At 56.5% G+C, this 57,671-nt stretch carries 50 protein-coding genes and 1 tRNA gene (1 of these 51 running past the window's edge); 26 read left to right on the forward strand and 25 right to left on the reverse strand.

Annotated elements, in window-relative coordinates:
• The 9 genes from BXY66_RS20730 to BXY66_RS18345 form a co-directional block, all read right to left on the reverse strand.
• The coding region (locus BXY66_RS20730) for a calcium-binding protein (RefSeq protein WP_425057083.1) at window positions 1-1,843 on the reverse strand (1,843 nt) is incomplete at its 3' end.
• A gap of 246 nt (window positions 1,844-2,089) precedes the next feature.
• Window positions 2,090-2,166, reverse strand: a tRNA-Arg gene (locus BXY66_RS18310).
• A 57-nt stretch (window positions 2,167-2,223) separates the two neighbouring features.
• Window positions 2,224-2,628: a universal stress protein gene (locus tag BXY66_RS18315; protein WP_132861863.1), complete on the reverse strand. Its 405-nt coding sequence runs from the start codon at window positions 2,626-2,628 to the stop codon at window positions 2,224-2,226.
• A 25-nt stretch (window positions 2,629-2,653) separates the two neighbouring features.
• The gene (locus BXY66_RS18320) at window positions 2,654-3,625 is read right to left on the reverse strand and encodes an alcohol dehydrogenase catalytic domain-containing protein (RefSeq protein ID WP_132861864.1); all 972 of its coding nucleotides are present in this window, start codon (window positions 3,623-3,625) and stop codon (window positions 2,654-2,656) included.
• A gap of 8 nt (window positions 3,626-3,633) precedes the next feature.
• Window positions 3,634-4,941 (reverse strand): histidinol dehydrogenase, encoded by a 1,308-nt coding sequence (gene hisD, locus BXY66_RS18325; protein ID WP_132861865.1) that lies wholly within the window; start codon window positions 4,939-4,941, stop codon window positions 3,634-3,636.
• A 9-nt stretch (window positions 4,942-4,950) separates the two neighbouring features.
• On the reverse strand, window positions 4,951-6,015 hold the full coding sequence (locus BXY66_RS18330; protein ID WP_132861866.1) for a DUF475 domain-containing protein: 1,065 nt from the start codon (window positions 6,013-6,015) through the stop codon (window positions 4,951-4,953).
• Window positions 6,016-6,018: 3 nt separating this feature from the next.
• Window positions 6,019-8,331: a TRAP transporter large permease subunit gene (locus BXY66_RS18335; RefSeq protein ID WP_132861867.1), complete on the reverse strand. Its 2,313-nt coding sequence runs from the start codon at window positions 8,329-8,331 to the stop codon at window positions 6,019-6,021.
• Window positions 8,332-8,421: 90 nt separating this feature from the next.
• Complete coding sequence (locus BXY66_RS18340) at window positions 8,422-9,516, reverse strand: TRAP transporter substrate-binding protein (protein ID WP_132861868.1); 1,095 nt, start codon at window positions 9,514-9,516, stop codon at window positions 8,422-8,424.
• Window positions 9,517-9,618: 102 nt separating this feature from the next.
• A complete protein-coding gene (locus tag BXY66_RS18345) occupies window positions 9,619-11,220 on the reverse strand; it encodes a GMC family oxidoreductase (RefSeq protein ID WP_132861869.1) in 1,602 nt (533 codons plus the stop codon).
• A gap of 108 nt (window positions 11,221-11,328) precedes the next feature.
• Here BXY66_RS18345 and BXY66_RS18350 point away from each other — a divergent pair, with 108 nt between their 5' ends.
• The gene (locus BXY66_RS18350; RefSeq protein WP_132861870.1) at window positions 11,329-12,096 is read left to right on the forward strand and encodes an IclR family transcriptional regulator; all 768 of its coding nucleotides are present in this window, start codon (window positions 11,329-11,331) and stop codon (window positions 12,094-12,096) included.
• Here BXY66_RS18350 and BXY66_RS18355 read toward each other — a convergent pair.
• Entirely contained in the window at window positions 12,093-12,728 is a 636-nt protein-coding gene (locus BXY66_RS18355) for an alpha/beta family hydrolase (protein WP_132861871.1), read from the reverse strand. The genes BXY66_RS18350 and BXY66_RS18355 overlap by 4 nt on opposite strands.
• Before the next feature lie 149 nt (window positions 12,729-12,877).
• Between BXY66_RS18355 and BXY66_RS18360 the strand changes: the two genes are divergently transcribed.
• The 6 genes from BXY66_RS18360 to urtE all read left to right on the forward strand — a co-directional run bounded on the left by BXY66_RS18360 (window position 12,878) and on the right by urtE (window position 19,530).
• The gene (locus BXY66_RS18360; RefSeq protein WP_132861872.1) at window positions 12,878-13,258 is read left to right on the forward strand and encodes a hypothetical protein; all 381 of its coding nucleotides are present in this window, start codon (window positions 12,878-12,880) and stop codon (window positions 13,256-13,258) included.
• Window positions 13,259-13,546: 288 nt separating this feature from the next.
• Window positions 13,547-14,821 carry an urea ABC transporter substrate-binding protein gene (urtA, locus tag BXY66_RS18365; protein WP_132862083.1) on the forward strand — a complete coding sequence of 425 codons (1,275 nt, stop codon included), beginning with the start codon at window positions 13,547-13,549 and terminating at the stop codon, window positions 14,819-14,821.
• 107 nt (window positions 14,822-14,928) lie between these two features.
• Entirely contained in the window at window positions 14,929-16,839 is a 1,911-nt protein-coding gene (gene urtB, locus BXY66_RS18370) for an urea ABC transporter permease subunit UrtB (RefSeq protein ID WP_243694433.1), read from the forward strand.
• Window positions 16,840-18,096, forward strand: a complete 1,257-nt coding sequence (gene urtC, locus BXY66_RS18375; protein WP_132861874.1) for an urea ABC transporter permease subunit UrtC — start codon at window positions 16,840-16,842, stop codon at window positions 18,094-18,096.
• Window positions 18,093-18,833, forward strand: coding sequence for an urea ABC transporter ATP-binding protein UrtD (gene urtD, locus BXY66_RS18380; RefSeq protein ID WP_132861875.1), 741 nt, complete (start codon window positions 18,093-18,095; stop codon window positions 18,831-18,833). Before urtC ends, urtD begins: the two co-directional genes overlap by 4 nt.
• Complete coding sequence (gene urtE, locus BXY66_RS18385) at window positions 18,823-19,530, forward strand: urea ABC transporter ATP-binding subunit UrtE (RefSeq protein ID WP_132861876.1); 708 nt, start codon at window positions 18,823-18,825, stop codon at window positions 19,528-19,530. Before urtD ends, urtE begins: the two co-directional genes overlap by 11 nt.
• Here the strand turns inward: urtE and BXY66_RS18390 are convergent.
• The 12 genes from BXY66_RS18390 to BXY66_RS18445 form a co-directional block, all read right to left on the reverse strand.
• Entirely contained in the window at window positions 19,527-20,942 is a 1,416-nt protein-coding gene (locus tag BXY66_RS18390; RefSeq protein ID WP_243694434.1) for an MATE family efflux transporter, read from the reverse strand. The two genes, urtE and BXY66_RS18390, sit on opposite strands and share 4 nt — an antisense overlap.
• A complete protein-coding gene (locus BXY66_RS18395; RefSeq protein WP_132861877.1) occupies window positions 20,939-22,951 on the reverse strand; it encodes a cation:proton antiporter domain-containing protein in 2,013 nt (670 codons plus the stop codon). Before BXY66_RS18395 ends, BXY66_RS18390 begins: the two co-directional genes overlap by 4 nt.
• Before the next feature lie 3 nt (window positions 22,952-22,954).
• Window positions 22,955-23,554 carry an NAD(P)H-dependent oxidoreductase gene (locus BXY66_RS18400; RefSeq protein WP_132861878.1) on the reverse strand — a complete coding sequence of 200 codons (600 nt, stop codon included), beginning with the start codon at window positions 23,552-23,554 and terminating at the stop codon, window positions 22,955-22,957.
• Window positions 23,555-23,705: 151 nt separating this feature from the next.
• The gene (locus tag BXY66_RS18405) at window positions 23,706-24,923 is read right to left on the reverse strand and encodes an aminopeptidase P family protein (RefSeq protein ID WP_132861879.1); all 1,218 of its coding nucleotides are present in this window, start codon (window positions 24,921-24,923) and stop codon (window positions 23,706-23,708) included.
• A 159-nt stretch (window positions 24,924-25,082) separates the two neighbouring features.
• Complete coding sequence (locus BXY66_RS18410) at window positions 25,083-26,294, reverse strand: ABC transporter permease (RefSeq protein WP_132861880.1); 1,212 nt, start codon at window positions 26,292-26,294, stop codon at window positions 25,083-25,085.
• A 5-nt stretch (window positions 26,295-26,299) separates the two neighbouring features.
• On the reverse strand, window positions 26,300-27,571 hold the full coding sequence (locus BXY66_RS18415) for an ABC transporter permease (RefSeq protein WP_132861881.1): 1,272 nt from the start codon (window positions 27,569-27,571) through the stop codon (window positions 26,300-26,302).
• A 90-nt stretch (window positions 27,572-27,661) separates the two neighbouring features.
• Window positions 27,662-28,750, reverse strand: coding sequence for an extracellular solute-binding protein (locus BXY66_RS18420; protein WP_132861882.1), 1,089 nt, complete (start codon window positions 28,748-28,750; stop codon window positions 27,662-27,664).
• Between the two features lie 77 nt (window positions 28,751-28,827).
• Window positions 28,828-29,928 carry an ABC transporter ATP-binding protein gene (locus tag BXY66_RS18425; RefSeq protein ID WP_132861883.1) on the reverse strand — a complete coding sequence of 367 codons (1,101 nt, stop codon included), beginning with the start codon at window positions 29,926-29,928 and terminating at the stop codon, window positions 28,828-28,830.
• A 134-nt stretch (window positions 29,929-30,062) separates the two neighbouring features.
• Window positions 30,063-30,770 carry a maleate cis-trans isomerase family protein gene (locus BXY66_RS18430; protein ID WP_132861884.1) on the reverse strand — a complete coding sequence of 236 codons (708 nt, stop codon included), beginning with the start codon at window positions 30,768-30,770 and terminating at the stop codon, window positions 30,063-30,065.
• Window positions 30,767-31,912: a M24 family metallopeptidase gene (locus BXY66_RS18435; protein ID WP_132861885.1), complete on the reverse strand. Its 1,146-nt coding sequence runs from the start codon at window positions 31,910-31,912 to the stop codon at window positions 30,767-30,769. The genes BXY66_RS18430 and BXY66_RS18435 overlap by 4 nt, the downstream gene beginning before the upstream one ends.
• Window positions 31,913-31,917: 5 nt before the next feature.
• Window positions 31,918-32,964 carry a pyridoxal-phosphate dependent enzyme gene (locus tag BXY66_RS18440; protein WP_132861886.1) on the reverse strand — a complete coding sequence of 349 codons (1,047 nt, stop codon included), beginning with the start codon at window positions 32,962-32,964 and terminating at the stop codon, window positions 31,918-31,920.
• A gap of 163 nt (window positions 32,965-33,127) precedes the next feature.
• Complete coding sequence (locus BXY66_RS18445) at window positions 33,128-35,053, reverse strand: acyl-CoA synthetase (protein WP_132861887.1); 1,926 nt, start codon at window positions 35,051-35,053, stop codon at window positions 33,128-33,130.
• Window positions 35,054-35,294: 241 nt separating this feature from the next.
• On the opposite strand from BXY66_RS18445, the gene BXY66_RS18450 reads away from it, so the two are divergent.
• Window positions 35,295-36,809, forward strand: a complete 1,515-nt coding sequence (locus BXY66_RS18450) for a phytoene desaturase family protein (protein WP_132861888.1) — start codon at window positions 35,295-35,297, stop codon at window positions 36,807-36,809.
• A 2-nt stretch (window positions 36,810-36,811) separates the two neighbouring features.
• Window positions 36,812-37,972: a 2Fe-2S iron-sulfur cluster-binding protein gene (locus tag BXY66_RS18455; RefSeq protein WP_132861889.1), complete on the forward strand. Its 1,161-nt coding sequence runs from the start codon at window positions 36,812-36,814 to the stop codon at window positions 37,970-37,972.
• A gap of 32 nt (window positions 37,973-38,004) precedes the next feature.
• On the opposite strand, the gene BXY66_RS18460 is transcribed toward BXY66_RS18455, so the two are convergent.
• A complete protein-coding gene (locus BXY66_RS18460) occupies window positions 38,005-38,601 on the reverse strand; it encodes a TetR/AcrR family transcriptional regulator (RefSeq protein WP_165929244.1) in 597 nt (198 codons plus the stop codon).
• A gap of 184 nt (window positions 38,602-38,785) precedes the next feature.
• On the opposite strand from BXY66_RS18460, the gene BXY66_RS18465 reads away from it, so the two are divergent.
• Together BXY66_RS18465 and BXY66_RS18470 are read left to right on the forward strand one after the other, a co-directional pair.
• A complete protein-coding gene (locus tag BXY66_RS18465) occupies window positions 38,786-39,637 on the forward strand; it encodes a peptidyl-prolyl cis-trans isomerase (RefSeq protein WP_132861891.1) in 852 nt (283 codons plus the stop codon).
• Window positions 39,634-40,644, forward strand: coding sequence for a HupE/UreJ family protein (locus tag BXY66_RS18470; protein ID WP_132861892.1), 1,011 nt, complete (start codon window positions 39,634-39,636; stop codon window positions 40,642-40,644). Before BXY66_RS18465 ends, BXY66_RS18470 begins: the two co-directional genes overlap by 4 nt.
• Before the next feature lie 67 nt (window positions 40,645-40,711).
• Here the strand turns inward: BXY66_RS18470 and BXY66_RS18475 are convergent, their stop codons facing one another.
• Window positions 40,712-42,634 (reverse strand): DUF3604 domain-containing protein, encoded by a 1,923-nt coding sequence (locus tag BXY66_RS18475; protein WP_132861893.1) that lies wholly within the window; start codon window positions 42,632-42,634, stop codon window positions 40,712-40,714.
• 256 nt (window positions 42,635-42,890) lie between these two features.
• Between BXY66_RS18475 and BXY66_RS18480 the strand changes: the two genes are divergently transcribed.
• From BXY66_RS18480 to BXY66_RS18515, 8 genes are all read left to right on the forward strand, one after another.
• A complete protein-coding gene (locus tag BXY66_RS18480; RefSeq protein WP_165929245.1) occupies window positions 42,891-43,841 on the forward strand; it encodes a hypothetical protein in 951 nt (316 codons plus the stop codon).
• A gap of 357 nt (window positions 43,842-44,198) precedes the next feature.
• Window positions 44,199-45,482: an ABC transporter substrate-binding protein gene (locus tag BXY66_RS18485; protein WP_132861895.1), complete on the forward strand. Its 1,284-nt coding sequence runs from the start codon at window positions 44,199-44,201 to the stop codon at window positions 45,480-45,482.
• A gap of 121 nt (window positions 45,483-45,603) precedes the next feature.
• The gene (locus BXY66_RS18490) at window positions 45,604-46,545 is read left to right on the forward strand and encodes a carbohydrate ABC transporter permease (RefSeq protein ID WP_132861896.1); all 942 of its coding nucleotides are present in this window, start codon (window positions 45,604-45,606) and stop codon (window positions 46,543-46,545) included.
• A gap of 12 nt (window positions 46,546-46,557) precedes the next feature.
• The gene (locus BXY66_RS18495; RefSeq protein ID WP_132861897.1) at window positions 46,558-47,394 is read left to right on the forward strand and encodes a carbohydrate ABC transporter permease; all 837 of its coding nucleotides are present in this window, start codon (window positions 46,558-46,560) and stop codon (window positions 47,392-47,394) included.
• On the forward strand, window positions 47,391-48,164 hold the full coding sequence (locus BXY66_RS18500) for an SDR family oxidoreductase (RefSeq protein ID WP_132861898.1): 774 nt from the start codon (window positions 47,391-47,393) through the stop codon (window positions 48,162-48,164). The genes BXY66_RS18495 and BXY66_RS18500 overlap by 4 nt, the downstream gene beginning before the upstream one ends.
• Before the next feature lie 4 nt (window positions 48,165-48,168).
• Window positions 48,169-49,065 carry a helix-turn-helix domain-containing protein gene (locus BXY66_RS18505; protein WP_132861899.1) on the forward strand — a complete coding sequence of 299 codons (897 nt, stop codon included), beginning with the start codon at window positions 48,169-48,171 and terminating at the stop codon, window positions 49,063-49,065.
• A complete protein-coding gene (locus BXY66_RS18510; protein WP_132861900.1) occupies window positions 49,062-50,474 on the forward strand; it encodes a mannitol dehydrogenase family protein in 1,413 nt (470 codons plus the stop codon). Before BXY66_RS18505 ends, BXY66_RS18510 begins: the two co-directional genes overlap by 4 nt.
• Complete coding sequence (locus BXY66_RS18515) at window positions 50,462-51,502, forward strand: ABC transporter ATP-binding protein (protein WP_132861901.1); 1,041 nt, start codon at window positions 50,462-50,464, stop codon at window positions 51,500-51,502. Before BXY66_RS18510 ends, BXY66_RS18515 begins: the two co-directional genes overlap by 13 nt.
• Before the next feature lie 36 nt (window positions 51,503-51,538).
• Here the strand turns inward: BXY66_RS18515 and BXY66_RS18520 are convergent, their stop codons facing one another.
• Window positions 51,539-52,294 carry an IclR family transcriptional regulator gene (locus BXY66_RS18520; protein WP_132861902.1) on the reverse strand — a complete coding sequence of 252 codons (756 nt, stop codon included), beginning with the start codon at window positions 52,292-52,294 and terminating at the stop codon, window positions 51,539-51,541.
• Window positions 52,295-52,509: 215 nt separating this feature from the next.
• Between BXY66_RS18520 and BXY66_RS18525 the strand changes: the two genes are divergently transcribed.
• The 7 genes from BXY66_RS18525 to BXY66_RS18555 all read left to right on the forward strand — a co-directional run.
• On the forward strand, window positions 52,510-53,346 hold the full coding sequence (locus tag BXY66_RS18525; protein WP_165929246.1) for a cyclase family protein: 837 nt from the start codon (window positions 52,510-52,512) through the stop codon (window positions 53,344-53,346).
• 58 nt (window positions 53,347-53,404) lie between these two features.
• On the forward strand, window positions 53,405-53,764 hold the full coding sequence (locus BXY66_RS18530) for a cupin domain-containing protein (protein WP_132861903.1): 360 nt from the start codon (window positions 53,405-53,407) through the stop codon (window positions 53,762-53,764).
• Window positions 53,761-54,561, forward strand: coding sequence for an SDR family NAD(P)-dependent oxidoreductase (locus tag BXY66_RS18535; protein ID WP_132861904.1), 801 nt, complete (start codon window positions 53,761-53,763; stop codon window positions 54,559-54,561). The genes BXY66_RS18530 and BXY66_RS18535 overlap by 4 nt, the downstream gene beginning before the upstream one ends.
• 3 nt (window positions 54,562-54,564) lie before the next feature.
• Complete coding sequence (locus BXY66_RS18540; protein ID WP_132861905.1) at window positions 54,565-55,491, forward strand: 3-hydroxyacyl-CoA dehydrogenase family protein; 927 nt, start codon at window positions 54,565-54,567, stop codon at window positions 55,489-55,491.
• Between the two features lie 39 nt (window positions 55,492-55,530).
• Window positions 55,531-56,811, forward strand: a complete 1,281-nt coding sequence (locus tag BXY66_RS18545) for an ABC transporter substrate-binding protein (protein WP_132861906.1) — start codon at window positions 55,531-55,533, stop codon at window positions 56,809-56,811.
• A gap of 68 nt (window positions 56,812-56,879) precedes the next feature.
• Entirely contained in the window at window positions 56,880-57,608 is a 729-nt protein-coding gene (locus tag BXY66_RS18550; RefSeq protein ID WP_132861907.1) for an ABC transporter ATP-binding protein, read from the forward strand.
• Window positions 57,601-57,671: the beginning of an ABC transporter ATP-binding protein gene (locus tag BXY66_RS18555; RefSeq protein WP_132861908.1), read on the forward strand. Its footprint extends 637 nt past the window's final position; the window shows 71 of its 708 coding nt (coding positions 1-71); it begins with the start codon at window positions 57,601-57,603; the stop codon falls past the right edge of the window. Before BXY66_RS18550 ends, BXY66_RS18555 begins: the two co-directional genes overlap by 8 nt.

A 57,671-nucleotide genomic window follows, 5' to 3' on the forward strand; every position in this document is an offset into this window, starting at 1 on the left:
TCACGTCAAAGCCGTCACCATCCGCGAAACCGAAGACATCCGACCCTTCGCCACCATAAAGCTGGTCGTTACCCTCACCGCCCCAGATCGTGTCGTTGCCGTCGCCGCCATAGAGGCTGTCTTCGCCAGTCCCGCCGTCTATGAAGTCGTTCCCGGCTTCGCCAGAAAGTTTGTCATTTCCGGCGTTGCCAACGAGGCTGTCGCTGCCGTCTCCGGCCCAGAATTCATCGCCCCCGCTGCCGCCAATGACTGTATCGTCGCCGTTGAATGTGTCAGCGTGAATGCGGACGCTCGATGCGGAACCATCAATGTAGTCGTCATTGTTGGTTGTTTGCTGGCTCTCGACATTTACAAATCGACCGTCAGCGTTACCCAGCTGAAAACTGCCGCTGTTGTCACCGTCGTACACGATCTCGACACCTTCGCCAGTGCCCTGATCGTCAAACTTGATCTGGTCCCACCAGCCACCACCATCGATGACAGTGTTGTTGTCGCCTTCGTGAACCAGAAAGACGTCGTTGCCCTCTCCGCCATAAAGCGTGTCAGAGCCTGTGCCGCCAGTTAGTGTGTCGTAGCCATCTCCGCCGTACAGCACGTCACTGTGCGCACCGCCGTCCATGTAATCATTGCCGTGTCCACCATGAAGCGTGTCATTTCCATCGCCCCCGTACAGCGTGTCGTTGCCTGAGCCACCGCCCAGACTGTCGTTGTGAGCGCCACCGTCGAGGAAGTCATGGCCCTCCCCGCCAAGCAGCGTGTCATAACTGTCGCCGCCATACAGCGTGTCATTTCCCGACTCGCCATCCAAGTAGTCTGCGTGGTTGCCACCGGATAGATAATCCTCGCCGGACCCACCGAACAACGTATCGTTACCGTCGCCGCCGGTCAGGGAGTCGTTGCCCCAATCCCCGTGCAAGGAGTCGTCGCCGCGGCCACCGACAATCGTGTCATCGCCACCATAGCCCTGAACTTTCATACCCGAGCTATCAGCGTTCAGGTCAAAAGTATCTCCATAATCAGTGCCCACCAAATGCTCGATTTCAGTGAAATCACCATAGGTCGAGGTGCCCTTGAAGTCATAGTTGCCGGCCTCGTTGCCGGTCATCGTGACGTTCACGCCTTCTGTGCTGGCCCAGTTTGAAAAACCCAGAACGTCCCAGTCTGCATACCCTTCACCACCTTGGACCTTGACGTATTCATGGTCGTCAGTGACCCAGATGTTATCCATCCCGTTGCCGCCGTTGATGGTGTCCCGACCACTGTCCCCGCTGAGCCAGTCGTTGCCGTCACCGCCAATGATCTGGTCATCACCCGAACCGCCAATTATGGTGTCATCTCCGGCACCGCCATCAATCAGGTTGCGGCCGGAACCACTCGACCATGACCCGATCCGGTCGTTGCCGTCTTCACCGTAGATGGTGTCGTTCCCGTCGCCGAAAACGATGGTATCGTCCCCTTCACCGCCTCGGATACGGTCCCCGCCGGTCGGGTTATACACGTTGTCATCTGTGTCGTAGATAATGTCGTCGCCCGAACCGGCTACAATATTGTCGTTGCCGGTTGTTCCCTCGATGGGGGCTTCAAAACTGGAGACCGTGCCTTGTTCCCATGAATCCGTCAGGCTTTGATCATCTGGAATAAAATAGATGTTCCCGCCGTTTTCGTAAAACATGCCGGTCACAGTGCCATAGGTCGCAGGAAAGTCCACTTGACCGGAGCCCAGCGGAAACGCGTGATCTTCGGAGATCGTTTCGTTGCCCCAGGTCGTGGCGAATTCGTCCCCAATGCCGAGACCGTCACTGCCGTTGTCTACGGCGATTTTGTATCCAGTTAACTGTGCCATCTATTTCTCTCCAGACACACAGGGCCTAAATGCCAGTGGTTAATGAAAGGGAAAGAGATGTAGGTGAGTTGCAGCAGAATTTCAGTGCATTTCCTGAAAATTGGAAACGCATGAAAGCATAATTATTTCAATGCCTTATGACTTATATCTGAATGACTGCAAAGCAGGATTGCACGGAGCGCAACATATTCACACGACAACATGCGTTAACCTTCTCTGCGAGAACGAGATCAGTTTTTTAGAAATTGGCGATCCCTGAAGGACTCGAACCCTCAACCTGCTGATTAGAAGTCAGCTGCTCTATCCAGTTGAGCTAAGGGACCGCTTGGAAGTGTTCCTAATCCAAGGCAGGAAGTTTGCCCAGAGGCTATTTCAATAACCTAGCGATGTACGAACACAGCGCAGGTCGCATGACGCACAACTTTGGCCGCCGTCGACCCGAGCAGATAGTCTGCAAATTCAGGTTTATGAGAGGCGATCACGATGCAGCCGATGTCGTTCTCCGCCGCATAGTCTGAAATCGTACGATAGGCATGCCCCTGCCGGATCACCGGCTTAACGCCTTCCATATTGGCGGTTTTTTCCTTCAGAAGATCCGCTGCACGGTCAAACCCTTTTCGCAGGGCATCTTCTCCCAGATATGCGCGCGCCAATCCCCGCGACACCTCAAAAACGTGCAGTGCCGTGATTTCTCCGCCGGGATTCAGGAGCTTTTGCGCTGCCGCCAGAGTTTCTCCTGAAACCCCGTGATCAAGCGCCATCGGCACCAGTATCTTGTCAAACATCGCTTTCTCCTTTCAACGGGGCCAATCAGCCCCACGGTCTCAAAATGACTTTCGGCGCGGCTACCACGCCCGTACGAATGTCAGCAAAGGCAGAAGCGCCATCTTCCAAAGGGCGCTCCTCGACCCAATCCAACGGCCCCAGACGTCCGTCAAACAGAGCCTGTGCCGTCTCGCGGAACTCGGACTGGGTATAGGTGTAGGTGCCAATAAAGGTGACTTCCTGAAGCGTCATACGCCGCACGTCCAGTCCGCCTACACCGTCTCCAAGTCCAATGTGGGCGATTACGCCTCCTGGCTCGACATGTTCGGATGCCGTCGCTCGTGTTTGCGCAATGCCAACAGCATCCACAACCATCGGCGCTGGCCCTTCTGCATCAGCAGCAACTTTCTCACCGCATCTGTCTCTCAGATACGCGGCACGGACCGGGTTGGGCTCTATGATACATGTTTCTTCAATACCCTGCGCCCGCAAAGCCAGAGCGGCTGCCAGGCCGATGGCGCCACCGCCAAGCACCAATGCGCGTTTTTCCATTCCTGTATGAAGCGCCGCGATCGCCAGCTTGGCCGCATGCCAACTTACGGCAAGCGGTTCCGTCATCGCGGCCTTCTGCATAGGTACGCCTTCCGGCACCTCGACAAGGTTGCTTTCTGGAACTGATACGAATTGCGCAAATGCGCCTTCCCGCGGAGGCATCGAAATGATCTCCCGAGCCGAACAAATATTCTCTCTACCTGCTCGGCAAGCCGCGCATTTTCCACATGATACAAGAGGATTGATCGTTACCCGCCGCCCGTCACGCTCCACGACACCTGCAGCCTCATGTCCGAGGACCAAGGGCGCGGGACGACGCGCATCGTGCCCCAGGTAAGCGTGCATGTCGGACCCGCAAATCCCAGACGCATCCACTCTTACAAGCGCTTCACCGGCAGCGGCGACCGGGACCGGCATGTCACGAAAGCCGAGCGTCTCTTTTCCTTCATAGACAAGCGCTTTCATGCCACCTCCTAGCCTTTGGCCGATAGATCGAAGTTCTCTCCGGGAAAGTACTTCGCCAGACGTGCGTCAGCAGCACGGGCGTGGCCTTCCATACCTTCCAGCCGGGAAATCCGCGCAGTTGCCTGAGCGACGGCCTTTGATCCCTCGCGGGTTGCGCGCTGCCAGGTGACAATTTTCATGTACTTGTGCACTGACAGGCCACCAGTGTAGCTCGCCGCCCGCGACGTCGGAAGGACGTGGTTTGTGCCGGCGGCCTTGTCGCCGTATGACACTGTTGTTTCTTCTCCGAGAAACAACGACCCGTAACAGGTCAGCCGCGACAGCCACCAATCAGGATCTGCCGCCTGTACCGTTAGGTGCTCCGGCGCATATTCATCCGAAGTTGCGGCCATTTCCTCTCGATCCGAACAAAGGATCACTTCCGCATAGTCCCGCCACGCCGCGGTCGCGTTTTCTCGGTTCACGTCTGGCAGGTCTTCGATCAACTCAGGTACCATCGTCATGACCATCTCGGCCAGTTCACGATTGTCGGTCACCAGCCACACAGGAGAATTATACCCGTGTTCCGCCTGACTGACCAAATCCGTGGCCACGATATGGGCGTCCGCTGTTTCGTCCGCCAAAATCAAGCTGTCCGTAGGCCCTGCGATCATATCAATGCCAACGCGGCCAAACAGGATGCGCTTGGCCTCTGCCACAAACTGGTTGCCGGGTCCGACAAGGATGTTCGCCTTGGGTAGCCCAAACAGGCCAAAGGTCATGGCCGCTACGCCCTGCACGCCACCCATTGCCAGAATGCGATCTGCGCCGCAGGTATGCGCGGCATAAACGATCGCAGGCGCCACACCTTCGCCGGGATGCGGAGGTGAGCAAGCCGTGATGTGGCGACAGCCAGCGACCTTCGCGGTCGTAACCGTCATGATCGCACTCGCCACGTGAGAGTAGCGTCCCCCGGGAACATAACAGCCAGCCGCATCCACCGGGATTGCCTTTTGTCCTGTCACAAACCCAGGCACAATCTCGGTTTCGAAATCATGCACAGTACCCCTTTGCAACTCGGCAAACCGGCGCACATTGTCATAGGCAAACCGGATATCGTCCTTAAGTTTCTGAGGCACCTTGGCGCAAGCCTCAGCGATGTCGTCTTCGGACATCAATGGCGCGCCCTCGTATTTGTCGAACTTCGCCGCATACTCCAAAGCCGCTGCATCTCCACCTGCTTCGATATCTTTCAGGATGGTTTTTACAGTCTCATGTACATCGGATGATCCCGACTTAGCCGTCAAAGTGGCCTTCTTCAGATACTCGCGCGCCATTCGGCCTCCTTATGATCCCGTGAGTTGTTGTTCTTCCCGGCGGTTGTGGCGGATCGACGAAAACAGTGCCAATCCGATCATCATCACCCCGACACCGCCGGTAATCATCTCCGGCACATGCCAAAGCGACTGCATGAACATGATCAGAGCGAGCGCAAAGATCGAATAAAATGCGCCGTGTTCAAGATACCGAAAGTGCTGCAGCGTGCCCTTTTCCACCAACATGATGGTCATCGACCGCACATACATCGCGCCGATACCGAGACCGATGGCAATCAGAATAATGTTTGAGGTCAGGGCAAAAGCGCCGATCACACCATCAAAACTGAAACTTGCGTCCAGTACCTCCAGATACATGAAGGCGCCGAAGCCGCCTTTGGCTCCCGCGTTCATCATCGCCTTGTTGGAATTGTCCAGATAGGTGCCAAGCCCGTCGACCAGCGTGAACACCAGCAGCCCCATAATCGCCGAAAACAGAAAGGTCTGCTGCTTGTAATCGGGCAGGAAGCGGGAGATCACAATCACGATCACCAGAACAAGCGCGATCTCAAAGCCACGCACCGACCCGCACTTCCTGAGCCTGTGCTCCAAGCCTTTTAGCCAATCTACGGACTTGTCTTCGTCCACAAAAAACGTGAGCGAGACCATCATCAGAAACGTTCCGCCAAATGCGGCAATCGAGCTGTGTGACTGATGCATGATATGGCTGTATTGCTCTGGGGCGACCAGAGCGAGACGCAGCGCCTCGATCGGGCTGAGCCACGCAAATACCGTTACGATCAAAAGCGGAAACACAATCCGCATCCCGAACACGGCGATCAGAATGCCCCAAGTTAGAAACCGGCGCTGCCACTCAGGCGTCATGTCTTCCAGCTTGTTGGCGTTCACAATCGCGTTGTCAAACGACAAGGCAATTTCCAGTGCGGCCAGCACTGTTCCAATCAGGAGGAAGGACAGAACACCCCCAACGGTACCTTCTGTTTCCCAACCCAACCAGGCCGACAGAAACAGGCCAATGACCGTGACGATGAGCGCCCATTTGAGATAGGCGAGAGGAGATTTTGCAGTAGTCATAGCTTATTGACCGTAAATGTAACTGGGCAACCAAAGTGCGATTTGCGGGAAGAGGAAGATGAGCGTCAGACCGATCAACTGGATCACCATGAACTGCATCATCCCGAAGTAGATGTCGCGCAAATCCCACTCGGGCACAACGCCTTTCAGGAAGTAAGCCGACAAAGCCACTGGCGGACTGAGCCAGGCAGTTTGCAGGTTCACCGCAACCAGAATGGCGAACCAGATGAGCAGGTCATTCTGATTTTCGAAGCCAAGGTCCAAAGAGATCACCGTCGGGATCAGGATCGGGATGATGATCAGGACAATTGGTACCCACTCCAACGGCCAGCCCAAAAGGAAGATGAGCGCCATTATCAGGATCAGGATCAAAACAGGGCTCATATCCAGCGACAGCAGCAATTCCGTCAGCATCTTAGGGGTTCCAAGGTTCGAGAATACCGCACCAAAGAAATTGGACGCAGCCACAAGGAACATGATCAGAACCGTGATCTCGAGGCTTTTGATTAAAGCGTCATACAGGCCCGGAATGGTGAATTTGCGATAAAGCGCCGACAGAACAACCGCACCGAAAGCACCACAAGCCGACGCTTCTGCGGGCGTTGCCCAACCTGCCAAAATAGAACCCAGAGCAAAGGCGATCAGAACCGTAGGCGGCACAAGTCCCATGAAGAATTCATACCAGAGTTCCGAAAAATAGAACCCGCCTGGGCGCGCCTTATCAAGCCAGCGATAGACCATTGTCATTATGCCGACCCAAGCGAGAGGAACAACAATCCCTCCCAAAGGGAAACCGAACCCGACTGTCACGCCTCGCGTGATCAGCCATACCAATGCGATCAACGATGCCATCACGATGATCACTTCGAGAAGGTAGTAGTCCGATGTCTCAGGTTGTTCTTCAGGCGGCAGAATCGGCCCCAGATCCGGGTTGATCCAACACCGCCCCAAAGAATAGAGAAGGTACAGCCCGGCGAGCATGACGCCCGGAACAATCGCCGCGCGGAACAGATCGGTCACCGGCACTTCCAGCACCGGTCCCATCACGATCAGCATGATAGAAGGTGGGATCAAAATACCCAGCGTGCCACCGGCAGTGATTGTGCCGGCCGCCAGACGTACATCATAGCCCGATTTGTTCATAGTGCGCGCGGCCATAATGCCGAGAATGGTCACCGACGCACCCACAATACCCGTTGCAGCAGCAAAGATTGTCGACACGAATAGGACCGCAATGAACAGTGCGCCGCGCGTGCGGCTCATCATCATCTGGACCGCTTGGAACAGGCGCTCCATAAGCCCCGCCTGTTCCATCACGATGCCCATAAAGATGAACAGCGGAACGGCCACCAACTGGTCGCTCAACATCACCGAGTTCGTCTGCAGGGTCATCAGGAAGGTCGCGAGCTTGAAGTTCGCTCCCCAGGTTCCAAAAACAAACCCAAGGAAAATCAGGGTGAACGAAATCGGGAAACCCACGAAAATCGCGAACAGCATCACTGCCAACATGATCAAGCCGATCGTCGGCTTGTCTATGCCGGGTCCCTTACCGAAAACGCTTTCCCAAAAATCACCAAGCGGAACAAGATCCGGGAAGAATACTCCCAATGTCACAATGGTCAGAGCGATGACGTAGAAAGGCAGGATACGAAGGAATATCCGTTCGCGTTCCTTGCCCATTTGGTGGAACGCGCGGAATAGCTCCGGGAAGCCCTGCAGAAACAACAGCGCGGCGCCAACCGGCATTGCCAGCCTTGCCGGCCACAGGATCGGCGCCCAGGTGCTGTCTGCGGCAGTTTCGTTTACCAGAAACGCCTTGAGCCAGTATTCCGTTGAAACCCATGTGAAAAACAGCATCGCTGGCAGATAAAACGCCATGTAGAGCGTCGCATCTACCGTGGCCTGCGTTTTTGGCGACCACGTTCGGTAAAGAAAGTCTGCGCGGATATGCACGCCTCTCAAGAGGGCATAACCCGCAGCCGCCATGAAGATCACGCCGCCAAGCATCCGGCTTATATCGTAAACCCAGAGCGTCGGCCCCAGCCCCCACGCGGTGGCCACATCGTGCATGCCATTTTGCGTCAGTATCGCGAACATGTTGCGCGAGAACACTTCGTAGACGATGGCTAGAATGAGCGGGATCATCAGCAAACAGATGATGCGACCAGCCCAGAGATTGAGAACATCAATCGCCGCCGTGATTGGCCTCTGCCAGGGCGTCATGTCTTCCGGCGTTTCACCCGGCTTTTCTGTGCGTCGCTCCGCAATAAGCTCGTCTGTAATGTCGAGCTCGTCCGGTATCACCTCTTCAGCCATATGCCCCGTCCCCATTCGAAGTTTTGAAGTCTTATCAGGATCGGAAAGCCCCAAGAGGGGTCAGGGCTTTCCGTTTGTTTGCGCGCGCTGTTACTTGAGGCTGTCGGCAAACGCCTTGCCGAGGTTCGCGTTCGATGTCTGGGCACCGGCCCAGAACGGAACAGCGATCTCCGCAAAGTCTTTCTGCGACTGCCACACTTCAGCAAAGAACGCATTGTCGGCTGCCGCTGCTTCCAGCGATGCCTGCGCCGCGTTCATATACTCGGAGAAGTAGTCAGTCGGCGTGTCGTGCAATTGCACACCGTGGTTTTCGGTCAGATCTTTGAGAGCCTTACCGTTCTCGAAGATACGATAGGACATCGCTTTGGAAAGAGACGCATTCGCTGCCACTTCCAGAGCTTTCTTCTCACCGTCGGTCAGACCGTCATAAACGTCGCCGTTGATGTACAGGTCGGCGTTCACAACAACCTGGTGCAGACCTTGCAAGTAGTAGTGCTTCAGCACTTTCTGGAAGCCGAACACAGAGTCAGGCTTGGGGCAGCACCATTCGGCAGCGTCGATCGTGCCTTTTTCCAACGCAGGCAGGATGTCTCCGCCGCCCATCGCAACCGCGGCCACGCCGATGTCGCTGTAGGCCTTACCCACCATGCCCGGAGGCGCGCGGAAGCGCAGCTTGCGGAAGTCGTCCATCGAGGCGATTGGTTCCGGGAACCAGCCCAGCGCTTCCGGTCCAACCGGCTGCAACATAAAGCCCTTCACGTTCACGCCCATCTCGTCCCAAAGACGGTCATACAGCTCTTTGCCGCCGCCATACTGGAACCACGACAGAAACGCGATGTTGTCGAGGCCAACACCTGCGCCGGCAATCGGCGCGCCAAACAGGTTTGCAGCAGGGTGCTTACCACCCCAGTAGTGTGTCCAGGCAAAACCGCCTTCGATCAGGCCGCTGTCCACTGCGTCCAGCGTTTCACGCACACCAACAACGGCGCCCGCAGGCAGAATTTCGAACTTCACCGAACCGCCGGTCAGCGCTTCCACGTCGTTCGCGAATTCCTGCAACATATGCACTTCATCCGCCTGCGCCGGAATAACCGACTGCACACGGATCACCGTCTGAGCCAGTGCGGCCGAGGCGGTCAGCGCGAGGGCGGTCACCCCCACAGCTACGGTCTTCAGATTAAACATCACGTTTCCTCCCTTGATGTTTTGCCCTCTGTCCTTTGCTTATGTTCACCAGGGCCGAAGGCGCTTACCTGGCGTTGTCCTCCTAAAGTCCTTCTGTGCCTGTCATCCTGCTGCGTCCCCCAGAATGAGGTCGCTTGCTTTTTCCCCGATCATGATCGCCGGAGCATTTGTGTTTCCGCTGACGATGCGCGGCATTATCGACGCATCCGCCACCCGCAGCCCTTTGACGCCAATCACCCGCAAACGCGCGTCCACCACCGCCATCGGATCGGTGCCCATCTTGCAGGTTCCAGTAGGGTGATAAATTGTCACCGCCGTCTGCCGTGCCCACTCCAGAGTGCCCTCTTCGTCGTCGAAAGCCACTTCGCGTCCCGGTGCGTATTCTTCAGTGATCTGGGATTTCAAAGGCTCGGTCTCGGCAATCCTGCGTGCCACCTGAATGCCCTTCACAATCGTGCGACAGTCCGTGTCAGTAGCAAGATAATTCGGGTGAATTTCAGGATGATCGTCAATGTTCGCGGATGTGAGCTCCAAATGCCCTGCACTTTCAGGACGCAATTGAAGAACGGACGCCGTAAAGGCCGAGAACTTGTGCGCCCCTTCTGCCGGGCTATCGGCACTAAAGGGCTGAATATGAAACTGGATGTCTGGCGTAGCCAGATGGTCTTCTGTTTTCAGAAAGCCCGTCCCAAGGCTTGCTGCCATCGTCATTGGGCCACGCTGCGTCAATGCATATTGCGCCGCAATGGCTGCCTGCTTGAAGATATTGCTGGTCTCGACATTGATGGTGCTCAGCTTGGTTTTGAAAACCGGGCGCGCCTGCAAATGATCCTGAAGGTTCTTGCCTACGCCTTTTAGCGCCGCCTTTACCTCGATCCCGTGGGCCGCCAGTTCGTCCGGATCACCGATACCGGAAAGCATCATGATTTGCGGAGAGCCAATCGCCCCCGCGCTCAGGACAACTTCGCGCCGCGCTCGCACGTCCTGAAGCTTGTCTTTGACCCGCGCCTGCACGCCAACGGCCCGACCGTCTGACAATAGCACCTTCTGGGTTTGTGCATCCGTTACGACGGTCAAATTGGACCGGCCGCGTGCAGGCGCGAGATAAGCCGCCGCAGAGGAGCAACGGCGGCCGCCTTTCATGGTCAGCTGAAAATAGCCGACCCCTTCCTGATCTTCTCCGTTGTAGTCCGGGTTGCGCTTGTACCCGGCTGCTTCCGCCGCATCGACCCACAGGTCGACAACTTCGCGCGTCAATCTTGAGTTCTGCACAGACAACGGACCGTCTTTTCCGCGAAGACCGCTTGCGTCCTCGCCCTCCCAGTTCTCGGCGCGCTTGAAATAAGGGAGAACATCCTCCCACGACCATCCGGAACAGCCAAGCTGCGCCCAGCCGTCATAATCTTCCTTTTGCCCGCGCACATACAGCAGGCCATTGATCGAGCTTGAGCCCCCAAGCACACGCCCGCGCGGCCAGGGAATGGAGCGGCCCGAAATACCAGGGTCCGGCTGGGTAACATAACGCCAATCCGTACCCGGGTTCCCCATCGTGCGAAAATACCCAACAGGAATGTGAATCCACGGATTTGAGTCTTTGGGACCGGCTTCCAATAACGCCACCGTATATCGACCGCACTCAGAGAGGCGGTTTGCAAGGGCACATCCGGCTGATCCGGCACCTACGACAACGTAGTCAAATTCCAAAGTTGGCTCCAATATCAAAAAATGAGACTTTTTGTCCTGTTTTTTGTATGATCAACGACGCTACAGTGATTCCGCCACAAGTCAAAAGATTTCTATAAGGCCAGATTCATGACTGAGACCGACCGCATACCGACCAACCTGCGCACGCTACTGATCCTTGAGGTCTTGGGAAAAAGCGACCAGCCGATGACGGCGACCGAGATAAACGCGGCACTGGGGCTCCCCAAGCAAACTGTGCACCGTCTCTGTGCCACGCTTGAACAGAACGGGTTTCTGACGCGCTTGGGCAAGTCAAAGCATTACCAAGTCGCGCGCCGCTTACGCGAACTCGGCGTTGGGTTGCTTTACAATTCCCGCGACCACATCGTGCGCCGTCAAATCCTGCTTGATGTGGCCCGTGAGGTTCGGGAGACGGTGAATTACGTCGTGCCCGAAGACGATGGCATGAGCTATCTGGATCGCGTCGAAGCCGATTGGGCCTTCCGCATCCAACTGCCAATTGGCACCAACGTACCGTTTCACTGCACCGCTTCCGGAAAGGCGTTTCTTGCGAGTCTGGCACCCGTCACCCGCCGCAAATTCGTGGCATCCCTTAATCTGGAACGCATGACCAACGCGACGCATGTCACACAAGACACTTTGCTTGCCGAACTAAAGGAGATCACCCGCCTTGGCTATTCGATGGATCGCGAGGAATTCCTCGAAGGCATGATTGCCATCGCCGTACCTGTCAAGGATCCGACGGGGCGGTTTATTGCGGCGCTGGCAATCCACGGCCCCACGCAGCGGGCTTCGATGCAGGAAGCAACCGAGAAAAAGGAAATTTTGCAGGCTGCTGCTGACCGGCTCGGCGGCGCACTGTTTCCAACTGCCTAGATCCGGCTCTTCATCCAGCCCGCCGCCGTCTTGCAAACCGCCGACAGATGATCCTGCTGCGATAGCCCCGTGACCCGTTTTCGTGGCTTGAGATCATGGTCACCATCCTCCAACCAAAAAACGTCAACCGTCTCCGACAATCCATATCCCGCAACTTCATTCATCGTCCCAAATGGATCTCGCGATCCCTGGCAAATCAAAAGGGGGGCTTTGGCATCTTGCAGATGGTCCGTACGGAGCTTCTCCGGCTTATTTTGCGGATGAAAGGGATATCCAACGCAAACCACCCCGCCGATGCGACCTGCTGCGAAAAGATCACCGCCAATCAAGCTCGCAACTCGTCCACCCATCGACTTGCCGCCAAGGAAAACCGGCCCGTCTTGTCCCAACTCGTCGAAAGCGCTGCGGAACTCGGCTTCGATTTTCTCAATTCTGGGCGGCGGCCGCCGTGGCCCGCCGGACCGACGCGCCGCCATATACTCAAACTCGAAACGCACGACGCGAATTCCGGACAACGCGAGCCCATCTGCAATGTGATTCATGAAAGGGATATCCATGGCCGCGCCGGCACCGTGCGCGAAAACAAACGTACAGTCTGCATCGGCAGCCTCGTTGACCAGAAACTCCACCATCGCATGGCCCTCCCAATTTCACTTCGACGAAATACCTCTGAGCAAACCCAAGGTCACCCAAAATTCGCGGCGTCCTGAGATCCAATGGCAAACCAAAGTTTTCAAACTGCCTTCTTGACGGGCGCATTTTTCGAGGTCACGCTGAATTTGTGATCAGTTTGAAAACAATTTGCGCCTCGATCCTTCTTGTTCTGCCTCTTGCCGGACAGGCCCGTGCCACTCAGGACATCGTTATGACATTCGCGGGATGCACCGGCCGGTTTTCCGCCGAGATGGAACACAGCTGGCTTGTGGCAGATGACCGCGCCGAAGCCTTCCAGAGCGAACGCCAGACTTTCGTCTCTATTCTCGAAGCCGCAATGAACACCAATCACCGGGCCGTCCTCGGGCACCGGATACAAACCAAGCATGCACATGCCTCTCTTTTGGCCATTGCCAGTTTTAGCGACGATGCAACCCGCGCGCGAACCGCGCGCCTGCTCGCGAATGACTATTTAGAGGGCTGTCGCAGCCTGATTTTGGGCGGCTGACAAACCAGACATCCTACAAATGGTTAATTTTTCAGCTGAAATTCGACTCTTGTCTGATTTTTGAGCGCTCATTTCGGAATCCGAAGATTCATTTCCCACCGATGTTTACGAGTCACGCACCTCTGACCCTATGGTGAGCACGGGATGAAAAACCCGATTGAAAACGTGCGACGGATCCGGCCTAGGAACCATTGGTCCATCGCACGCCGCAATAAATTGCGTAGGCGGAATATGGGGGAGTTGCCAATGCTTCGCAAGACCGCTGCGCGTCGTAAGAAGGGACATACGATGTCAAAGAAACTACTTGGCGCCACCACCGCACTGATGATGACCGCAGCCATGCCAGCACTTGCTGACTGCCCTGTAAAAGTAGGCGTTCTGCACTCACTCTCCGGCACCATGGCCATTTCCGAAACTACACTAAAGGACACGATGGAGCTGCTGATCGAACAACAAAATGCCGCCGGTGGTGTTTTGGGTTGTGACATCGAAGCTGTTGTCGTGGACCCCGCTTCCGACTGGCCTCTGTTCGCTGAAAAAGCACGTGAGCTGCTGACCGTGCACGAAGTCGACGTGATTTTCGGCAACTGGACATCCGTGTCCCGCAAATCTGTGCTTCCGGTTATTGAAGAACTGAATGGACTTCTGTTCTACCCGGTTCAGTACGAAGGTGAAGAAAGCTCCAAAAACGTCTTCTACACCGGCGCGGCGCCCAACCAACAAGCCATTCCGGCCACTGACTACTTCCTTGAAGAACTGGAAGTCGAAAAATTTGCGCTTCTGGGCACCGACTACGTCTACCCGCGCACAACCAACAACATCCTTGAAAGCTACCTGCAGCAAAAAGGCATCGCGGCTGACGATATCTTCGTCAACTACACGCCGTTTGGCCACTCCGACTGGTCCAAGATCGTTGCTGACGTCGTTGCTCTGGGTGCAGACGGCAAAAAGGTCGGCGTGATCTCTACGATCAACGGTGATGCGAACGTTGGCTTCTACAAAGAACTGGCAGCCGCTGGTATCTCGGCAGATGACATCCCGGTTGTCGCATTCTCCGTGGGTGAAGAAGAACTCTCCGGTCTGGACACGTCCAACCTTGTCGGCCACCTCGCGGCATGGAACTACTTCCAGTCTGCTGAATCCGACGCCAACGATGCCTTTATCGAAGCATGGAAAGCCAAGATGGGCGAAGAGCGCGTGACCAACGATCCTATGGAAGCCCACTATATCGGCTTCAACATGTGGGTGAATGCGGCCACCGCAGCCGGCACCACTGAAGTGGACGCAGTACGCACCGCAATGTACGGCCAAGAGTACCCGAACCTGACCGGTGGTACCGCTGTCATGCTGCCGAACCATCACCTGGCGAAACCGGTTCTGATCGGTGAAATTCAGGAAGATGGTCAGTTCGACATCATTTCCCAGACTGAAGAAGTTCCGGGCGATGCTTGGACAGACTTCCTGCCGGAATCTGCTGTACTGGTCTCCGACTGGAAAGAACTGGGCTGCGGTATGTACAACACCGAAACCAAGTCCTGCGTTCAGATCAAATCCAACTACTGATCTGATTTGAAAAGATTTCCGGACGCCGCCATTGGCGTCCGGAACCTCGGACGACCCTCTCAGGACATACTCAAATGTTGACCCTATGCCGCCTATTGGTTGCTTGCATGGCTCTCTGCCTGCACGCCCTCCCGGCAACCTCCCAGACCGAAGACGCCCCGATTCAATTGCTCCTTCAAGAGCATGCCGAGGTACTAAAGAAGTCCTCACGCAAAACCATCGGGCCCGCCATCGACGCGCTTGCCAACAGTGGCCTTGAAGATGCGCAGGTGGTTCTGGAACGTTGGCAAAATAAGGACATGTGGGTCAGCAAGAAAAACGGCCTCTTTGTCTTCGCCGAAAAGAAAGACAACAAAACCCTTTCACTTTTTGACGTGGCCGGCAGCAAGACAATCGGCGAAGGCGCAAAGAAAGATTTCAAGCAACTCAAGCCCAATTCCGGCATCCGCGGACTGATCGGCGCAGCCCTTGTACAGTTCCAGCTCAATAGCCCCGACGCGGCGGTCCGCGCTACTGCACTCACAGCCATAGAGCGTGACGCTGAGGCCTCCCACCTACTTGCACTTCGCGGCTCCATCGACGATGAGCCGGATCCCGCCCTCAAAGCCCGTAAACAACGTCTCGAACGCCTGCTCACCATCCGGTTCGCCGAAGACGACATCGAGCGCATCGCGGCCATCAACAGCTTCGACGGAGACTTGGGAGTAGATGTCAGGGCAGCCTTGAACCCTCTGGTTGCAACCGAAGTTGACGCGGCACCGACGCTTCCGGAAGGCGCGATGCCGATCGAACTGCCGCGGCAAGAAGCCTACGCACTTTTGGTGTCCAAAGGCCTTGCCCAAGCCCAAATCTCAAACGCCGCCATCCGCGAAACCCTTGTCGCCAATATCAACGGCACGACAGTTGCCGGTATCCAGGTCGCATCGCTCGACACCGATACCGCACGATTGGCCGCCTACAACGCTCTCGCAGCACAAGGCGCCGCCGCCCCCACGATTTCCGAAGCCGACATCACAACCACACTGGCGGCCTACCAATTCTACCAAACCTTCACAAATGCCCCAATCGCCGTAGCGTTGGCCGCACAAAACGTGCTGGAAGGCATCGAAACCAGTGTTGCATTAAACCAAACGGCTGATCTCGCGCTCGACGCGATTTCACTGGCGTCCATCTACTTCCTTGCCGCCATCGGCCTTGCCATCACCTTTGGCGTCATGGGCGTGATTAATATGGCGCATGGCGAATTCATCATGATGGGCGCGTACACCGGATACGTCGTGCAGCTGGTGGTGCCTGATTACACCCTGTCCATCATCGTTGCGATCCCGGCCGCATTTATGGTGACCTTCGCGGCCGGTGTCGCAATGGAACGCCTTGTGATCCGTTGGCTCTATCACCGTCCGCTGGAAACCCTTTTGGCGACATTCGGTGTTTCAATCGCATTGCAACAACTCGCCAAAAACATCTTTGGCACCCAAGCCCGCCCGCTCACGGCCCCCGGCTGGCTCGATGGCTCTTGGGTTATCAACGATGTTGTCTCTATCAGCTATATCCGCATCGCGATTTTTGTTCTCGCTCTACTGTTCCTGGGGCTGTTTCTGTTCGTGATGAACCGCACACGCCTTGGCCTCGAAGTTCGCGCTGTCACGCAGAACCCGCGGATGGCGTCTTCGATGGGCATCAACCCCGACCGCATCAACATGCTGACCTTTGGATTTGGCTCGGGCATCGCGGGAATCGCGGGCGTCGCAATCGGCCTTTATGCCAAAGTCACCTCGGAAATGGGCACCGACTACATCGTACAGTCCTTCATGACCGTCGTTGTCGGCGGCGTCGGCAACATCTGGGGCACGCTTTTGGGCGCGACCCTCGTTGGCACGCTGCAAAAAGGCATCGAATGGCTGAACCCGTCCAACACCCTTGCGGCTCAGACCTACATGATCCTCTTCATCATCTTCTTTATCCAGTTCCGGCCACGAGGCATCATTGCTCTCAAAGGCCGCGCGGCGGAGGCGTAAATGTCCGATATTGCACTTAATCCGCCACGCAAACCCTTTGTGGCGCGCTACCCAGCCATGATCGTCTTTCTCGCCATCCTCGGTCTTTTCACCGCCGGAGTGACAGTGTTGGCCGAAGGGTTCGGCATAGGCGTGATCTCCACGTCTTTCGTAAAAACGCTCGGTAAAACCCTTTGCCTCTGTATGGTCGCGCTCGCCATGGACCTTGTGTGGGGGTACTGCGGCATCCTCTCTCTGGGGCACATGGCCTTCTTCGGCATCGGGGGCTACGCCATTGGCATGTGGCTGATGTATGCGCGCACAGAAATCATTGTCGCCACTTCGCTTGCCAACGCCCCCCTGCCCCCGACCTCTGCAGAAATCTCCGACGGGATCGCAACGCAAATTTTCGGCGTGGTCGGCGCCTCCGAGTTTCCGCCAATCTGGGCCTTTGCCCATTCTTTCCCGCTGCAACTCGCCGCCGTGGTGCTGGTCCCCGGCCTTCTGGCATTCGTCTTTGGCTGGCTCGCCTTCCGCAGCCGCGTCACCGGCGTCTACCTGTCGATCTTGACCCAAGCCATGACGCTCGCCCTGTCACTTTACCTTTTCCAGAATGACAGCGGTCTGCGTGGCAACAATGGCTTGTCGGGCCTGCAAAACCTGCCCGGCCTCGATCACGTACCGCAATCCACAGTCTCGATCCTCTTCTTCTGGGCTTCCGCGCTGGCGCTGGCGCTCGCATTCATGGTTTGCTCTTGGGTGATCTCCGGCAAGTTCGGCTCTGTCATTCGCGCCATCCGCGATGATGAAGCTCGCGTGCGCTTCCTTGGCTATTCGGTGGAGGCCTACAAGCTCTTCATTTTCACGTTCACGGCGATCATCGCCGGCATCGCCGGCGCGCTCTACTACCCGCAGGCGGGCATCATCAATCCAGCTGAAATCGCACCGATCGCGTCTATCTATCTAGCTGTCTGGGTCGCAATTGGGGGGCGGGGCAAGCTCTACGGCGCAGTCATCGGCGCAGCATTCGTCTCTCTGCTGTCCACATGGTTTACCGGTGGTCAAGCGCCGGACATCAACCTTGGGTTTTACACGATCCAATGGGTGGACTGGTGGACCATTCTTCTCGGCATTTCCTTTGTTGCCGTCACCATTTTTGCGCCGCGCGGAATCGGAGGCCTTTTTGACGTGATTGCCGACCGTCGCGCCCCCAACCGGCATGGCGCCGCGCTGGGGCCTGACGCAGGTAGTCTGCAAGAAAAGGAAGCCGACAAATGAGCACGCTACTCGAAGTCTCCGGTGTCTCCGTGTCTTTTGACGGCTTCAAGGCCATCAACAATCTTGCGTTCCAGATTGGACCGGCCGAGCTGCGCGCCGTTATCGGCCCCAACGGCGCGGGCAAGACGACCTTCATGGACATCATCACCGGAAAGACCAAGCCGGATGAAGGCCGCGTACTCTGGGGCGAGAAATCAACTTCCCTGCTGTCCATGAATGAAAGCCGCATCGCGCAGGCCGGTGTCGGCCGCAAATTCCAGCGCCCCACCGTTTTCGAAGACCAGACAGTCGCCGAAAACCTGATGCTGGCCTTGAAAAATGACCGCTCACCTTTCGCTGTTCTGGGTTTCCGCCCCAAACAAAGCGACCACGACAAAGTCGCCGATATTGCCTCGCAGATTGGCTTGCTCAGTTCGCTTGAGCGCAAGTCCGGAGAACTCTCTCACGGCCAGAAACAATGGCTCGAAATCGGCATGTTGCTGTCTCAGGATCCCAAACTACTTCTGGTGGATGAACCCGCTGCCGGCATGAGTCCGGCAGAGCGCGAGCACACGACTGAACTACTGGTCGAAGCCGCCAAAACCCGCGCAGTTGTGGTTGTCGAACATGATATGGAATTTGTCCGTCGGCTGAACTGCCGGGTGACGGTGTTGCATGAAGGTTCCGTGCTGGCCGAAGGCTCGCTTGACCACGTAACCAGCGACGAACGCGTAATCGAGGTGTACCTTGGCCGATAATCTTCTGCAGATCGACAACCTGACGCTCCACTATGGCGGCAGTCAGATCCTGAACGGCGTTTCGCTCGATGCCAAAATCGGCGAAGTCGTCTGCGTTATGGGCACAAACGGCGTCGGAAAAACCAGTCTCCTCAAGGCACTGTCCGGCACTCATGCCCACAGCGGGGGCACATATACGCTCTCCGGCGAAACTGTCGCAAAAACTTCCGCCCACGCGCTGGCCAAAAACGGCGTCGCCTATGTGCCGCAAGGACGAGAGATTTTTCCTTTCCTGACTGTCAGGGAGAATTTGGAAACGGGTTTTGCATGCCTGCCGCGCTCCGAACACAGGATTCCTGACGAAATCTTCGACCTGTTCCCAATCCTCAAAGACTTCCTGTCCCGTCGCGGCGGTGACTTGTCAGGAGGCCAGCAACAACAACTCGCCATTGCCCGTGCCCTGATCACGCGGCCGAAACTCCTGCTGCTTGACGAGCCAACAGAAGGTATCCAGCCAAACATCATCAAACAAATCGGTGATGTTATCCGACACCTACGCGAACAAGGCGAAATGTGCATCATTCTCGTCGAACAGTTCTTCGACTTTGCCTATGAGCTTGGGGATCGTTTTGTGGTGATGGACCGGGGCGCCGTGAAGCTCACAGGCACGACTGAAACGATAGCCAAAGACACGCTCCGGGACGCTGTCTCTGTTTAACGGTTCTTCACCCGAGAGCCGAAAGAGCCATCTATCGACCCGCTCAAGTTCGGATGATGCGGGTCGACATCGCCCGGCTTCGGCAATTTCCCAAACACGCGTTTCACCATGATCCAGCTTACGGCCGCAAAAATCATTCCACCTGCTGCCTGCCCTAACAACACACCTGAGGCACCGGCGACCTGCGCGCCAAGTATGGCAAACGGCAACGTGCCCACGGTATGCCGCCCCCAGTTCACCCAGGTTGAATAGATCGGGTAGCCCAGATTGTTAAAGCTGGCATTGCCGACAAAAATGAAACCGTTGAACACCGAAGCCAACGCCAAAGGCCCGCAGAAGAGATAAATCAACACCCGCGTCTCACCTTCCGCCTGGAACAAGTCGGCAATCGGTGCTCGCAGCACAAACAGAACAGCCGTCATCAAAAGCACATAGACCGCAGTGAACTGAAGCCCCGCGACATAGGCCCCGCGCACTCGGTTTGTTTTGCCAGCGCCAAAGTTCTGGCCAATGATCGGCCCGATGGCGCCTGAGAGGGCGAAAATCACGGAAAAAGCCACGGGCATAAGTCGGCCGATCACCGCCATGCCGGCAACTGCATCGGTGCCAAACTGAGCGATCTCACGCACAATGATTGCATTGCCCACAGGTGTCGCCACGTTTGTAAGAACCGCAGGTATCGCGATGGCACGCACTGCATGGAAATCTTCGCGCACGTGCGCAGGCGACGGCCGCGCAAACCCGCCGTAAGTCCGGATCGCGGGCAGCAACGCGAACGTCATCATTGCAATTCTGGCTGCGACCGACGCAATCGCCGCTCCGTCGAGCCCGAGCCCCACACCAAATATCAGGATCGGGTCCAGAACCGCATTCACGATCCCGCCGTACAGTGTTGCCTGCATAGCGCGCCGTGCGTCGCCAAAGGCACGCAGGACCGCCATGCCCGCCATAGCCAACGCCATGACCCACATTGTCGGCAGGATGAACCATACATAGCGTACCGCAAGCCTCAGAACTTCATCCTGCGCGCCAAGCGATTTCAGGATCGCCTCGACATTCAACAACACAAGAACCGGCACCAACAGTCCGACCAGAACACCAAGCGTCGCGACGCTCGTGGCGTATTGCCTCGCTTGCCCTTCCCTCCCGGCGCCGATTTCACGCGCCACAAGCGAACCGGCGGCAATCGACAGGCCGACATTGATGGAGTTGGTGAAAAATAGCACGGTCGCCGCATAACCCACCGCCGCCGCCAATGCGTCGTTCCCCAACATCGCTATGAAGGCCATGTCGACAAAATCGACAGCAAAGATGGCCATCAATCCAATGCTGGTTGTGAGCGACATGCGCGTCACATGTCGCATCAGGCTGCCTTCAAGAAAGACCGCCGACTTGCCGCTCTGGTTGCTCACTCTTGGTCCGCTTCCTGTTCGGCTTTCAGGTCTTCCTTGGTCGGTGGCGTCCAGCCGCGCTCCGTTCGCATACGGAACGCCTCGCCCTTTCCGGAAAGGATATCGTCGCGCTGATCGATAAACTCTTTCGCTTTGTCGAGGTATTCCTGATTTTCATGCACGGGAACGCTCGGATCATACACGGAAGCCAGAGCAGCCAGCATGGCGCGGTCATCGTCGACAAACGCGCGCGACAGCATTTCCGCATCAAAGGCGTGCATACCCATCTCTTCATAGGCAGATCGCCCAGCACGCACGGCGCTGTCAAAGGTGTCACGGACAATGTGGTCCGCTCCCGCTGCGTAGAGCTCGTAAACATGGTGACGGTCCACTGCGCGCGCGACAATCGGTAGGCTCGAGTGCTCGTGCTTCACATGACGCACAATCTCGGTCGCGGCATCGCGTTCGTCAATTGCCACCACCAGCAGTCTCGCCTCGTGGATTCCCGCGGCATGCAACAAATCGGCCCGTGTCGCATCGCCAAAGAACACCTTCACACCAAACCGGCGAAGACGCTCCAACTGCACCGACGAATAGTCCAGTACCGTTGTCTCGTAGCCTGCCGATCTCATCATACGATTCACAACGCCACCAAAGCGGCCATGACCAGCGATAATGATCTGGCCGGTTTCGTCGATCTCGTCCGGTTCCTTTTCCTCTCCGCCGGACACCCGCGGCAGGATGACCTTTTCATAAAGAATGAACAGCAGAGGTGTCAGCATCATCGACAACGCCACCACCAGCAAAAGCTGGTCTGCGATGTCCTGCGGGATCACGTTGTTCGCCACCGTGAAGGACAGAAGCACAAAACCAAACTCGCCTGCCTGCGCCAGCCCCAGTCCGAACAGGTACTTGTCGCCACCGCGCAGCTTAAAGATATAGGCCAACCCAAAGAGCACGAGCGCCTTGAGTGCCATCAAGCCAAGCGTCAATCCGAGGAACAAACCGAAACTTTCAAATAGGACGCCAAAATTTACGGCAGCACCAACGGTCATAAAGAAAAGACCCAGCAGCAATCCCCTGAACGGGTCGATGTCACTTTCCAGCTCGTGCCTGTATTCGCTGTTGGCAAGCACCACCCCGGCAAGGAAAGTCCCCAACGCTGGGGACAACCCTACCAGTGTCATCAAAAGCGCAATGCCGATCACGAACATCAACGCCATTGCCACAAACAATTCCCGCAGGTTCGCCATTGCAACGAAACGAAACGCGGGCGTCGTCAGGAATGCACCGCCCACGACAACCCCTGCTATTGCCGCAATTGTGGCCAGAGTCGCCTGCCACGCGGGCAATCCTTCGACCAGATTGATGTTCATTCCGTGGCCGCCGCCGTGATCATCGCTGTGCGCTTCGTCGTGGCCATCGCCGTGGTCGTCGTGATGCGCATCACCTTGCGCAGACTCGGCCACCACTTCCGTTCCGTGACCCGCAACATGGGTACCGACATCTGACATTTCCGGCATCGCCAGCAACGGAATCAGCGCCAACATCGGAATGACGGCAATGTCCTGAAACAACAGCACCGAAAAGCTGGCCTGACCACCGTCCGATTTCATCAGGCCTTTCTCGTTCAGCGTCTGCAGAACAATCGCTGTCGACGACAACGCAAGAACCAGACCGCAGGCCAGAGCAACGGTCCATGTCAAACCAAAGAACATCGACACGCCCATGACCAATGCGGTTGTCACACCCACTTGAAGCCCGCCAAGCCCCAACAGGCGGTGACGCATCTGCCAAAGCATCTTGGGCTCAAGTTCCAACCCAACGAGAAACAGCATCATCACGACGCCGAACTCGGCGAAGTGCTGGATCGCCACGACGTCAACATTCAAGGTTGCAAGGATTGGGCTGATGACCACTCCAGCAATCAAGTAGCCAAGAACCGAGCCTAGCCCCAGCCTCGAGGCGATCGGAACAGCCGCTACGCCGGCAACCAGAAAGACAAAGGCAAGTACAAGAAAATCAGTCATCGCTTATGCCCCTTCCAACACCGACGGAATACTGTCGAAATACAGACATTCTGCAGCCTCTGCTTTCTCAAGATCGACCCGGTCATCGCGCAGTCCCGACAAAAGGTCGGCGAACCCCGCTGCATGTGGCCCGGGGTCTGCTCTGAGTGCATTGTGAAACACATATGGTGCGGCGAACCGCATCTTGCTCAGTCGGGCGGTTTGTTCAAAAGGCGTGAGAAACGTCCGCAAGCTGAAATGCTGGTATCCACCCTCGGAGTAAGCATCCTCCGGTCCAGCTGCCGTCACGGCCAACATCATCCATTTGCCACGCAGTTTGTCCCCGTCCTTGCCATAGGCAAATCCATGTTCCAGCGTCAGGTCTATCCATTCCTTCAACAGCGAAGGCGCGGAATACCAGAAAATAGGAAACTGAAAGACGATAACATCGTGATCCAGAAGCAGTTTCTGCTCTTTGTCGATATTGATATTGTGGCGCGGATAATTGGCGTAAAGATCTACACGCGTAACACCTTCAACGGCTTGTGCCGCATCCCACATCGCCTTGTTGGCATGGGAAAACCTGTGGCCGGGATGGGCGTAGTAGTGGATGACTTTGGCCATGAAACCTCCATTGTTCACCGAAGGCCAAGGCCTCCCATGCGGCTTCATGTCCCCACCACAAAACCTGTTCGCTTTCTTTTTGATAAGCGGCACAGGAAGTCAGGGCAAGCATGTCAGACGCGCAGGCAACCTGCGCGTCCGCATAGATCACCTACCGGTCAATGATGTTGTGGCCCGGTCCGTATGGAAAGCCTGTGATATTCTCAGCGCCATCTTCCTCGACCACCAGAATATCATGCTCCCGGTATCCGCCCGCGCCCGCGACGCCTTCCGGCACCCATATCATCGGCTCGATCGACACAACCATGCCCGGCTCCAACACGGTGTCGATGTCTTCCCGCAGTTCCAAACCTGCCTCGCGACCGTAGTAGTGGCTCAACACACCAAAGCTGTGGCCATAGCCAAACGACCGATACTGCAACAGATTTTCGCTTTCAAAAAAGCGGTTAATCTCGGCGGTGATACCAGAACACGTCGCCCCCGGCTTTATGAGGCTCAAACCCAACTCATGCGCCGCCACGTTGGCCTCCCAAAGGCGCAGGCTCTCTTTGTCCGGCTCTCCGCAGAAAAGCGTTCTCTCCAACGCAGTGTAATAGCCGGAGATCATCGGAAACGTGTTGAGTGACAGGATATCGCCCTTCTCCAACACACGCTTGGTCACAGGGTTGTGCGCGCCGTCCGTGTTGATACCGGACTGGAACCAAACCCACGTGTCACGATATTCCGCATCCGGATACGCACGAGCTATCTCTTCCTCCATTGCATCCCGGCCCGCTATGGCAATTTCGATTTCAGTCGCGCCTTCACGTATTGCTGCGTGAATAGCGGCTCCCCCGACATCCGCCGTGCGCGCACCGCCCTTAATCAAGGCAATCTCTTCCGGCGACTTCACCATTCGCGCGCGCATCGTATCCGGCGCCACGTCCACCAGGTCGGCCTCAAGAAACTCGACGGCCATGTCTCGTTGCGCCAGCGTCAGGTGATCGTTTTCCACGCCAACACGCTTTGCACCGCCCACAAGTGACGCCACCGCACGCCAGTAGTTGTTACGCTGCCAGTCTGTGTAGATCACATTGCCTTCAACTGAGCGCCGCCAAGGCTGGCCGGCGTCAATATTGGCCGAAACCGTCGTGCAATCGTCCATTGTCACAACGCAGCCGTATGGGCGTCCGAAAGCACAATAGAGAAAGCCGGAATAATAAGCGATGTTGTGCATCGACGTCAGCAACACTACGGGAATGTCCCGTGCGCGCATTATGGCCCTCAACCCTTCAAGGCGACGGGCGTATTCGGCCTTGCTGAAGGGAAGCGGCGCTTTTTCACCGTTTGGCCGGTTAAAGAACTCTGGGCGGTTGGAAAGGTCTGTCATCATGCTCTCCTGTCCGGGCCGAACAGTATGCCCGGCCACAAAGTCCCGGCGTTCAGGACAAGGCGGCCTCGACATGCGAGGACCATGCTGTCCGCTCCCCCGCGACGCCATCGCGGCCGGACACCATACACCACTGGCTATGTCAGCCTGTGTTTCAGGTCAAGATGGGCTCATTCCACGCAAGCGCTCGGACCGGCGACGCAACATTTCTACGGTCGCCAAAAGCAGGATAGAAATTACGACAAGGATTGTCGCAACAGCCAGAATAGTCGGACTGATCTGTTCGCGCAGACCCGTAAACATTTGCCACGGCAGCGTCTTCTGGCTGGCCGAGCCAACGAACAGGACGACCACGACTTCATCAAACGAAGTGATGAAAGCAAACAGGCCTCCGGAAATCACACCTGGCAGGATCAGAGGCATTTGAACGCGGAAGAAGGTCGTGACCGGGCTCGCTCCCATATTCGCAGCCGCACGGGTCAACGAATGATCGAACCCCACGAGCGTTGCGGTTACAGTGATAATCACGAAGGGAATGCCTAAGACCGCGTGCGCAAGGATCACTTTTACATACCCCACAAAGGTCTTGTTCAAACCGAGAGAGCCTTCCAGCCAATTGCCGATGTCGCTGTAAAAAAAGAACATGCCGGTTGCTGAAATGATCAGGGGAACGATCATTGGAGAAATCAGGACAGCCATAATGGCCCGCCGACCCGGCACATGGCTCTGGCTCAGCCCTATCGCTGCCAACGTGCCAAGGCTCACCGAGATAATCGTCGCAATCGGTGCGATAATCAGCGAGTTCTTGAAGCTCCGCTGCCACTCGTTGTTGGTAAAGAAGTCGCGATAATGTTTTAGCGAGTAGCCTTCTGCCTCGAAGCGCAGCATCTCGGGTGTAAAGGTAAAGAAGTCCTGCGCATTGAAGCTCAATGGCATCACCACAAGGATCGGCGTGATCAGGAAGACAAAAATCGCGCCGCAGATTACCCGGAAAGTGTAGTGCCAAAGAACCTGCCCACCTGTCAGGTAAGGCAGCAGTTTCGCGCGGTAGCGGCCTTCATAAAGCCAATAGGTGAACCAATGGATGAAGGCACCGTAGAATATGCCAACAAAGACGGCAGGCAGCCCACCCATCATCGCACCCAGACCGGCGAAAACAGCCAAGGTCACCGTCTGAGCACGCCGCTCGTTCTTGAACAGATTGACATAGCAAAGAGCGCCAACGACAGCCATCACGGCTCCGATCAGAACTCCCAACAGGCCGGACCCGTTGGCCGTGCCCACAAAGAGTCCGAAGAAACCACCCGCCAGGGCAACACTGGGCAGAACCAAAGACATCGGTTTGCGTGAAATCGGAGTGAGTGAAGCCATTGTGTTTACCCCAATTTCACGTTGTCGATGCCGACGATCTTGTCATAGCACCAGTAGAGCAACAGAACGACGCCTAGCAGGATCGTCCCCAAAGCCGCTGCCAGACCCCAATTCAGCGAACTGGAGATATGGTAGGCGATCCGGTTCGAGATAAAGACACCCTTGGTGCCGCCAACGATTTCAGGCGTGATGTAATAGCCAATCGCAAGGATGAACACGAGGATCGAACCCGCCCCGATACCCGGCACTGACAGCGGGAAGTATACCCGCCAGAAAGCCGTCCAGTTGGTCGCGCCCATAGACTTCGCCGCGCGCAAATATGTCGGCTGGATCGTGCGCATCACCGAGTACATAGGCAGTATCATGAAAGGCAGCAGAATATGGGTCATCGCAATGATCGTGCCCGTCGCGTTGTTAATCAGGGCCAGGCGACTGTCATCCGCAACCAATCCCAACCACACGAGCGTTTCGTTGATCACACCCTGTTGTTGCAACATCACTTTCCAAGCCGAGGTGCGTACAAGCAGCGACGTCCAGAACGGCAATAACACAAGGATCATCAACATATTCGCGGTTCTCGCAGGCAAATTCGCCAGAAGCCACGCAACCGGATAAGCCAGCAATATGCAGCTACACGTGATGATCAGCGACATGATCAAAGTCCGCTGGAACAGCTTGATTAGGATACGCTTGTCTTCGGGCTGCACTTGAGCGCCCTCTGGTGTACGGCGCATATCAACCGCGTTCAGGAAATAGCCGTTGGTGATCTTAACAGAGTGGGTTTTGATCACGGCCCAGGTCTCCGCCTCTCCCCATTTCTTGTCGATATCTATCAACTTTTCCTTGAAAGGCGCGTCTTCGGCTGGGTCCAACCGCTTGATCTTGCGGCCAGACTTCCGGAACAGAGACGACATTCCGGTCTGCTCATAGTTCAGGCGGGTACCGAGTTTGGTGTGTTCCTTGTTTTCGATGGCCACGACCATGTCAGCAACAAACGCCTGATAGACCGGTTCGTCCGGTGCTTCGCCGCTTTCAACATCCCAATCCTGCAACGCGACCACCGTCAAAGGCAGCGTTTGAGAAACCATCCCGTTCTCCACAGAACGGAACAACATCGACCCGATTGGAATGATGAAAGAGACCAAGACAAAGATCAGGAGCGGAGCAATGAGCGCCATCGCGCGCATTTTCTGAACTCGCAAAGACCGGGCAAGGCTGCGTTTCAGCGGCGTGCCATCTGCGGCCAATACCGGACCCGACTGGGTTGCATCGCTCATATTTCTGATCCCGTTGATTTTTCGCGGTGGTTTGTCCACCGTCGGTTTGGTCTGAGGGGGCAGAACCCGCCCCCTCAGGAAGTTTTGCGATTACTTAGCCAGCCACGCCTGGAACTTCGCGTCGATGTCGTCGCGATAGTCAGCCCAGAACTCGTAGTTGTAGAGGAACGTGTTCTTGGCGTTTTCAGGATCGGTCGGCATATGCGGTGCCATGTCGATGCCCAGGTCAGCGTGCTTGCCAACAAGCGGAGCGGAAGACGCGCGGGCCGGACCGTAGGAGATGTATTTCGCCTGATCCGCAAGGCGCTGGGTGTCAGTCGCGAACATGATGTAGTCAAGCGCGCGTGCTTTGCGTTCATCTGACAAGCCTGCCGGAATGATCCAACCGTCAAGGTCAAACACCTGCGCGTCCCAAAGCATCGCCACCGGCTGCTTCTGCTCTTCGATCACAGAGAACAGACGACCGTTGTAGGTCGAGCCCATGATAACTTCGCCATCTGCCAGAAGCTGCGGCGTGTCTGCACCTGCAGACCACCAGATCACGTCGTCCTTGATGGTGTCGAGTTTGGCCAGAGCCTGATCCTGACCTTCCGGAGTCGCCAGAACGTCATAGACGTCTTCCTTCGCAACGCCGTCACACAGCAGAGCCCATTCCATATTGTTGATCGGACGTTTCTCGAGCGAACGCTTGCCCGGGTAAGTCGCGGTGTCGAACACAGCGCAGATTTCTGTCGGCGCAGTATCACCTACGAGGTCGGTGCGGTAACCGAAGGTGGTCGAATATACGATCTGCGGAATAAAGCACTCGGACACCAGCAGGTCACCGAAGTCTTCGGATGCCGAGGTGCCATCTGGCGCCGCTGCCAGCTGCGTATCCGGATCGATTTCCATCGCCAGACCCTCGTCACACAGACGGATCGCATCTGCAGCCACAACATCCACAACATCCCATGTGACGTTGCCGGCTTCATCCATCGCGCGCAGCTTGGCCACTGCTTCGGCAGAGCTGTCGTCGTTGATGATGGTCACGCCAGTCTTTTCGGAATAGGGCTCGTGATACGCCCGCAGTTGCGACTTGGAATAAGCACCGCCCCAGGAGACGATAGTCATTTCTTCCGCGATGGCGGCAGGTGCCACCAGAGCGGTTGTGACGGCAAGAGCTGTCAGTTTGGTTTTCATTTCAAACACTCCTTGTTGAACTTAATTTTGTTGCTTCCCCCGGATCTTTCGCCCGGGTTTCTAACTGCTGAAAATTGTTACGCATCGAGCGCGCGGCAATCCTGCGGCAACCAGCCGATTTCGATTTCCTGCCCGGGCGTAAGTTTAACGGCATCCGGCGCATTTCGGGTTTTCACGATGAAATCGTCGTTGCCGGCCACCGAAAGGCGGAACCGGAAGATGTCGCCCATGTAAATGAATTCCAGCACCTTTGCCTTCAGCGTATGAGCATCAGGATTCAGCCTGTCCTTGTTGAATTCCACGCGCTCCGGACGGATGGAAACTTTGGTACGATCACCGACGTTGTGCACATTGACGGGTTTGGCGTCGATCTCCTCGCCATCATCCAAAGTGATCACGCAGGTGTCTCCGCTCATCGATGTCACCACGCCTTCCAGCGTGTTGTTCTCGCCAATAAACTGCGCAACAAAACTGTTTTCCGGCTCCTCATAGAGTTGGTCCGGCGGGGCCAATTGCTGAATGCGGCCATCATCAAAAACGGCCACGCGATCGGACATTGTGAGCGCTTCCGTTTGGTCGTGCGTCACGTAAACCGTCGTAATGCCCAATTCGTGCGCCAGACGGGTGATCTCGAACTGCATGTGCTCGCGGAGTTGTTTGTCCAGAGCCCCAAGAGGTTCGTCCATGAGAACCAGTTCAGGTTCGAAAACCAACGCCCTTGCCAGAGCGATCCGCTGCTGCTGGCCGCCAGACAGTTGCGCCGGGCGGCGTCCGCCGAATTCGCCCATTTGCACCATATCCAGTGCACGCTTCACCTTGGCTTCTCGCTCGGACTTGCCCAGCTTGCGAACTTCCAATGGAAACGAAAGGTTCTCAGCCACCGTCATGTGCGGAAAGAGCGCATAATTCTGGAACACCATCCCAATGCCCCGCTTGTGCGGCGGGATATTGTTGATTGAGGTACCTCCCAGAAGGATTTCTCCATGGGTGGCTGTCTCGAAACCTGCGAGCATCATCAGGCAGGTGGTCTTGCCGGACCCAGACGGCCCCAGCATCGTGAGAAATTCTCCTCTCGGCATCGAGAGGTTCAGGTCTTTAACGACGAGATTCTCACCATCATAAGATTTCTGCACACGTTTGAACTCGACAAACGCATCGTGGTTCCCCGTATCAGCCACGGTCACTCCCTGTCTTTCATGTCGCGGCAAGTTGATCCCGCCGTCGCATTTGACACTGCCATTAGAACGCGCCGCTTCCGACTTTAGCAAGTACGAAAACGACAGTTCTGTAACAGCCCCGCCTTGTTAGCGCCCTACATTTGGGCATTCACAAGCGCCTTCATGTGCCATGCAAGGCTTTGATTACTGGACAAAACCGGCTTTCCGATTTTTTGCTGCACCACCTCAAGTGCCTCAAAAGTGCGCAGGTTTGTGCAGCTAATGAACACCCCGTCAACGCCTGTATCCCCCCCGAGTCGTGCCGCAGCGTCAACAACAGATTCGCTCGAGATGCGCGCGACCCGCGCTTCCTCCGCGACTCCAAAGCTTCCAAAGACCGGCATTTCGATCCCTTCATCGGCAAAAGCATTTCGAAGCGGAGTGTTCACCTCCTCGATATACGGGGACAGCAGCGCCATTCTCGAAATTCCGAGATCGGCGGCGCAGGCGACGGCCGCACGCAAAGGATTGGTCACTGCCGTGGTTTCACACCCTGACCGGACAAGGTCCTCGACCCGATCCGACCCGATAACTGAACTGGCGGATGTGCAGGCGTATCCGACAACACCGAGTTTCCGCGAATTGGGCAACAAACCGGCGGCTACCTTTAAATCAGCAGCCATGGCGGAAAGGGTTTGTGTCGTAACCTCTTCCCCGCTTGGAATGCGCGACACATACATCGGGCTGGGGTGATCTGCGAATGCCTGTTTGAATTCTGGCTCAATGGTTTCGTCGACCTGCAAGACGATCAGTCCCATCGCAGGTGCGTTTCTGTCGTCCAATTCGTAGCTCAGCGCACTCATATTACCGGAAGCTCCCGCCCGATCCGTGGGCTCAAAAAACGGGCACCCGTTTCGGTGATCGCGATGTTCTCTTCGTGCACGAGGATTTTGTTACCGACGGAGATTCCCGGTTCCAGCGTCAGCACCATCCCCGTCTCCAACACCGTGTGATCTGTTGGGATGAGCGAAGGCCATTCGGTCAGAGACATGCCCAAACCATGCCCCAACCGTCCGGCGTCTGTGCCGCCCGTTCCGGCAGCAACCACGTCGTTCATGACATGGAACAACTCTGCAGCGGTCACACCCGGCTTCGCGAGCTCGAATGCCGCGTCGGAAGCATCGATCAGTTTGCCGAACGCAGAGAGAACGTCTTCCGACACGCTCCCGACAGCCCAGTTCCGGTCATAGTCAGAAAAATACCCGTCCCAAACGACTCCTGTATCCAGCATCAGGACATCGCCACGAGTCAAAGGTGCGTCGGTTGCTGGTGAAATGACGTCGCCATATCCCCCTTGCTCCGCGCCACCCGCGAGGTAGGACACCCAATCCCCTCCCTCTTCAAGGCACAGCATTTGAAATCTGCGGTATATCTGCTCCAGCGGCTTCCCCTCTGCGGCAATCTCCGGTACCCGCGCAAAGGCCCGTCCAGCAATAGCACAAGCCGTTTCTATCTTTGCAATTTCCGCATCTGACTTGACCATTCTCAACGCTCTAAGAATGCCCCCGTCCCCACAAATCTTCCGCTGCCCGATGCCATCGCGAACCCGCTGAAAATCCGCGAGCGGCATCCGCAATAGCGTCTCATGTCCATCTGGCACGCCAATCCGCGCCCCCTCCGGCGCCACCTCGCAAAGCGTGTCTGCCAAGAGGCTCACTCCGTCATCACGCAAATCCGGCGCGGTCCATGTTCGGATGTCGTCAATCCAGGTTTGTCCCATCAGCGCAGCACCAATCGAAGGGATAACTGCAATTGGCTTGCCGCTGATAGGCAGGATCAGAAACCATGGCCGCGTTGGGCTTTCCCAAAACCTTGTCAGATAACCGGTGAAATACCGAACCTCCGGCTCTGTAGTCAGGAGCAAAGCCGAAAGCCCCGCATCGGCCATTCGAGATTGAGCGCGCGCGCAGCGCGCTTCAAACTCGCTTTCAGAAAACCCGCGCATGACTGTCAATCCGGGACCTCCGACAAAAAGCACAGCACCCGAGACGTACCGGTTAATCCGATTTTTTCTCGTGCTGCGCCGTCCAGAACCGCGGCAAGTCCAGCGCCGCCGGAAGCCGTTGTTTCCAAACCCATCTCGGCCATTACACCCAGACACCCCTTCACATCTTCGTCGCTTAGCGTCAAAAACGCATCCGCATCCCGAGCAAGTCCATTGAGCGCAATCAACGACGGCTCCTTGCAATCCAATCGCCCCATTATGCTGTCAGGCCCATCCGCGATCACGGCCGCCCCAGCTTCAACCGAAGCTTGCAAAGCCGGCGCGGCGACCGGCTCGACAACCACAATTTCAGGGGCATTCCCCCAGACCTTTCGGACGTAGGCTGCCACTGCACCGGCCAAACCGCCAACGCCCGCTTGCAGAACCACATGGGTTGGAACTGTCGGGCACTGTCGGACAGCTTCGGCTGCCATCTGCAAATAGCCTTCCATCAAAATATGCGGCAGTTCGGCATAGCCTTCCCAAGAACTGTCCGACAGCAAAGTCCAACCGTTTTCTTCGGCGGCCTTGGCAGCAGCCGCCATAGAAGCAGCATAACCCGCGCCTTGGCGCACGACGGTGGCCCCTCGATCGGCAAGGCGCGCCGCAAAACTCTCGGGAACAGTTTCGGCTATATAGACAACGGCTTGCGCCCCAAAAACACGCGCTCCTGCTGCAACGCTCATACCGTGATTACCCGCACTTGCTGTCACATAAGTCCGACCAATCAGGCTCTCTGCATCCGGTTCCCCGTTTGAAGCATCCCATGCCTGACGGGCTATGACATAGGCTGCGCCCAGCGCTTTGAACGATCCAAGACCCATCCGCGAACGCTCATCTTTGACCCATAGCGCCCCTACTGAACCGTTAGAGGACACATCTGCCAAGGGCGTCTCTTTCGCAACAGGACACAAGTTTAGCAGCGCCGAAACCCGATCCTCGTCAACCGACGGATATGGGTATCCATCTACCAGCTTGTCTTTGCCCTTAAACGGGTTGGCGACCAATTTCATCGTTCTGCACTGCTCCCATGCCAATCAACCGCGCCAGCTTAGCCACCAGCTTCGGCCTTGCCCATTACAATTTGCCAAGCTGGAATACCCGTCTGAAAAGGCGCACAAAAAAACGCCGCGACTATCTCGAGCCGCGGCGTCCTGACGAGCGCTGGATGTATCCCTAGCTTCCCCACTCCCACGTCGGAATGAAGCCTTTCAAACAGTTGTCTACTTTGGTTTCGTCACCATCGACTTTGGGCACAACCTGCGCGACCATGCCCCGTTTCTTGTCATCAACAACTTCGGCCACACGCTGTTCCAAGCCTGCGTTTTCCAGAACCTGATTGAAAACGCGCTTGATAGCACGCTTGCGTAGTTCGGGTTTGAATACCTTTCCAACAAGCGTCAAAGGCATCTCTGAAACGATTTCCAAATACTTGGGGGCCGCCGCCCGTTCCGAAATGTGCTGCTTCGCAAAGGAAAGTAGTTCTTCGGATGTTCTGGACGGGCCCTCCACAAGTTCGACGTAGGCACAAGGCAACTCGCCGGATTTTTCATCCGGTTGACCGACGGCGGCGACGAACGACACGTCATGATGCGCCATCAAAGCTTCCTCAATGACAGCAGGATCAATGTTGTGCCCGCCGCGAATGATCAGATCTTTCGCGCGCCCTGTGATCCAGATGTATCCGTCGGCGTCCTTACGACCCAAATCCCCGGTCCGGAGGTATTTCTCCGCTGCATAAAGACCAGCGTTCTTTTCCGCTTCAATGTAGGTCGCGCCGACATTCACGCCGGGCGAATGCACGCAAATTTCGCCAATCTCATCAACGCCACATTCCCGTTCGACGCCATCTTGAGTGATATCAAGCACTTTGACATCGGCAAACGGCACCGGAATGCCGACCGAACCAACCTTGTCCGCAACACCTGGCGGCGTGATGGACGCCATGCAGGTGTTTTCGGTCATTCCGTAGCCTTCCATGACGGACAATCCTGTGGCCTCGTTAAACTGCCGGAACAAATCCATTGGCATCGGAGCCGACCCGGACGTCGCCAGCCGCAACGTCGACACATCTGCATCAACCGGCCGTTGCATCAATGCCGCAGCAGCCGTGGGCACGATGATCGAAACGGTTGCCTTATGCCGTTCAACCAACTTCCAGTAGTTGTCGAAAACACCGTCTCCGCGGAACCCTTGCGGCGTCGGCAAGATCAGGTGCGCCCCACCCTGCAGGCACTGTCCCAGAACAACGTGTCCTGCCATTACATGAAACAAAGGCAGCGGGCACATAATGACGTCCTGCGTGTCAACCATGCCTTCGCTGAACATCCACCCCTGATAAATGATCGCAGATACCTTGTGTTGAGCAACCTTCGGCGTGCCGGTGGTCCCGCCCGTGTGGAAATAGGCGGCATAGCGATCCTCTCTGGCGTCTTCAAAGTCCAAAGCCGCATGGTTTTGCTTGGCGAGTTCCTTGGCAAACCGCAGCACTTTGGCCTTGTGACGATTGGGGTTTTTGGGTCGGATCAAGCCGACTATGCCGCGCTTGATCGGGCTCAGATACCCCGCGAGGTCGATTTCCAACACTGTCTCGACGCTCGGTGCGTGCGATACGGCATCAGAGCATTTTTGCGCGATGTCGGTCTTTGGCAAGCTGCGCAAAGTAATTACGACCTTTGCTTTCGTTTCGCGCAAGATGCCACTCACTTGCTCTGCTTCAAGCAGCGGGTTAATCGGATTCACGATGCCCACACACATTGCCCCGAGCATCGCCACAACCGTTTCCGCACAATTGGGCAATACCAACGCAATCACATCTGTCGGGCCGACCCCCAACCCACGCAACAGGTTCGCACATTGGGTCACCTGTGCGTACAATTCTCCGTAGGTAAGCGTACGCCCCACATCGTCAGGATCAGACGTCAACTGAAACGTGATGGCCGGTTGGTCCGGATGCTGCTTTGCTTTGGCCGCCACCATTTCATGGATAGAGTGATATGGCTGGGTTTCTTCCCAACTTGCAGTCTCCGCGAGGGCGCGTTTCGCGTCATACGCCTCTTGCAGCTGGCGAAACAACGTTTCGCCTTTGGCTAGTTCTGTCATGTATCCTCCCTTGCCCGTTCGGGCTATTGCCGCAAGGTTGATCCAATTTTTTGCCGTTTGGCGACAATTTTCCGTAGATGACGTAGCTGGACCCTCCCTCCGTCCGCGCGCCCAATCTCAATCTAAGCCATTGAATTATAATTAAACTATCATCCTTCAAAGGCCTTTCAGACAATCTTGACAGTGATAAGATTTTTAGCTGATCTTATCGTTGCTAAGATTGACCAAGGGAGGGCGAATCTTGAAAGACTTCGATGCCATTGTGATAGGCGCAGGCAACGCCGGCCTTTCTGCAGCGACTACACTGCAACGTGGCGGCATGCATACATTGCTGCTGGAGCGCCACAACATACCAGGTGGATGCGCTACATCTTTTGTTCGCGGAGACTATGAATTCGAAGTCGCACTGCACCAGCTTTCCGGCCTGGGTACCGAACAAGAACCTTCGATCTTGCGTCACGTCTTCAACAGCTTGGGCCTTGAAGGCAAAGTAGACTATGTCGAAGAACACCACCTGTACCGGTACGCGGTGCCCGGCGTGATCGACATCACTTTACCGGCCAGCGTGAGCGGCATCGTCGAGGTTCTCAGGGAGGCTTTCCCTGAAGAAGCCCATAAAATGAAACCTTTCATGGATCTTTGCGAAGTATTGACGCTTGAGGCCTATATGGCCTTTCCCCGCGCCAAGGCGACCGGCGACCCGGAGGTGATCAAAAAGAACTGTCGCAACTTTGTGAAATACGGCCTGCGAAGTGCCAAAGACGTACTCGACGAATTCTTCGACGATCCGGTCCTTAAAGGTGTCCTTGGCGGCTATTGGGGGTATATGGGCCTGCCTCTGAAGGAGCTGCCTTTTTCCGATCTTGGCGTCATGCTTTATGCCTATGCCGCAATGAAACCCTGGCACGTGGTTGGCGGCTCTCAGGCGATTTCAAACGCTCTGCTGGATAGCTTTCTTGAGGCCGGTGGCGAGGTGCGCTTCAATTGCGGCGCGGAGCAGATCCAGACTGAAAACGGCGCGGTCGCGGCTGTACGAACGGAAACAGGCGAAGTTTTCACCACCAATCAGGTCATTTCCAACGCCAGTTCCATCCTAACTTACAATCACCTTCTGGATCGCCCGGAACTCGCAGGCGAGGTTCGCAATGATTTTAAGTCCCGCCGCATGGGAACATCCGGCTTCGTCCTCTATATGGGGCTGGATTGCACACCCGAGGACCTGGGCCTGAAAGTCGCCACCAACTTTATCGCTGATACAATTGACGATGAAGCCCAGCATGCAGAAGCGCTCACACTCGAAGGCGCACCGAAAGGCTGCCTGTTCACCTGTTACACGGTCGGTGACAAGTCGATGGCGCCTGAAGGAAAATCCGTCGTTGCATTGATGTGCCTTCAATACGGCTCGGCTTGGGACCACGTAAAACCAGAGGACTATGCGGCCACGAAGTTCGCCTATGCAGAAAAACTCATCGATTTAGCCGAAACTGTCATTCCGAATATTCGAGGCCACATCGAAGAGATCGAGGTAGCTACACCTATGACCATGATGCGCTACCTCAACACCCCCGGTGGTGCCATCTACGGCTTCGCACAGGACATCGCGGAACATGGCGCCGTGCGCGACAGGTTCAAACCTGTCCATGGCCTTAGCCTCGCCGGTTCCTGGTCGGGCATGGGCGGGTTCCAACCCACCTATCAAGCAGGCGCATCCGTAGGCGGCTCTATCCTGCGCAAGCAGAACAGGAAGGCAGGTTAACAATGGCTCCCAATGATATTCGCTCCGTCATCGACGGTTTTGATGACGCACGCGCCCGCATGCAGGACATGGCGCGCACTGGTCATGACTTCGCCGGAGAAGGCGACGCCGTCAAAAATCGGATCAACGCGTTGCACCCCAAACGGCTTTCCCTCACTGTCTCTGATGTGATCGCGGAGACGGACACGTCTCGAACGCTACGTCTCACGCCTGACGCTGGCAATCTGCCGCCGTTTTTGGCGGGCCAGTATGTGAACGTGTTCGTCAATGTGAACGGCGTGGATACCGCACGGCCTTTTGCAATCAGTTCCGCTCCCCAAGACCGCAGCCACTACGACATCACAGTTCGCAAACTGCCCGGGGGCTTCGTCAGCCCTTGGCTTGTCGAAGGCCTTCAGATTGGTGCGAAAATATCCTCTTCCGGCCCAATGGGATCTTTCTTTGTAAACCCGATCCATCATGGAAAGGACTTGGTGTTTTTGGCGGGGGGCTCCGGAGTTGCCCCCGCAATAAGTATGATCCGCGACCTCGCTGCACGTCAGACAGGCGCCAAGTTCCACTTGATTTACGGATCGCGGTCCCCGGACGACATCATCTTTGAAACGGAGCTTCAAGAGCTCCAGCAAGCCAACGATTTTCTGACGGTTACCAACGTGATTTCCGAACCGCAGGAAGGCTTCAAAGGCCGGACGGGTTTCATAGATGCTGCATTTATGACCGAGTTGTGCGGCGACATGTCTGGCAAAACGGTTTACCTCTGTGGACCTCCGGCAATGAACGAAGCCTGTGCAGCCATGCTGCGGGACATGGGGTTCCCGGACAAACGCCTGCACATAGAAGCAAACGGCCCTCCGGTTGATCCAACATCTCGATCGGGATGGCCGGTTGGCCTCTCAGCGGAGCATCCGGTGACAGTCACGGTCAAAGGACACGGAAGCTTTGAAACAAAAGCTGGCGAGCCACTTCTAAACGCCCTTGAGAAGGCCGGCTACCAAATCGAGAATGCCTGTCGTTCTGGTGAGTGCAGCCTCTGTCGTATCAAAGTTCTTTCTGGCGAGGTTTTCAATCCTTCGGAAGCGAAGTTGCGCCAGTCCGATCGGCGGTTTGGGTGGGTGCACTCCTGCGTAGCCTATGCGACCACTGACGTGGAAATCCTGATTTGAACCAACTTGCGTCGCCTACTGGCGGCGCAGTCTCACACCCGCTGCTGCGCGTTCATAAAAGTACGCAGGATTCCTTCAACGCCATCTTCCGGCGGTACAATCAACTCCTCGCCGACGAGCGAAGCAAGTCCGTGAACCATGCCCCAAGCCCCTTGCGACAAGGCCTCGGCGCGACTTGGGTCACTGACCATGCGCTCAAATTCGGCCTTCAAAATGGCATACGGCTTTGTCGCTTCCCGCTTCAACTCGGAGTGAAAAACCTCGGCTGCCTCATCAGCGCCAGGAGTCATAGTGGACAGCATCAATCGGTAAAGGTTCGCATTATCCAGGGCGAACTGAACATAGGCAGCCCCAAACAAGAGGACCTGTTCCCGCGGAGACTGGTCAGGCGTGCGGCGGCTTTCCATCGCTTCGGCCAGTTGCCGAAATCCCCCTGCACTTATTGCAAGAAGCAACGATCGCTTATCTGGAAAATGTGCGTATGGCGCGGTCCGACTTACACCGACGCGTTCTGCGACAGCCCGCAACGAGAGTTTCTCTGCGCCCTGCTCACGCAGAAACGCCGTTCCGGCCGCAACAAGTGCCGCCGACAAATTGCCGTGATGATATGTGCCTGTTTTTTCCGCCAACTTGTTAGAGCCTCCTCGTGGTGCAATCCGCTCCGACGTTCGGAGTAAATACGCGAATTGGCCTCGAGCGCCAGACAAAACGCTGGGGCAAGCAGCCCCACAACGACCGTTCTCGACACTTGCGCCATGGGTCGGACTGTGTTGAGGTTTTAGGGACTTCTCATCGACCAATCCAAAGTCCCAAATGACCATTATCACACGACTCCTCAAAGAACCGCTCCTGCACTTTCTGCTGATCGGCGCCGGAATTTTTGTAGTTTTTTACGCGATGAACCCGGCTGCGAAAGAAGAGACTTCAGACAAGCGCATCGAGATATCAGAAGCTGAAATGGCGCAGATGGCGCAAAAATTCCAAACAACTTGGCGCCGCCAACCGAACGATGAAGAGCTGACCGTTCTGATCGACAGCAAGGTGCGTGAACATATTCTCGTTCAAGAAGCTCTGTCTCTTTCCCTTGATCAGAATGATGCCGTTATCCGGCAGAGGCTGGCCCAGAAAATGACCTTTCTGATCACCTCGGCTGCGGGCGCTCTCACGCCATCGGAGAGCGACCTGCGTGGGTACTTTGAGGAAAACAGTGAGCAGTATGCGTCGGAGCCGAAACTGGCTTTCCAGCAAGTATTTCTTGCAGAACAGCAGGATCAGGCAGCTTTCGATGAAGCCTTATCCGCGCTCAATAGCGGCGCTGACCCTGTTTCAATCGGTCAACGCTCCATGCTGCCCGCAGAAATTCGCCTTTCAACGCGCCCTGCTGTCGACGGTATGTTCGGCCGCGGTGTTTTTGACGCCGTGCTGACCGCCCCAACTGGAACCTGGCACGGCCCCATACAGTCCGGCTTTGGCTATCACGCCGTGTTTGTCACCGAACTCGTGCAAGGAGAACTACCTGAGTTCGCAGCCGTACAGGACGCCGTGATCTCAGATTATCGGGAAGGCAAAGCACAGGAACTGACTGAGGAAATCCTCAAGGAACTCCGAGCAAGCTACGATGTCGTCCTTCCGGATCAGGCCGCGCGGGACGCAATCACACAATGACCGTGAAACGTATCTTTCTCGCGCTTATAGCCCTGACATGGCTGATCCCGAACTCGGCCTTCGCTCACGCACTGGAACCGGGCTATCTAGAAATCCGCCTCGTCGGCGCTGACAGCTATCGGGTTTTCTGGCGCAAACCCGACGTGCAGAGCGCACCGATGGAGATTTTTGCGGTCCTGCCCGCACATTGCGAAACGCGCGAAGGTCCCGCGCCCACATCTGACGGCCAAGCTTGGGTATCGGCTTGGGTGACCAATTGCGCCGGAGGTCTTTCCGGCGGACAGATCCTGATCCGCGGGCTTGAAGCACAGAACACCGACGTTCTTGTACGGTTTCCCGGGCCGGACGGCACCGTCTACACCCAGCGCCTGACCCCTCTGGAGCCTTCTTTCGAGGTGCCGGTCGATCCGTCTTCGTTTGACGTGATCCGAAGCTACCTTCCGCTCGGGGTCGACCACATTCTGGAAGGCCTTGACCATCTGCTGTTTGTTTTCGCTTTGCTGCTTCTCATCTCTGATCGCTGGCGGCTTGTCGGGGCAATTACTGCATTCACAGTTGCGCACTCCATCACGATGGCCGCTGCAACTTTGGGATGGGTCGCGCTCCCGGGGCCTCCGGTTGAGGCCGTTATTGCCCTTTCGATCATGTTCCTCGCGTCTGAACTACGCCACAAAGGCGGGCAGGACATGCGATTGTCCGAACGCTATCCGTGGACCGTGTCCTTCTCCTTCGGTTTGCTACATGGCTTTGGTTTTGCAGGCGCACTTCGTGACATCGGCTTGCCTCAAACCGACATTCCTCTCGCCCTTCTGTCGTTCAACCTCGGGGTCGAAATTGGCCAACTGATCTTCGTCGCCGCCGTTCTGGTCACCGCAACAATCCTGCGCCGCCTTGTCCCATGGGCTGTGGCGTGGGTACGCCCCGGCACACCTCTTTGGATACTGAGCGTCTACGCCATCGGCGGCGTATCGGCCTACTGGTTCATAGACAGGGTATCGGGGTTCTGAAACATCACCCCAAACGTGAAAACGGCCGCTCAACGCGGCCGTTTTGTTTTTGGGTTGTTGGCTCCAATCAGCCTTCTGGCGTGTACCAGATCGGCGACGTGTAGGCGCGTTCCTGACCGATAAGCTCTGCGCCTTCCGGGATTTCGGCACCAAGGCGAACCTTGTCATATACCACCCAGCGCGGGGTCGGAATTTCCAGAACCCGCACGTAATAGAACGCGCGCTCAGCAGGATCGAAATCCGGGTCAGTCCAGATTGCGGTCAACTCCGAAGCACCGATTGTGTTGGTCCAAGTTGCCGCCTCAAGATCGACGGTGTTGCCAACCGCAGGCACTTTTCCATTCGCGTCCGGTTCGCGATCACCAGACCACGCAACATCATAGACCTTTTCTTGCAGTGTGCCATCGGCCTCAAGCCAGCCTTTGACAACCTGAACACGGTCCAGATTGGCACCGATCGGATCGCGCAAAGCAATGATCATGAAGTTGGGCGCGTCGGACGTTTGGGCTCCAAGGTCACCGCCCATCGGAGCGCCTTTCTCGTACCCGATAAAGGCTGGCGCGCGCGAGCGCAAATCGTCGTCCTCAAACTCCCAGCCCCCGAAGAAACGCACGGTCATGCGGGGACCGGTCGTCGCATAGGTTTCTTTTCGCTTCATCGCGTCAAAGATTTCGCGCCGGGTGTTATTCTTGGCCCACACACCGGTATAGCCCGACGCCAGAAGGCGATAGCCTTCAATTTCGCCAAGGTCGGACTTCACGAACGGGTGGTTCATGCGCGTGGCACTCGGCTCCACGGACGTGGACTTGCCAAAGAAGTTTTCTTCTTCGGCTGTGGCCAGCGCGGTATGGCTGTCAGTCGCAGCGCCGATACCGAATTTGTATGGGTTAACGCCCAGCTTTTGCTCAAGAAGCAAGCCTTGTTTCAGCGCCTCACGCGCGTACTCCCGCGACAACATATCGTCGGTCTTCAACTCGGTGATGTCGAGGTTGCCAACATCCCAGTTCTCATAGTCCGCAAACTCGTCATCCGGAGACAGATACGGGTGCGCTTCACCATCCCCCTTGATCTGGGTGATCTCGTAGTGCGGCTCCCATTTGGCGCGCAACTTGACGTATTCTTCGTCCACCTTGCCACCATGATATGTGTCCTCGGTCGGGAACATCCAGCCGTTTGACAGGTTGCCGTTGTGGGCAAAAGCCATCGCGGTGCCGCCAGTGCGCTCCTCGTAATCTTCAAGCCACTGCCAAAGGTAGAACGGATCGGTGTCGCCAAAAGGCGCCTGTGTCACAGGCGGCGACACCTGTAACGCAGAATTGGCACCATCGCGCAGCATGACATTCCGGTGCAGGTTGAAACCCTTTGGCACAGAGGTCCATTCAAAGCCGATGAAGGCCGTGAAGTGGCCCGGCTCGTTGGCATCTTCTGCTGCATCAACAATGCGTTCCCAAACGCGGTCATAGGCTTGAGCGCCAGTGCTGTAAGACGTGAGGAAACTCTCCGGAAGTGTGCCTTGAGTGAACGACGTGATCAAATCAACGGCTGCAACCCCCGCAGCGGCGCCACCCTCAAGGAACCCCGCGTACCACTCGCGTCCCTTCTCTTCGGCAAGAACATTCGGTGCACCGTTCTGAAGATCGATCGCAAAACCCATCAGGTCGGTGTGATCGGTCAAAACCATCCAATCGAGCGGCCGCCCCAGCTTGACCGGCAAGCCCGTTGAAGAAATGATTTCTTCGCCTTTGGCCAGTTTCCAGGCATCCTCAGGCCCAAGCGTGTTACCAAACAAGCCAGCGTCCAGTGACATACCCGTATGGACGTGGGTATCACCCCAAAAAACGTTGCTCGGGAACGAGCGTTTGGCGTAAGGCGAGTAGGTTTTGCCCGGATAAAGGGTTTCAAACTGTTCAGGATCGGCTGCGCCTCCATCGGCCCAAACCGGTGTCGCCAAAATGGACGAACACAGCAACAAAGCGCTCAGTCTTTTCATAATCCGTCTCCCAAAAAACAAATCTCTCAATACCGACCAACATGGCCGCACCTCGGAACCCTACCACGTAAATTGCTGGTGTCAGGGAAAAATTTTCTCTCATCCCGCCTCGCACCGTGAACGTATTTGGCCCATAGTGCACTGGACTTTCAGCGACCGTTCTCGTTTCAGGTTAGGGTGAGTACGGCTGTTAAAAGAATTGGATTGATTTGGGCGACACATGAAAAACCTCGCAAAATCCATATGTTTAGCGACCTTGCTGCTGGCGACTCCAGCGCTGCCTTGCGCTTTTCACGGCTACACTCCAGTTCCCACACTTGTTGAAAAACTGATCGACAGCAGCGACATCGTTCTGGCTCGCCCATCCCCGCAAAATCTTTTCCGGTTCACCCCTGTTGAGGTTCTTCGCGGCGAAGTTTTAATGGACGAAATTCCCCATCTTGTGGACAGCGCTACAAGGCGGCGTATCGCAAACAAACCCGAAGACCGCGTCCTCTTTGCCAAAAACGCACTGACAGGCGAATGGACACGCCTCGCCTACATAGATGGCGACATGGACGATGCTCTTCGCGAAATCATGCAACGGCTGCCGGACTGGCGCGACGGAGAATTGGAAAGCCGTGCCGCCTACTTTTCGACCTTGCTCGGACACGACAATGCGGCCCTGAATACCCTTGCCCTACGAGAGCTGGATCTTCTGGATTACGGGACCTTCCGTGCCCTGTCGCTCCAGATCGACGCGGCGCGACTTCAATCCCGGCTGAACATATTGACCGAACTGGACCTCCAACCGATCCGCGTACTGTTGCTCGGTCTAAGCGATCAACAAGGGATGACCGATTTTTTCCGAGAAGGCGTCCGGCTTCACGCCAAAAGCGACGGTCCAATGATCGGCGCATATGGACTTGCGCTGCTGGAATATCAGGGAGCAGCAGCCGTGGAGTGGATCGTACAGCGACAACTCGCGCCTCAAGCGCTACCAGCCCAGGCCCGCAGCACGCTCGTGGCGGCCATGGCCATTCACCATGAGGTCGGAGCCGCCGAAACGTCCGTGGCAATTCGCGACGCTCTTGCGCGCGCCGTCGTTGTTGACCGCGAACTTGCCTCGTTGGTTAACCTGCACTTCAACCTGATGCTGGATGAAACCGAAACCAAAGACCTCGGCCTGGAAGTCGTTCTGGCTCTGACCACCGTTTCCAGTAACTGACCGCCTGCTCCTCCGACGGCTCTAGAACTGCGCTCTCAGCTGGGTTTTCTGCACTTTACCCATCGAGTTGCGTGGCAATGCCTCCGACACTTCAGGCCTGAGAGGACGTTTGAATCGCGCCTGCCCGCCCCTCTTTGTGAAAGCTTTTACCGCCCCCACGATAGCCGCACAAAACATACGATCCCAAAGAATCGCAGACCGTGTAATCGATACAAAAACCCTGCGTATTTTGATTTTTAGCGCGATTTTTAGCAGAATAGTACACAGGCATGGTAAAAACATACTAGCGACCCGGCGTCAGCTTTCGCCACCCTAAGAGGGTCTTGTCCAAATCCGGGCAACGATTGGGAGGAAATTATGAACAAACTGAAGACGACCTTTCTGGGCCTGTCTATGTGCGCTGCCAGCGCGCTGACCGCCCATGCACAAGAACTCACTATCGCGATCGTGAACAACGGTCACATGATCAACATGCAGAAAGTGGCCGAGGCGTACACCGCAGACACCGGCGTAAAGCTGAACTGGGTTTCGCTGGAAGAAGGTGTTCTGCGAGAGCAAGTCACATCGGACACCGCAACCGGTGGCGGCCAGTATGACATCATCAACATCGGCATGCAGGAAGCGCCCATTTGGGGTGCTGCCGGCTGGATCGAACCTCTGGAGTTCGGTGCCGAGTATGACATCGACGACATGCTGCCCGCGATCCGTAATGGCCTGAGCCACGAAGGCACTCTTTATGCCGCCCCGTTCTACGGCGAAAGCTCGATGGTCATGTACCGCAAGGACCTTACAGACGCAGCGGGTGTGTCGATTGCCGACAACGACAGCTGGGACAACATCAAGGCCGCCGCGATGGCAATCCACAATCCTGACGCCGGTGTCTACGGCGCCTGCTTGCGCGGCAAGCCGGGCTGGGGTGACAACATGGCCTTCATCACGACCGTCGTAAACTCATTTGGCGGCGCGTGGTTTGACAAGGACATGCGTCCGACGATCGACTCCGACGAATGGCGCGCAGCCATCAACTTCTATGTTGATCTGCTCGGCAACTACGGTCCTCCGGGCTCCGAAGGCAACTCCTTCAACGAAATCCTGGCGCTCTACAACGAAGGCAAATGCGGCATGTGGATTGATGCCACAATCGCGGCCTCCTTCCTCGAAGTCGACGGTGTGGCATACGCTCAATCGCCGAACGCGGGCAACCCAGTAGGTGCAAACTGGCTCTGGGCTTGGGCAATGGCGGTTCCTGCCGGTTCCCCGAACTCTGATGAAGCCAAGAAGTTCATCGAATGGGCAACCTCCAAGGACTACATCAAAGCCGTGGCAATGCACCCTGAATTCGGTTGGGGCTCTGTGCCGACCGGTACGCGTGCCTCCACATACGCCTATCCTGAGTTCAAGGCAGCAGCGGCCTTCGCCGGCGCCGAAATGGCGGCCATTGAAAGCGCAGCTCCAGAGGCAACGGACCTGAAACCATACGTAGGTGTGCAGTTCGCCGCGATCCCAGAATTCCCGGAAGTCGGCTCCGCTGTCGCACAGGAAATGGCTGCAGCTCTGTCCGGTGCGAAGTCTGTTGATGACGCTCTCGCAGCATCTCAGGCCGCAGCAGACGCGATCATGTCCGAGGCGGGTTACTACTAACCCCCTCCTCCCCGGGAAAGGCCTGACACCCCTCTGTTGGGCCTTTCTCCCTCATCTCTGATTTTCCCGTCAATTTGGTCCCTGATCTATCGGTCAAACCCCTTCGGATTACCCCAGCCTCATGTCCAAACGAACACTCCCCCGCCTGCTTCAGACCCCAGCCGTCCTTTTGCTGCTGATGTGGATGCTGGTGCCGTTGGGTATGACGCTCTACTTCTCATTCATTCGCTATGTCCTGAACAGCCTGCGACGTCCGGAATGGACAACGCCGAGCCTCAGCAACTGGCGCGGCTTCGGAAATTACGAATATGTCCTGTTCAAAGCCAAGGACTTCTGGTTCGCCGTACAGAACAGTGTCCTGATCGTCGGTTCCGTCATCATTCTGACCGTTGTGCTTGGCCTTGCAATTGCGGTTCTGATCAACCGGTCATTCCCCGGTCGCGGCATCGTGCGCGTGCTGCTCATCTCGCCCTTTTTCGTCATGCCAGCGGTCAACGCGGTCTTGTGGATCAACATGATCCTCGATCCGGTACTCGGTTTGAACGGCCTCGCCGTTGCCGGGCTCAATGAAATGATCGCAGGATTGAAGTCCTTCCCTGTCTTGGGTGGTTTCTTTTCGTTATGGCCCGAGATCGAACCAATCTCGTTCCGCGCCACGCAAACATCTGCAATTGCAGTGATCATCATGGTCACGTGGCAATGGACCCCGTTCGCCGTCCTTATTTTCATGACTTCGCTTCAATCTGAAGACCAGCAACAGAAAGAAGCGGCCATTCTGGACGGCGCCAATGCCTGGTCCATGTTCCGCAATCTCACATTGCCGCATCTGGGGCGTCCTATTGCGATCGTCGTGATGATCCAGGCGATCTTCCATCTGAGCCTTTATGCGGAAATCGAAATCGTCAGCCGCGGAAACGGCAACAAAAACCTGCCTTATCTGATCGGCGAATTCGCCACCAACAACATCGGCGCAGCCAGCGCCACCGGCATCATCGCCGTCATCTTGGCCAACATTGTTGCAATCTTCCTGCTGCGAATGGTCGGCAAGAGCCTGATGGACTGAGGAAAAATCACTATGGCAATCGTCGCTCAATCTTCCAAATTCGGCAAAGTCTTCTGGCCTGTTCTCGCTTGGACAGTCGCTCTGGTATTCTTCTTTCCGATCTTCTGGATGGTGTTCACCAGTTTCAAGACCGACGCCGATGCTGTGAAGCCGGAACACCTATTCGTTTTCAAGCCGACGCTCGAAAACTACCTCAATATGACCGAGAATTACGACTACTGGCGCTTTGCCATCAACTCGGTCATCACCTCGACCTTTGCCACCGCGCTGACCCTCGTTGTGGGTGTACCAGCAGCCTATGCCATGGCTTTTGATCCCTCCAAAGCTACCAAGGACATTCTGGTATGGATGCTCTCCACAAAGATGCTTCCCGCCGCTGCCGTGCTTTACCCGATGACCTTCCTCACCAAGAACTTCCTCGGCATCTACGACACCAAATTCCTGATCATCCTCGTGCTGAGCCTGATCAATCTGCCGATCGTGATCTGGATGCTCTTCACCTACTTCAAGGAAATCCCACGGGAAATTATCGAAGCCGGCAAAATGGATGGCGTCAGCACCTGGGGCGAGATCAAGGATATCCTTGTTCCACTTGCTTGGGGGGGCGTCGCCTCAACAGCGCTTCTTTGCTTCATATTCTGCTGGAACGAGGCCTACTGGACTGTGCGCCTGACGACGACAGAAGCCGCCACCCTTTCTAAACTCATCGAAGGCAACCGAGCGCCCGAAGGTCTCTTTTTTGGCCGCCTGTCCGCAGTGTCGACCGCTGCCGTCGGCCCGATCGTAGTCCTTGGTTGGTTCTGCCAGAAACAGCTGGTCCAGGGTCTGACATTCGGAGCCGTCAAATGATCCCGCAGGATGCAGCCCCCACCAGTCTGAAAGGCAAAACCTGCCTTGTCACCGGCGCCAACGGAGGCATCGGGTCTGCCGCCGCAGATCATTTCGCCGCGCTCGGAGCGCGGGTCATGACGACGGATGTCTCCGACAGCTACATGGGCGAGGCCGACGCAGACCATCGCGCGCTCGACCTTATGTCCGACCTTGGCCTTGCCGCCTGTCAGAAATGGATCGCCGAAGAGTGCCCTGATGTGCTTTTCAACAATGCTGCCGTCTTCGACATGGGAAGCATACTTCAAGCTGATCTCGAGCAATACGACCGGCTTTTTAGCCTCAATGTGCGCGCGATGTATGGCGTGATGCAGGGCGTGGCCCAAACACTCGTCAAAGTTGGCAAGGCCGGCTCGATCATCAACCTTGCAAGTCAGGCAGGCCATCGGGGTGAAGCGCTTGTTGCCCACTACTGCGCCTCAAAGGCCGCGGTCATAAGCTACACCCAGTCCGCGGCACTGGCGCTCGCCGAACACAAAATTCGCGTCAACGCAATAAGCCCCGGGGTGATCGACACCCCGATGTGGGAGCACGTCGACGGCCTTTTTGCAAAGTATGAAAACAAAGCCAAAGGCCAGAAAAAGCGAGAGGTCGGCGAGGCTGTTCCGCTCGGCTATATGGGCAAACCCTACGAGATCGCCCGCGTCGCCGTCTTCCTGGCCTCGGATCAATCGCAATATATGACCGCACAGACGCTCAGCGTCGATGGCGGCAACGTTCTTAGGATGTGAGCCCATGTCAATCATCCTGCCAGAATACGAATACGTCGATCGCGCCACCGAAACCATCCGGTATCTGGAACATGGCTGGCCGACTGACCTGTGCCGCTGGCACAGCCACGAGGAATATGAACTGCATCTGATCACGGCCACACGGGGCAAGGCTTTTGTCGGCGACTACATTGGCGATTTCAAACCCGGCGCGCTTTTTTTGACGGGCCCCAATCTACCGCACAATTGGGTGACCGATGAAATCACCAGTCCCGAGCCTGTGGAAATCCGCGACATGCTCGTGCAGTTCCATCCCGAAAACGTCAAAACCCTCACACAGGCTTTCCCGGAGTTCAACGAAATGAACGCCATGTGGGACGCGGCCAAATCAGGAATTGAATTTGTCGGGTTTGACCCGACATTTGCGCGCGGCCACTTTGAGCGCATCCGCAATACACGTGGCGCCGAACGCATCGCCGCCTTCATCCGCTTCCTCGTTCGGGTAAACGAGCACGCCGAGAAAAAAGTCCTTTCGGTCGCAAGCGTGACCCAACCGGAAGGCAACAGCAAACAGGCCCGCATTGGCAATGTTGTCGACCACATCGTCCAGAACTTCACTGAAGACATCTCGCTCGATCAAGCCGCCGACATGGCCAATATGAGCGTGGCTGCCTTCTCGCGAAACTTCCAGAAAGTCACTGGTAACCGCTTTGTAGAGTTTGTGAACCGCATTCGTATCGGCCACGCCTGCTCGATGCTCTATGCCACTGACGATCAGGTCTCGACGATCTGCTACGATGTCGGCTTTCAGAACCTCGCCAACTTCAACCGTCATTTCCTTAAGATGAAGGGAATGACCCCGACCGAGTACCGCGAAACCGCACGTGCGGAACTTGTCCGCAAGGAAAGGGTCGACTCATGACGCCGACTCTCTCGCGCAGCACATACGACATCTCCGCATGCCAACCCGGTATCGTGCATCTCGGGTATGGCGCTTTTCACCGGGCTCATCAGGCCGTTTTTGTAGACGCATACATGCAGGAAACAGGAGACCTGCGCTGGGGCATTGTGCCCGTCAACCTCCGCGCTTCCGAGGCAGGAGCCTTCGCAACCATGCAACAAGGCGGTGACGGCTATGTGCTGAAAACCACATCGCCCGAAGGCCAAGTTACCTTTCAACTGGTCCGCGCCCACATTGGCGCCGCAGACTGGTCAAAGAACGCGGAGGCAGCAGAGAACCTGTTGGATCTCCCGTCGGTGCATGCGGTCACCATTACCGTGACCGAAAGCGGCTATTACCTCGATGATGCCAATGAGGTCCTGAACCTGTCCGATCCGGTGATTGCGGCCGAGATCAACGGTGGCAATCCAAAATCCGTCTACGGTTTCCTCGCCAATGCTCTGCAAAGGCGTGCCAGTGGCAACGGTCAGCCCATAACGATTATGTGCTGCGACAACATTCGCGGCAACGGACGGATGTTGCAGCGTAGCCTCCTAAGTTACCTCTTCGCGACTGACCGCGCCGACCTCGCCAACTGGGTCCAAGCCAACGCCAGCTTTCCGAATTCTATGGTCGACCGCATCACTCCACGTGCTGCGGCCCATCTCGCGGCCGAGGTCGCCAAACACTTCCCCGACCACGCCTCTTCCCCGGTCAGCGGTGAGGCGTTCATCCAATGGGTTCTCGAAGACAACTTCGCAGGTCCGATGCCAGACCTGCCCCGCGCAGGGGTAGAGGTCGTTGCGGATGTCGACCCCTTTGAGGAGGCCAAAATTCGCATCCTTAACGGCGGTCATTCCGGTCTTTGCTATCTTGGCGCGCTCGCAGGGCACACAACGTTTGATGCCGCAATGCACGACCCTTCGCTGCTTCCGCATTTCGAAGGCTGGGAGTTTGAGAATATCCTGCCAGGGCTGACACTCGACCTGCCCTTTGACAAGGAAGCCTACACCCGCGAAGTCGCCGCCCGCTTTGGCAACATTGCAATTTCAGACCAATTGGAACGCATTTGTATGGACGGCTGGTCAAAGATGCCGATCTATATCCGCCCGACGCTGGCGTCTTGCCTGTCGCAGGGTATTTTACCGACCTATGGCTTTGATTGCGTCGCAAGCTGGTATGTTTTCGCACGCCGCAGTCTCTCAGGCACAATGCCAATCCCTTATCACGAACCATATTGGGAAAACCTGAAACCGCTTCTCTCAGAAGGTCAGGAAGAAGTTTTCGCCATTACGTCCGCCCTTTGGGGCGACCTGCCCGCCCTTTACTCAGACTTTGTGCCGGGGATTGTCTCGGCCATCAAAAGGATCGAAGAACAATGGCCAGTCTAACCGTCCGTGGCGTCACAAAATCCTACGGCGATGTTCAAGTGATGCACGGCATCGACCTCGATATTGCCGACGGAGAATTTGTCGTGTTTGTGGGCCCTTCCGGCTGTGGCAAATCCACTTTGCTTCGCATGATCGCAGGCCTCGAAGAGATCACAAGCGGCACAGTCGCCATTGGCGAGGAAGTGGTCAACGACGTTGCCCCAGCCAAGCGCGGCGTTGCCATGGTGTTCCAGACTTACGCGCTCTATCCGCACATGGATGTTTACAAAAACATGGCTTTTGGATTGCGGCAGGCAAAAACTCCGGAAGACGAAATCGACCGCCGCGTGCGCCAGGCCGCCGAGGTCCTGCACATCACCGACTATCTCGACCGCACGCCAAAGGCCCTGTCTGGCGGCCAGCGTCAACGCGTCGCCATCGGGCGCGCGATTGTGCGCGAACCCGAGGTATTCCTGTTTGACGAGCCCCTATCAAACCTTGATGCCGCCTTACGCGTTCAAACCCGCCTTGAAATCGCTCGTTTGCACGAGCGACTCGGCGCGACCATGATTTACGTGACCCACGATCAGGTCGAAGCCATGACGCTTGCGGACAAAATCGTTGTGCTGCGCGATGGACGCGTAGAACAGATTGGCAGCCCGATTACCCTCTACGAGAATCCGGTTAATACCTTTGTCGCGCAGTTCATTGGCAGCCCGAAGATGAACTTCTTTGCCCCCTCTGTCTTGGCCGACACCGCCTCATCGGAGGTGAAAAAAGGCTCTGACAACGACACAATCATCGGCATCCGTCCCGAACATTTCCGCATCTGTGACCCGTCCGAAGCCGTTATTTCGGCCAAACTCGAACTGCTTGAACACTTGGGGGAACACGTCCTTATTCATCTGATCGCAGACGACGGCACCGAATTCATCGCCAAATCGGAAACGCCCCCCACCGCCCAAAAAGGGGAATACCTCCCGCTAACGGCCGACGTCGGGCGGGTCCATTTTTTCGACAAGGCCAGCGGACAGTCTAAAGGCCGTTAAAAAAGGGGGCTCTTTGCCCCCTGCTCTCCGAACATCTCAGTCGAAGGTCGCTTGAATATTTGCCGACGTTTCCAAGAGGGCTTGTTCGATTACATCCCGGTGTTCGGCAAATCTTGACGAAGGCACCGGCACGGAAATGGCGTGCAGGTCGCCCGACCAATCCGAGAATGCAAAGCCAACCGCGGAGACTCCCGACGAGTGTTCGTCCATGTCATAAGCCAGCCCCGTTTGTCTCACCCCATGCAACTCCTGCAGAAAGGCCGTCTCGTCGGCTTTGGCGGCGTTTCGATCCCATTCGTTGCGGGCCAATTTGAGAGCTTCACCCTCTTCTAGTGCCGCGAGGCAGGCTTTACCGTTTGCCGTTGTGGTTAGCGGAAAGACTTCCCCGACTTGAGAAATCGTGGTGAGACGATGGGTGCCGGGCACCTGATCCAGAAACACCATGCCGATGCCGCGCATAACCGCAAGGTCCGTTGTCTCGCCCGTCTTGTGGGTCAATTCGGTCAACAACAAGCGACAATGCTCCACGATGTTGTACTGCGCAGCCCCCGCCAAAGCCGCAAGCTCCGGTCCGAGCACGAGCCCCCGTCCCTGCGGCGCGCTGATCACCAGGTTTTCCTCAATCAAAGCGCTGGTGATTCTCTGCACCGTAGAGCGGGGCAAATCGACCCGCGATGCGATCTGCCCGAGGCTCAACCCCATTTGCGTATCTTTCAAAGCGCGCATGATTGCCGCTGCCCGAGAAATGACCTGAATTCCAGATTTTTGATTTTTCTCATCTAATTCAGTCATTTAAATTCTTCTCCAGGTCAAAATCGGCGACACTTTTGTCCGCCGGCTGTCAAATTACTGTACCGCAATACGGGTCATGTCAACCGCATTGTGAACTTTTTTGTTGACCGCATTGCGATGCATCTGCATCACTAAGCGGGACAGGTGGGAGGAGCCACCCTGACAATTTGAACAACGAAACGCCGTCCCTTCGGCGAACAGAGGAGATATGCCTGATGGTTGAAATCCGCGGCATCGAGTTCCAGGCGAACACTGACAACGACATGGGAATCGAGTTCTACAACCTGAGCCATCGCTTCGGTTTCCAATGCCCGAACTGGCCTTACTTCAAAGACGTACAGATCGACCGGAAGCACTACATGGCCAAATCCGGCGTGTTGTCCCAGACGATCACAACCACCATGCACGTGACGACGCACATCGACGCGCCGGCCCACGTCGTGCAGGGCACACCGTTCATCGACGAAGTACCTTTGCCCCATTTCTTTGGCTCCGGCATCGTGGTGAGCATCCCGAAGAAAAAATGGGAACCCATAACGGCAGACGATCTGGAAAAGGCCTGCGGTCACGCCATTCGCCCCGGCGACGTGCTGATCATCAACACGGGTTGGCACAAGGAGTACGAAGACGGAGATTATTTCGCCTACTGCCCCGGTCTCGTGAAATCCGCGGGAGAGTGGATGGTCGAAAAAGGTATCAAGGTCGTCGGCCACGACACGCAGGCCAATGACCACCCGCTTGCCACCGCCATCGGCCCACAGCGCAACGGCCCGATCATGCCCCACCTTGAGCAGGAGTATTTCGAATGGTCCGGTGGCCGTGACTGGAAAGACGATTTTCCGGAATGGGAGCCGGTGCACAACGTCCTGTTCAACAACGGCATTCTCGGCATCGAAAACGTTGGCGGCGATCTGGACGCTGTCACCGGCAAGCGCTGCACATTCGCCTTTTTCCCATGGAACTGGGATCGCGGCGACGGCTGCATCATCCGCCTCGTGGCGATGATCGACAAAGGACAGCAGTATCGCATCGAAGCAGGCGAAAACTTCTGATTTCCACCCCGACTGGCCGCCGCCAACGGTGGCGGCCTCTTTTCCAAGGACAGGCAAAATGCACGTCAAACGCTTTCAGGATGCGCAAGCATACGACGCCCCGAACCATTTCGGCTGCCATGGCCTACGCCTTCAGGGTTTTGAGGAAAACGGGCCTCAAAACCAGTGGATTGGCTTCAGCCAGTTTCTACCGGGCGGCGGCGCGGGACCGGACAGCACTCCCTTTGAAAAAGTCTATGTGGTCCTTGAAGGCGAAATGACCGTGATCATCGAAGGTCAGGAAACCGTGCTCGGCCAATACGACAGCTGCACAATCCCGCCCGATGAAGTGCGTACGATCGAAAACCGCCGCAACGACATCTGCAAGATGCTCGTTGTGATCCCCTACCCGCCCGCAGCTCAACCGGAGACCAAATGATGACCGTGATGGCCGACCCTCTCTCCATGTTCAACGTTGATGGCCAGGTTGCCCTGATCACCGGTGCCTCAGGAGCATTCGGCATGGTCGCAGCCCGCATTCTCGCCGGCGCCGGCTGCAAACTGGTTCTTGCCGCAGGCAACCAGTCCGCGCTGGATGATATCACTGCAGAGTGCCGTGAAATGGGCGCGGATGTTGTCGCCCTGAACGTCCGGCCCAGCGACGAAGCCGCCTGCGAAACACTCGTGCAGGAGGCAGTCCGGGCTTTCGGCCAACTCGACATTCTTGTTGTCGCATCCGGTATGAACAAGGTTGCCTTGATCAACGACATGGCGCCGGAAACCTTCACAGGTGTGATGGACGCAAATGTCACGCAATCCTGGCTTCTGGCGCGTTCGGCCGCCGGACAGATGAAAGCGCAGGGCAACGGCGGGAAAATTGTTCTGGTTTCCTCGGCACGCGGTCTTCTGGGACACCCTGCTGGCTATACAGCTTACTGCGCATCTAAAGCCGCAGTGGATGGCATCACAAAGGCACTGGGCTGCGAACTCGGCCCGACGGGCATCACCGTTAATGCCATCGCGCCCACCGTATTCCGGTCACCGCTTACCGCCTGGATGTACGAAGACACCGACGAGGCAACAAAGGTCCGCAACGGCTTCCTCGCGCGTGTGCCCAAAGGCCGCCTTGGCGAACCCGAGGATCTGGCTGGCCCACTCCTGTTCCTCGCCTCCAAGGCATCCGATTTCTACACAGGGCATATCCTTTATGCCGACGGCGGCTACACGGCGGGCTGATTGATGACACGCTCAGAAAACATCGCAGTCATCGGCGCCGGTCTCATGGGGCACGGGATTGCACTGACCATGGCTCGCGCGGGTCATTCTGTTACGATCACCGACCCGATTGACACCGCCCGCGAGACCGTAAAGGACCGCGTTGCGCAAAGCCTGTCAGCTATGGGCTGTTCTCCGGCCGAGACAGCTCGCACGCTGCCACGTATCTTTGTGAAATCTACCACAGCAGGTGCTGTCGCGACGGCGTCTGTCGTGTTCGAGGCGGCGCCTGAGAAAATGGCGCTGAAACAGTCGATCTTTGCCGAGATCGAGGCCCACGCCTCTGAAACCTGCATTCTGGCGTCCAACACGTCGGTCATGCCCATAACCGAAATCATGACAGGCCTGCGCCTGAAATCCCGCGCCCTAGGCACCCACTGGTGGAACCCGCCGCACATGATCCCGTTGGTAGAAGTCATAAAGACTGCCGACACGGATCCTTCCGTCGCACAAAGGATGTTTGATCTCCTGCACGGCGCGTCAAAAACACCGGTGATGGTCGAAAAGGACGTACCTGGCTTTATCGGAAACCGCCTTCAACACGCCCTCTGGAGGGAAGCCGTCAGTCTGGTTGAGAACGGCATCTGCGACGCTGAAGCTGTTGATACAGTTATCAAATCCAGCTTTGGAAGACGGCTGGCCGTGCTCGGCCCGCTGGAAAACGCAGATCTCGTGGGCACGGACCTCACTCTCGATATTCACGAAAACGTCCTGCACGACATCGAGGCGCGACAAGGTCCGTCTCCCTATCTGCAAACCCTCGTAGCCGAGGGAAACCTCGGCATGAAATCGGGACAAGGATTCCGCAGTTGGTCCGACGAAGAAGCCAACGCGGTGCGGGCGCGTGTCGCCAGCCACCTCACCAAACTCGAGACCATTCTGGATACCTGAAAATCACCCGGCGGGGAGGCCGGGACAAGGGAGGACCACATGACGAAGACTTTCAGAAAACCCTCACGCCGCGCATTTCTTGCCGGAGCCACCGCGGCGCTTGCGACGCCGGCCTTGCTGAAGTCCACGCGGGCCTACGCGGCCACGCCAACACTCAAAGTGGGGCATGTCAGCCCGCGCACCGGCCCGCTCGCCGGATTTGCCGAAGCCGATGACTTCGTGCTCAAGGGCATCGAAGCCGCCATGTCTGCCGGACTGGAAAACAACGGCAAGAACTGGAATATCGAGATCATCTCGAAGGATAGCCAGTCTAACCCGAACCGCGCCGCCGAAGTCGCGGCCGACCTGATCCTGGGCGAGGAAGTCGACATTATCGTCGCCGCTTCCACACCGGACACGGTGAACCCCGTTTCTGATCAGGCTGAAATCAACGAAGTGCCTTGCATCACGACAGACTGCCCATGGCAGCCTTACTTCTTTGGCCGCAACGGCGTTCCCGGCGAAGGCTTCGCCTCCACCTACCACTTCTTCTGGGGCCTCGAAGACGTGATCGGCGCTTTTCTCGACATGTGGGGGCAATCGGGTGCTGCCAAGAAAGTTGGTGGACTTTTCCCCAACGACGCCGACGGCAACGCCTGGGGCGACAAGGAACTGGGTCTGCCGAAACCTCTCGCCGCGGCTGGCTACGATCTCATCGATCCGGGCCGCTATCAGCCACTTTCCGACGACTTCTCCAACTACATAGCTGCCTTCAAGGACGCCGGCTGCGAAATCGTCACCGGCAACATGATCCCGCCTGACTTCGCGACCTTCTGGGCGCAGGCCGCTCAACAGGGTTTCAATCCCAAAGTGGTTACCATTGGCAAAGCCCTTCTCTTCCCGTCCGTCATAGAAAGTCTCGGCGACCGTGGCGACGGCCTGACATCCGAGGTCTGGTGGTCCCCCAACCACCCGTTCGCCTCCTCATTGACAGGCGCATCAGCCAAGGATCTGGCAATGGGCTACACTTCGGAAAGCGGTCGCCCATGGACCCAGCCCATCGGGTTCAAACACGCCCTGTTCGAAGTGGTCGCGGACGTCGTGAAACGCGCCGAAGATCTTGAAGATCCGGAAGCGATCGTTGCCGCCATCGCCGGCACCAATCTCGACACAATTGTTGGCCCCGTGAACTGGGCTAACGGCCCGATCAACAACGTCACCAAAACACCGCTTGTGGCCGGCCAGTGGCAGAAGGCGGGAGATGCCTTCGAGTTGCAGGTGGTCGCCAATGCCAATGCTCCGGAAATTCCGGTCACGGCCGATCTGAAGCTGCTTGGCTGATATTCCCAAGCACTTCCGTCGCGCGGCGCCAAGGTCCCTCGGTGCCGCGCACATCAAAAGAGCAGACAATGACACCACTCCTCAAACTCACCAACCTGCAAAAAGCGTTCGGCGCGGTCACTGTGGCCGACAATCAAAGTTACGAAGTCATGCCCGGCGATGCATTGGGTGTGCTGGGCCCTAACGGGGCTGGCAAAACGTCAATGTTCAATCTGATCACTGGCACGCTCAAACCAAATGGCGGATCGATCCACTTTGACGGCAAAGACATCACCAATTGGAGCGCCGCCAGACGCAGCCACTCCGGCATTGCGCGCAGCTTTCAGGTGCCGCAACCGTTTTCCGGCATGACTGTCTTTGAAAACGCGATGATCGCCGCCACACAGTCTGCGGGACTGCACGGCCATGCTGCGGAAACGCTCTGTCTCGACGTGCTCGATCAAACCGGGCTGATGTCCAAGGCCAATGTGCTGGCCGGAAGTTTGACCTTGCTGGAACGCAAGCGCCTTGAGTTGACCCGCGCTCTTTGCACCACCCCCAAACTCTTGCTGCTCGATGAAATCGCAGGTGGTTTGACCGAGGCGGAATGCCAGTCGCTCATAAAAACGATCAAGGACATTCACGCCGGTGGCGTAACCATCATCTGGATCGAACATGTCGTACACGCGCTGCTCTCGGTGGTCGATCGCCTGATCGTAGTGGATTTCGGCAAGCTGATCGCCGAAGGCCCTCCAAAGGACATCATGGAAAGCCCGCAGGTCAAAGAAATCTATCTGGGGATCGAAGCCGATGCCTGAGACCATTCTCATTATGAACGGGCTAAACGCCCACTACGGCGACTTTCAAGCTCTCTACGGCGT

Source organism: Shimia isoporae (assembly GCF_004346865.1).
Taxonomy (GTDB): Bacteria; Pseudomonadota; Alphaproteobacteria; order Rhodobacterales; family Rhodobacteraceae; genus Shimia; species Shimia isoporae.

Excerpts from the sequence above, each read along its gene's own strand:
- BXY66_RS18515 (WP_132861901.1), top strand. The coding sequence starts at position 50,462 with ATGGCCAGTCTAACCGTCCGTGGCGTCACAAAATCCTACGGCGATGTT.
- BXY66_RS18535 (WP_132861904.1), top strand. The coding sequence starts at position 53,761 with ATGATGACCGTGATGGCCGACCCTCTCTCCATGTTCAACGTTGATGGC.
- urtD (WP_132861875.1), top strand. The coding sequence starts at position 18,093 with ATGAGCACGCTACTCGAAGTCTCCGGTGTCTCCGTGTCTTTTGACGGC.
- BXY66_RS18405 (WP_132861879.1), bottom strand. The coding sequence starts at position 24,923 with ATGACAGACCTTTCCAACCGCCCAGAGTTCTTTAACCGGCCAAACGGT.
- BXY66_RS18545 (WP_132861906.1), top strand. The coding sequence starts at position 55,531 with ATGACGAAGACTTTCAGAAAACCCTCACGCCGCGCATTTCTTGCCGGA.
- BXY66_RS18485 (WP_132861895.1), top strand. The coding sequence starts at position 44,199 with ATGAACAAACTGAAGACGACCTTTCTGGGCCTGTCTATGTGCGCTGCC.
- BXY66_RS18415 (WP_132861881.1), bottom strand. The coding sequence starts at position 27,571 with ATGAGCGATGCAACCCAGTCGGGTCCGGTATTGGCCGCAGATGGCACG.
- BXY66_RS18350 (WP_132861870.1), top strand. The coding sequence starts at position 11,329 with ATGACTGAGACCGACCGCATACCGACCAACCTGCGCACGCTACTGATC.
- BXY66_RS18435 (WP_132861885.1), bottom strand. The coding sequence starts at position 31,912 with ATGCGCGGGTTTTCTGAAAGCGAGTTTGAAGCGCGCTGCGCGCGCGCT.
- urtA (WP_132862083.1), top strand. The coding sequence starts at position 13,547 with ATGTCAAAGAAACTACTTGGCGCCACCACCGCACTGATGATGACCGCA.
- BXY66_RS18520 (WP_132861902.1), bottom strand. The coding sequence starts at position 52,294 with ATGACTGAATTAGATGAGAAAAATCAAAAATCTGGAATTCAGGTCATT.
- BXY66_RS18355 (WP_132861871.1), bottom strand. The coding sequence starts at position 12,728 with ATGGTGGAGTTTCTGGTCAACGAGGCTGCCGATGCAGACTGTACGTTT.
- BXY66_RS18315 (WP_132861863.1), bottom strand. The coding sequence starts at position 2,628 with ATGTTTGACAAGATACTGGTGCCGATGGCGCTTGATCACGGGGTTTCA.
- urtC (WP_132861874.1), top strand. The coding sequence starts at position 16,840 with ATGTCCGATATTGCACTTAATCCGCCACGCAAACCCTTTGTGGCGCGC.
- BXY66_RS18410 (WP_132861880.1), bottom strand. The coding sequence starts at position 26,294 with ATGGCTTCACTCACTCCGATTTCACGCAAACCGATGTCTTTGGTTCTG.
- BXY66_RS18455 (WP_132861889.1), top strand. The coding sequence starts at position 36,812 with ATGGCTCCCAATGATATTCGCTCCGTCATCGACGGTTTTGATGACGCA.
- BXY66_RS18330 (WP_132861866.1), bottom strand. The coding sequence starts at position 6,015 with ATGACTACTGCAAAATCTCCTCTCGCCTATCTCAAATGGGCGCTCATC.
- BXY66_RS18430 (WP_132861884.1), bottom strand. The coding sequence starts at position 30,770 with ATGAGTGCGCTGAGCTACGAATTGGACGACAGAAACGCACCTGCGATG.
- BXY66_RS18505 (WP_132861899.1), top strand. The coding sequence starts at position 48,169 with ATGTCAATCATCCTGCCAGAATACGAATACGTCGATCGCGCCACCGAA.
- BXY66_RS18420 (WP_132861882.1), bottom strand. The coding sequence starts at position 28,750 with ATGAAAACCAAACTGACAGCTCTTGCCGTCACAACCGCTCTGGTGGCA.
- BXY66_RS18540 (WP_132861905.1), top strand. The coding sequence starts at position 54,565 with ATGACACGCTCAGAAAACATCGCAGTCATCGGCGCCGGTCTCATGGGG.
- BXY66_RS18320 (WP_132861864.1), bottom strand. The coding sequence starts at position 3,625 with ATGAAAGCGCTTGTCTATGAAGGAAAAGAGACGCTCGGCTTTCGTGAC.
- hisD (WP_132861865.1), bottom strand. The coding sequence starts at position 4,941 with ATGGCGCGCGAGTATCTGAAGAAGGCCACTTTGACGGCTAAGTCGGGA.
- BXY66_RS18530 (WP_132861903.1), top strand. The coding sequence starts at position 53,405 with ATGCACGTCAAACGCTTTCAGGATGCGCAAGCATACGACGCCCCGAAC.
- BXY66_RS18510 (WP_132861900.1), top strand. The coding sequence starts at position 49,062 with ATGACGCCGACTCTCTCGCGCAGCACATACGACATCTCCGCATGCCAA.
- BXY66_RS18550 (WP_132861907.1), top strand. The coding sequence starts at position 56,880 with ATGACACCACTCCTCAAACTCACCAACCTGCAAAAAGCGTTCGGCGCG.
- BXY66_RS18395 (WP_132861877.1), bottom strand. The coding sequence starts at position 22,951 with ATGACTGATTTTCTTGTACTTGCCTTTGTCTTTCTGGTTGCCGGCGTA.
- BXY66_RS18440 (WP_132861886.1), bottom strand. The coding sequence starts at position 32,964 with ATGAAATTGGTCGCCAACCCGTTTAAGGGCAAAGACAAGCTGGTAGAT.
- BXY66_RS18490 (WP_132861896.1), top strand. The coding sequence starts at position 45,604 with ATGTCCAAACGAACACTCCCCCGCCTGCTTCAGACCCCAGCCGTCCTT.
- BXY66_RS18500 (WP_132861898.1), top strand. The coding sequence starts at position 47,391 with ATGATCCCGCAGGATGCAGCCCCCACCAGTCTGAAAGGCAAAACCTGC.
- BXY66_RS18335 (WP_132861867.1), bottom strand. The coding sequence starts at position 8,331 with ATGGCTGAAGAGGTGATACCGGACGAGCTCGACATTACAGACGAGCTT.
- BXY66_RS18445 (WP_132861887.1), bottom strand. The coding sequence starts at position 35,053 with ATGACAGAACTAGCCAAAGGCGAAACGTTGTTTCGCCAGCTGCAAGAG.
- BXY66_RS18465 (WP_132861891.1), top strand. The coding sequence starts at position 38,786 with ATGACCATTATCACACGACTCCTCAAAGAACCGCTCCTGCACTTTCTG.
- BXY66_RS18525 (WP_165929246.1), top strand. The coding sequence starts at position 52,510 with ATGGTTGAAATCCGCGGCATCGAGTTCCAGGCGAACACTGACAACGAC.
- BXY66_RS18475 (WP_132861893.1), bottom strand. The coding sequence starts at position 42,634 with ATGAAAAGACTGAGCGCTTTGTTGCTGTGTTCGTCCATTTTGGCGACA.
- BXY66_RS18470 (WP_132861892.1), top strand. The coding sequence starts at position 39,634 with ATGACCGTGAAACGTATCTTTCTCGCGCTTATAGCCCTGACATGGCTG.
- BXY66_RS18340 (WP_132861868.1), bottom strand. The coding sequence starts at position 9,516 with ATGTTTAATCTGAAGACCGTAGCTGTGGGGGTGACCGCCCTCGCGCTG.
- urtB (WP_243694433.1), top strand. The coding sequence starts at position 14,929 with ATGGCTCTCTGCCTGCACGCCCTCCCGGCAACCTCCCAGACCGAAGAC.
- BXY66_RS18495 (WP_132861897.1), top strand. The coding sequence starts at position 46,558 with ATGGCAATCGTCGCTCAATCTTCCAAATTCGGCAAAGTCTTCTGGCCT.
- BXY66_RS18400 (WP_132861878.1), bottom strand. The coding sequence starts at position 23,554 with ATGGCCAAAGTCATCCACTACTACGCCCATCCCGGCCACAGGTTTTCC.